The sequence below is a fragment of the Rhodococcus maanshanensis NBRC 100610 genome (assembly GCF_001894865.1).
Lineage (GTDB): Bacteria > Actinomycetota > Actinomycetes > Mycobacteriales > Mycobacteriaceae > Rhodococcus_G > Rhodococcus_G maanshanensis.
This window is the reverse complement of the sequence record NZ_BCXA01000013.1, coordinates 55336-112084: the sequence shown is the minus strand read 5'-3', so window position 1 is coordinate 112084 and position 56749 is coordinate 55336. Positions and strand designations below refer to the sequence as shown.

56 protein-coding genes and 2 pseudogenes (1 of these 58 cut by a window edge) are annotated in these 56749 nt (G+C 69.0%); 31 read left to right on the top strand and 27 right to left on the bottom strand.

The annotated features are described in order from the left end of the window. The 7 genes from RM1_RS07560 to RM1_RS07530 all read left to right on the top strand — a co-directional run. Positions 1 to 131 carry the 3' end of a TetR/AcrR family transcriptional regulator gene (locus RM1_RS07560; RefSeq protein ID WP_072750711.1) on the top strand. 565 nt of this gene lie to the left of the window's left edge, so the window shows 131 of its 696 coding nt (coding positions 566–696); its start codon lies beyond the left edge, outside the window; the stop codon is at positions 129 to 131. 104 nt (positions 132 to 235) lie between these two features. Continuing rightward, positions 236 to 913: an energy-coupling factor ABC transporter permease gene (locus RM1_RS07555; RefSeq protein WP_072750755.1), complete on the top strand. Its 678-nt coding sequence runs from the start codon at positions 236 to 238 to the stop codon at positions 911 to 913. Continuing rightward, positions 910 to 1251 carry a PDGLE domain-containing protein gene (locus RM1_RS07550; protein WP_072750710.1) on the top strand — a complete coding sequence of 114 codons (342 nt, stop codon included), beginning with the start codon at positions 910 to 912 and terminating at the stop codon, positions 1249 to 1251. The genes RM1_RS07555 and RM1_RS07550 overlap by 4 nt, the downstream gene beginning before the upstream one ends. A 2-nt stretch (positions 1252 to 1253) precedes the next feature. Next, positions 1254 to 2021, top strand: a complete 768-nt coding sequence (gene cbiQ, locus RM1_RS07545) for a cobalt ECF transporter T component CbiQ (RefSeq protein WP_072750709.1) — start codon at positions 1254 to 1256, stop codon at positions 2019 to 2021. Further along, complete coding sequence (locus RM1_RS07540) at positions 2018 to 2773, top strand: energy-coupling factor ABC transporter ATP-binding protein (protein WP_072750708.1); 756 nt, start codon at positions 2018 to 2020, stop codon at positions 2771 to 2773. Before cbiQ ends, RM1_RS07540 begins: the two co-directional genes overlap by 4 nt. Before the next feature lie 121 nt (positions 2774 to 2894). Continuing rightward, the gene (locus RM1_RS07535; protein ID WP_072750707.1) at positions 2895 to 3371 is read left to right on the top strand and encodes a MarR family winged helix-turn-helix transcriptional regulator; all 477 of its coding nucleotides are present in this window, start codon (positions 2895 to 2897) and stop codon (positions 3369 to 3371) included. Next, positions 3368 to 3742, top strand: a complete 375-nt coding sequence (locus RM1_RS07530) for a DUF5313 family protein (RefSeq protein ID WP_072750706.1) — start codon at positions 3368 to 3370, stop codon at positions 3740 to 3742. The genes RM1_RS07535 and RM1_RS07530 overlap by 4 nt, the downstream gene beginning before the upstream one ends. Positions 3743 to 3754: 12 nt before the next feature. On the opposite strand, the gene RM1_RS07525 is transcribed toward RM1_RS07530, so the two are convergent. Beyond that, positions 3755 to 4063 (bottom strand): rhodanese-like domain-containing protein, encoded by a 309-nt coding sequence (locus RM1_RS07525; RefSeq protein ID WP_072750754.1) that lies wholly within the window; start codon positions 4061 to 4063, stop codon positions 3755 to 3757. A gap of 75 nt (positions 4064 to 4138) precedes the next feature. Next, positions 4139 to 4876, bottom strand: a complete 738-nt coding sequence (locus tag RM1_RS07520; RefSeq protein WP_072750705.1) for a lysophospholipid acyltransferase family protein — start codon at positions 4874 to 4876, stop codon at positions 4139 to 4141. A gap of 146 nt (positions 4877 to 5022) precedes the next feature. Between RM1_RS07520 and RM1_RS07515 the strand changes: the two genes are divergently transcribed. Next, entirely contained in the window at positions 5023 to 5460 is a 438-nt protein-coding gene (locus tag RM1_RS07515; RefSeq protein ID WP_072750704.1) for a 6,7-dimethyl-8-ribityllumazine synthase, read from the top strand. Here RM1_RS07515 and RM1_RS07510 read toward each other — a convergent pair. The 4 genes from RM1_RS07510 to RM1_RS07495 all read right to left on the bottom strand — a co-directional run bounded on the left by RM1_RS07510 (position 5453) and on the right by RM1_RS07495 (position 11001). Then, positions 5453 to 6424, bottom strand: a complete 972-nt coding sequence (locus RM1_RS07510) for an alpha/beta fold hydrolase (RefSeq protein ID WP_072750703.1) — start codon at positions 6422 to 6424, stop codon at positions 5453 to 5455. The two genes, RM1_RS07515 and RM1_RS07510, sit on opposite strands and share 8 nt — an antisense overlap. A gap of 94 nt (positions 6425 to 6518) precedes the next feature. Then, complete coding sequence (locus RM1_RS07505) at positions 6519 to 7964, bottom strand: lipase family protein (protein ID WP_072750702.1); 1446 nt, start codon at positions 7962 to 7964, stop codon at positions 6519 to 6521. Between the two features lie 156 nt (positions 7965 to 8120). Further along, positions 8121 to 8765, bottom strand: a complete 645-nt coding sequence (locus tag RM1_RS07500; protein ID WP_072750701.1) for a TetR/AcrR family transcriptional regulator — start codon at positions 8763 to 8765, stop codon at positions 8121 to 8123. 43 nt (positions 8766 to 8808) lie between these two features. Next, the gene (locus tag RM1_RS07495; RefSeq protein WP_072750700.1) at positions 8809 to 11001 is read right to left on the bottom strand and encodes a phosphocholine-specific phospholipase C; all 2193 of its coding nucleotides are present in this window, start codon (positions 10999 to 11001) and stop codon (positions 8809 to 8811) included. 391 nt (positions 11002 to 11392) lie between these two features. Here RM1_RS07495 and RM1_RS07490 point away from each other — a divergent pair, with 391 nt between their 5' ends. The 4 genes from RM1_RS07490 to RM1_RS07475 are packed head-to-tail and all read left to right on the top strand — an operon-like array spanning position 11393 to position 17891. Beyond that, positions 11393 to 12895 (top strand): aldehyde dehydrogenase family protein, encoded by a 1503-nt coding sequence (locus RM1_RS07490; protein ID WP_072750753.1) that lies wholly within the window; start codon positions 11393 to 11395, stop codon positions 12893 to 12895. A gap of 25 nt (positions 12896 to 12920) precedes the next feature. Continuing rightward, positions 12921 to 14468 carry an APC family permease gene (locus tag RM1_RS07485; RefSeq protein WP_072750699.1) on the top strand — a complete coding sequence of 516 codons (1548 nt, stop codon included), beginning with the start codon at positions 12921 to 12923 and terminating at the stop codon, positions 14466 to 14468. Further along, positions 14465 to 16027 (top strand): GMC family oxidoreductase, encoded by a 1563-nt coding sequence (locus tag RM1_RS07480; RefSeq protein ID WP_072750698.1) that lies wholly within the window; start codon positions 14465 to 14467, stop codon positions 16025 to 16027. Before RM1_RS07485 ends, RM1_RS07480 begins: the two co-directional genes overlap by 4 nt. A 4-nt stretch (positions 16028 to 16031) precedes the next feature. Beyond that, the gene (locus RM1_RS07475) at positions 16032 to 17891 is read left to right on the top strand and encodes a putative nucleotidyltransferase substrate binding domain-containing protein (protein WP_072750697.1); all 1860 of its coding nucleotides are present in this window, start codon (positions 16032 to 16034) and stop codon (positions 17889 to 17891) included. A 9-nt stretch (positions 17892 to 17900) separates the two neighbouring features. On the opposite strand, the gene RM1_RS07470 is transcribed toward RM1_RS07475, so the two are convergent. Next, a complete protein-coding gene (locus tag RM1_RS07470) occupies positions 17901 to 18740 on the bottom strand; it encodes an alpha/beta hydrolase (RefSeq protein WP_072750696.1) in 840 nt (279 codons plus the stop codon). A gap of 71 nt (positions 18741 to 18811) precedes the next feature. Between RM1_RS07470 and RM1_RS07465 the strand changes: the two genes are divergently transcribed. After that, the gene (locus RM1_RS07465) at positions 18812 to 19750 is read left to right on the top strand and encodes a DUF5996 family protein (protein WP_072750695.1); all 939 of its coding nucleotides are present in this window, start codon (positions 18812 to 18814) and stop codon (positions 19748 to 19750) included. A gap of 10 nt (positions 19751 to 19760) precedes the next feature. On the opposite strand, the gene RM1_RS07460 is transcribed toward RM1_RS07465, so the two are convergent. Then, positions 19761 to 21092, bottom strand: a complete 1332-nt coding sequence (locus RM1_RS07460; protein WP_143069474.1) for a YhgE/Pip domain-containing protein — start codon at positions 21090 to 21092, stop codon at positions 19761 to 19763. A gap of 78 nt (positions 21093 to 21170) precedes the next feature. Further along, complete coding sequence (locus tag RM1_RS07455; protein WP_245816124.1) at positions 21171 to 21890, bottom strand: SIMPL domain-containing protein; 720 nt, start codon at positions 21888 to 21890, stop codon at positions 21171 to 21173. Between the two features lie 125 nt (positions 21891 to 22015). On the opposite strand from RM1_RS07455, the gene RM1_RS07450 reads away from it, so the two are divergent. The 9 genes and pseudogenes from RM1_RS07450 to RM1_RS07410 all read left to right on the top strand — a co-directional run bounded on the left by RM1_RS07450 (position 22016) and on the right by RM1_RS07410 (position 30775). Beyond that, positions 22016 to 22774: an alpha/beta fold hydrolase gene (locus RM1_RS07450; protein ID WP_245816122.1), complete on the top strand. Its 759-nt coding sequence runs from the start codon at positions 22016 to 22018 to the stop codon at positions 22772 to 22774. Continuing rightward, positions 22771 to 23136, top strand: coding sequence for a Zn-ribbon domain-containing OB-fold protein (locus RM1_RS07445; protein WP_245816120.1), 366 nt, complete (start codon positions 22771 to 22773; stop codon positions 23134 to 23136). Before RM1_RS07450 ends, RM1_RS07445 begins: the two co-directional genes overlap by 4 nt. Before the next feature lie 92 nt (positions 23137 to 23228). After that, complete coding sequence (locus tag RM1_RS07440) at positions 23229 to 24194, top strand: pirin family protein (protein ID WP_072750692.1); 966 nt, start codon at positions 23229 to 23231, stop codon at positions 24192 to 24194. A gap of 2 nt (positions 24195 to 24196) precedes the next feature. Beyond that, positions 24197 to 24975 (top strand): annotated as a pseudogene (locus RM1_RS07435) (pirin family protein). Positions 24976 to 25170: 195 nt separating this feature from the next. Next, on the top strand, positions 25171 to 25944 hold the full coding sequence (locus RM1_RS07430) for a pirin family protein (protein ID WP_027502627.1): 774 nt from the start codon (positions 25171 to 25173) through the stop codon (positions 25942 to 25944). A 60-nt stretch (positions 25945 to 26004) separates the two neighbouring features. Further along, positions 26005 to 26910, top strand: a complete 906-nt coding sequence (locus tag RM1_RS07425; RefSeq protein WP_072750691.1) for a PaaI family thioesterase — start codon at positions 26005 to 26007, stop codon at positions 26908 to 26910. Between the two features lie 98 nt (positions 26911 to 27008). After that, positions 27009 to 27689 (top strand): DUF4190 domain-containing protein, encoded by a 681-nt coding sequence (locus tag RM1_RS07420; RefSeq protein WP_083576585.1) that lies wholly within the window; start codon positions 27009 to 27011, stop codon positions 27687 to 27689. A gap of 99 nt (positions 27690 to 27788) precedes the next feature. After that, the gene (locus RM1_RS07415) at positions 27789 to 28724 is read left to right on the top strand and encodes a peptidase associated/transthyretin-like domain-containing protein (protein WP_072750690.1); all 936 of its coding nucleotides are present in this window, start codon (positions 27789 to 27791) and stop codon (positions 28722 to 28724) included. An 86-nt stretch (positions 28725 to 28810) separates the two neighbouring features. Beyond that, complete coding sequence (locus RM1_RS07410; protein WP_072750689.1) at positions 28811 to 30775, top strand: M13 family metallopeptidase; 1965 nt, start codon at positions 28811 to 28813, stop codon at positions 30773 to 30775. 25 nt (positions 30776 to 30800) lie between these two features. On the opposite strand, the gene RM1_RS07405 is transcribed toward RM1_RS07410, so the two are convergent. Continuing rightward, positions 30801 to 32174 (bottom strand): DUF2252 domain-containing protein, encoded by a 1374-nt coding sequence (locus tag RM1_RS07405; RefSeq protein ID WP_072750688.1) that lies wholly within the window; start codon positions 32172 to 32174, stop codon positions 30801 to 30803. 20 nt (positions 32175 to 32194) lie between these two features. After that, the gene (locus tag RM1_RS07400; protein WP_072750687.1) at positions 32195 to 33958 is read right to left on the bottom strand and encodes an ABC transporter ATP-binding protein; all 1764 of its coding nucleotides are present in this window, start codon (positions 33956 to 33958) and stop codon (positions 32195 to 32197) included. A 79-nt stretch (positions 33959 to 34037) separates the two neighbouring features. Between RM1_RS07400 and RM1_RS07395 the strand changes: the two genes are divergently transcribed. After that, positions 34038 to 34616, top strand: coding sequence for a TetR/AcrR family transcriptional regulator (locus RM1_RS07395; protein WP_072750686.1), 579 nt, complete (start codon positions 34038 to 34040; stop codon positions 34614 to 34616). Positions 34617 to 34689: 73 nt separating this feature from the next. Here RM1_RS07395 and RM1_RS07390 read toward each other — a convergent pair whose 3' ends face one another. The 7 genes from RM1_RS07390 to RM1_RS07360 form a co-directional block, all read right to left on the bottom strand. Continuing rightward, the gene (locus tag RM1_RS07390; RefSeq protein WP_072750685.1) at positions 34690 to 35619 is read right to left on the bottom strand and encodes a L,D-transpeptidase; all 930 of its coding nucleotides are present in this window, start codon (positions 35617 to 35619) and stop codon (positions 34690 to 34692) included. Between the two features lie 218 nt (positions 35620 to 35837). Further along, positions 35838 to 36989, bottom strand: coding sequence for a serine hydrolase domain-containing protein (locus tag RM1_RS07385; protein ID WP_083576584.1), 1152 nt, complete (start codon positions 36987 to 36989; stop codon positions 35838 to 35840). Positions 36990 to 37054: 65 nt separating this feature from the next. Beyond that, positions 37055 to 37642, bottom strand: a complete 588-nt coding sequence (locus RM1_RS07380) for an HdeD family acid-resistance protein (RefSeq protein ID WP_027502635.1) — start codon at positions 37640 to 37642, stop codon at positions 37055 to 37057. Positions 37643 to 37736: 94 nt separating this feature from the next. Next, a complete protein-coding gene (gene ligD, locus RM1_RS07375; RefSeq protein WP_072750683.1) occupies positions 37737 to 38786 on the bottom strand; it encodes a non-homologous end-joining DNA ligase in 1050 nt (349 codons plus the stop codon). Beyond that, on the bottom strand, positions 38786 to 39832 hold the full coding sequence (locus tag RM1_RS07370; protein ID WP_072750682.1) for an ATP-dependent DNA ligase: 1047 nt from the start codon (positions 39830 to 39832) through the stop codon (positions 38786 to 38788). The genes ligD and RM1_RS07370 overlap by 1 nt, the downstream gene beginning before the upstream one ends. 74 nt (positions 39833 to 39906) lie before the next feature. Then, a complete protein-coding gene (locus RM1_RS07365) occupies positions 39907 to 40674 on the bottom strand; it encodes an alpha/beta fold hydrolase (RefSeq protein WP_083576583.1) in 768 nt (255 codons plus the stop codon). A gap of 107 nt (positions 40675 to 40781) precedes the next feature. Continuing rightward, positions 40782 to 40994, bottom strand: a complete 213-nt coding sequence (locus RM1_RS07360) for a dodecin (RefSeq protein ID WP_027502639.1) — start codon at positions 40992 to 40994, stop codon at positions 40782 to 40784. A 132-nt stretch (positions 40995 to 41126) separates the two neighbouring features. Here RM1_RS07360 and lppU point away from each other — a divergent pair, with 132 nt between their 5' ends. After that, the gene (gene lppU / locus RM1_RS07355) at positions 41127 to 41699 is read left to right on the top strand and encodes an LppU family putative lipoprotein (RefSeq protein ID WP_072750681.1); all 573 of its coding nucleotides are present in this window, start codon (positions 41127 to 41129) and stop codon (positions 41697 to 41699) included. 6 nt (positions 41700 to 41705) lie between these two features. On the opposite strand, the gene RM1_RS07350 is transcribed toward lppU, so the two are convergent. Then, a complete protein-coding gene (locus RM1_RS07350; RefSeq protein ID WP_425528711.1) occupies positions 41706 to 42770 on the bottom strand; it encodes a magnesium and cobalt transport protein CorA in 1065 nt (354 codons plus the stop codon). Positions 42771 to 43199: 429 nt separating this feature from the next. On the opposite strand from RM1_RS07350, the gene RM1_RS07345 reads away from it, so the two are divergent. After that, positions 43200 to 44093 (top strand): Ig-like domain-containing protein, encoded by an 894-nt coding sequence (locus tag RM1_RS07345; protein ID WP_072750679.1) that lies wholly within the window; start codon positions 43200 to 43202, stop codon positions 44091 to 44093. Positions 44094 to 44361: 268 nt separating this feature from the next. On the opposite strand, the gene RM1_RS07340 is transcribed toward RM1_RS07345, so the two are convergent. The 7 genes from RM1_RS07340 to RM1_RS07310 form a co-directional block, all read right to left on the bottom strand. Beyond that, entirely contained in the window at positions 44362 to 44679 is a 318-nt protein-coding gene (locus RM1_RS07340; RefSeq protein ID WP_143069473.1) for a hypothetical protein, read from the bottom strand. A gap of 77 nt (positions 44680 to 44756) precedes the next feature. Beyond that, positions 44757 to 45425: a signal peptidase I gene (locus tag RM1_RS07335; protein ID WP_072750677.1), complete on the bottom strand. Its 669-nt coding sequence runs from the start codon at positions 45423 to 45425 to the stop codon at positions 44757 to 44759. Then, the gene (locus RM1_RS07330) at positions 45422 to 45976 is read right to left on the bottom strand and encodes a hypothetical protein (RefSeq protein WP_072750676.1); all 555 of its coding nucleotides are present in this window, start codon (positions 45974 to 45976) and stop codon (positions 45422 to 45424) included. Before RM1_RS07330 ends, RM1_RS07335 begins: the two co-directional genes overlap by 4 nt. A 5-nt stretch (positions 45977 to 45981) precedes the next feature. Further along, positions 45982 to 46503 (bottom strand): alternate-type signal peptide domain-containing protein, encoded by a 522-nt coding sequence (locus tag RM1_RS07325; protein ID WP_245816118.1) that lies wholly within the window; start codon positions 46501 to 46503, stop codon positions 45982 to 45984. 72 nt (positions 46504 to 46575) lie between these two features. Next, positions 46576 to 48321: a signal peptidase I gene (locus RM1_RS26595; RefSeq protein ID WP_072750674.1), complete on the bottom strand. Its 1746-nt coding sequence runs from the start codon at positions 48319 to 48321 to the stop codon at positions 46576 to 46578. 28 nt (positions 48322 to 48349) lie between these two features. Next, on the bottom strand, positions 48350 to 48904 hold the full coding sequence (locus RM1_RS07315) for a SipW-dependent-type signal peptide-containing protein (RefSeq protein WP_072750673.1): 555 nt from the start codon (positions 48902 to 48904) through the stop codon (positions 48350 to 48352). A gap of 263 nt (positions 48905 to 49167) precedes the next feature. Then, positions 49168 to 49689, bottom strand: a complete 522-nt coding sequence (locus tag RM1_RS07310; protein ID WP_072750672.1) for an alternate-type signal peptide domain-containing protein — start codon at positions 49687 to 49689, stop codon at positions 49168 to 49170. A 553-nt stretch (positions 49690 to 50242) separates the two neighbouring features. On the opposite strand from RM1_RS07310, the gene RM1_RS07305 reads away from it, so the two are divergent. From RM1_RS07305 to RM1_RS07280, 6 genes and pseudogenes are all read left to right on the top strand, one after another. Beyond that, a complete protein-coding gene (locus tag RM1_RS07305) occupies positions 50243 to 50908 on the top strand; it encodes a response regulator (protein ID WP_072750671.1) in 666 nt (221 codons plus the stop codon). Continuing rightward, on the top strand, positions 50869 to 52092 hold the full coding sequence (locus RM1_RS07300; protein WP_245816116.1) for a sensor histidine kinase: 1224 nt from the start codon (positions 50869 to 50871) through the stop codon (positions 52090 to 52092). The genes RM1_RS07305 and RM1_RS07300 overlap by 40 nt, the downstream gene beginning before the upstream one ends. Beyond that, positions 52089 to 53129, top strand: a complete 1041-nt coding sequence (locus RM1_RS07295) for a DUF8320 family protein (protein WP_083576580.1) — start codon at positions 52089 to 52091, stop codon at positions 53127 to 53129. The genes RM1_RS07300 and RM1_RS07295 overlap by 4 nt, the downstream gene beginning before the upstream one ends. 204 nt (positions 53130 to 53333) lie before the next feature. Then, positions 53334 to 53564: pseudogene (locus tag RM1_RS07290) on the top strand (LuxR C-terminal-related transcriptional regulator); the annotation flags it as partial. Positions 53565 to 53589: 25 nt separating this feature from the next. Continuing rightward, entirely contained in the window at positions 53590 to 54771 is a 1182-nt protein-coding gene (locus tag RM1_RS07285) for a sensor histidine kinase (RefSeq protein WP_083576578.1), read from the top strand. Then, complete coding sequence (locus tag RM1_RS07280) at positions 54768 to 55835, top strand: DUF8320 family protein (protein WP_072750746.1); 1068 nt, start codon at positions 54768 to 54770, stop codon at positions 55833 to 55835. The genes RM1_RS07285 and RM1_RS07280 overlap by 4 nt, the downstream gene beginning before the upstream one ends. 34 nt (positions 55836 to 55869) lie before the next feature. Here the strand turns inward: RM1_RS07280 and RM1_RS07275 are convergent, their stop codons facing one another. Beyond that, positions 55870 to 56631, bottom strand: a complete 762-nt coding sequence (locus RM1_RS07275; protein ID WP_072750670.1) for an SDR family NAD(P)-dependent oxidoreductase — start codon at positions 56629 to 56631, stop codon at positions 55870 to 55872. Positions 56632 to 56749 lie beyond the last annotated feature (118 nt).

The following is a 56749-nucleotide window of genomic DNA, read 5'->3' as shown; positions in this document are numbered from 1 at the left end:
CACAACACGCGTTGACCGCGGAGGAACTCGCAAGCTTCCTCGAGGTGTCCATCTGGCAGGTGCTCGACGGCAACCTCCGCCGGCTCGACATTCGGATCGAGCCGTCCACCCCGGTGGCCGATCTGCAGTGAGCGGGCCGCGGGCCCCTTGTTACGTTCATTTGAACAACTGAGCAATTGTCGATATGTCTGGTTATGCTCCGCTCGTGAACAGCCCGAACGACGCCCTCCTGGCGATGCACATGAGCGACGGCCTGGTGGACGCACCGACCTCGCTGCTGTTCGGAGTCGTCGCGGTCGCGGGCGTCGCCGTGGCCGCATGGAAGGCCCGCACCGAGCTCGACGAGCGGACCGCTCCGATGGCCGGCCTGGTCGCCGCGTTCATCTTCGCGGTGCAGATGGTGAACTTCCCGATCCTGCCCGGCGCCAGCGGCCACCTGCTCGGCGGCGCCCTCGCCGCCATACTGGTCGGCCCCTACACCGGCGCGCTGTGCGTGGCGATCGTGCTCGTGGTGCAGGCACTGCTCTTCGCGGATGGCGGCCTCACCGCGCTCGGCACCAACATCACCAACATGGCACTGATCGGAGTCGGGGTCGGCTACGCGGTGGCCGTCGCGCTGCGGCCACTACTCCGCGGGTTCGGCGACTCAGGCCTGGCCGTACTGGCTTTCGTTGCCGCGCTGGCGAACACACTGGCGGCCGCGTCCGGGTTCCTGCTCGAGTACGCGCTCGGCGGCGCCGGACAGACCTCGCTCGGCACAGTCGCCTGGTACATGCTCGGCACCCACACCCTGATCGGCATCGGCGAGGGGCTGATCACCGCGCTCACCGTGGTCGCGGTCTCCAGGGCCCGGCCCGACCTGGTGTACCTGCTGCGCACCGCGCCCCGACGGACCGCGGAGGTACCGACATGACGACCCGAAGGTCTTGGTTCCTTGTCGGTTTCGCCGTCGTCGCCCTGCTCGTCGCCGGCGCGGTCAGCTATCTCGCCAGCGCCAGCCCCGACGGGCTGGACTCGACCACGCTGCGCGGGTGCACGGTCGTCGAGACGGCGGAGGGCGAGGAACTGACCGGCGACTGCATCGCGCAGAACGCGGGCGAACACCACCTCGCCGACGCCCCGCTCGCAGACTATGCCGTCGCGGGCAACGACAGCCTGTCCGGGATCGCCGGGATCCTCGGCGCTACCGCGACATTCGCGGTCGCCGGTGGACTGTTCTGGCTGATCGCGCGCTCGAACCGCAGGACCTGACGGTGGGCGCCGGTCACACGCACCCGCTCTACCGCGAGGACGACTCACCGGTACACCGATTGCCGGTCGAGGTGAAGATCGTCGCGGCGGTTGTCGGGGTGTTCGCGGTGGTCGCGACACCGCGCGAACAAATGTGGGCCTTCGGCCTGTATGCCGTTGTCCTGCTGGTGGTGTGGCAGATCGCCCGGATCCCGCTGCGCTGGATCGCGCCGCGGATGCTGATCGAGGCGCCGTTCGTCGTGCTCGCGGTGTTGCTGCCGTTCGGCGAGGGCGGCGAACGCGTGCGATGGGCCGGCCTGTCGCTGTCGGTCGCGGGCCTGTACGCGGCATGGGGGATCCTCATCAAGGGCACCCTCGGGGTGCTCACCTCACTGACGTTGGCGGCCACCACCAGGACCGCGGATCTGCCACTGGGGCTGACCCGACTGCGGGTGCCCGCCCTCGTCACCACCGTTCTCGTCCTGATGCTGCGGTACGTGGATCTACTTGCCGCGGAGGCGAACCGGATGCGGATCGCGCGGATCTCCCGCGGCGACGACCCACGCACCCTGCGCCAGATCGGCGCAACCGCACGCGGGGTGGGCGGGCTGTTCCTGCGGACCTACGAGCGCGGCGAGCGGGTGCACCTGGCGATGGCGTCGCGCGGGTTCACCGGCGCGATGCCCGATCTCGGTGCGCCGGCGGCCACCGCGCGCGGCTGGCTGCTCGGCCTCACCCCCGCCCTCGGCGCGGTGGCCGTCTGCCTGACGGCACTGGCGGTGGCCGGATGAGCCCGGGCGATGCATTGCCCGCCGCGGTGCGCGCGCACGACCTGGGCTTCACGTACCCCGACGGCCGGGGCGCGCTGCGCGGAATCGACCTGGAAGTCGCTGTCGGCGAGCGGATTGCGCTTCTCGGCCCCAACGGCGCAGGCAAGACCACCCTCATGCTGCAGCTGAACGGGGTGCTCTCCCCCACCGCGGGCCACGTCGAGATCGGCGGCACCCGGGTCGAGCGGGGCACCCTGCGCGAGGCCAGGCGCCGGGTCGGGATCGTCTTCCAGGACCCGGACGATCAACTGTTCATGCCGACCGTCGCGCAGGACGTCGCGTTCGGTCCGGCGAACTTCGGCGTCACCGGCGACGAGCTGCGTGCGCGGGTGACCGACGCGCTGGCCGCGGTCGGCATGAGCGAACACGCCGAGCGGTCACCGTCGCACCTGTCCGGCGGGCAGCGGCGGCGGGTCGCGCTGGCCACGGTGCTGGCGTGCAGGCCGGACGTGCTGGTCCTCGACGAGCCGTCCGCGAACCTCGACCCGGTGGCCCGCCGGGAGCTGGCCGAGGTGCTGCTCGGGCTGGACACCACCCTGATACTGGTCACCCACGACCTGCCCTACGCCGCACAGCTGTGCGACCGCGCGGTCATCATCGACGACGGCAGGCTGGTCGCGGACGACCCGGTCCTCGAGCTGCTCGCGGACGCGGAGCTGCTGGGCCGCCACCGGCTGGAGCTGCCGTGGGGCTTCGAGGTCCCGCGCGGCTGACGGCCCGCCCCCGGGATTGCCGAGTGTGCACCTGCCGGGGCATCGCCCGAGAGGGCGAGCCGGCAGGTGCACACTCGGCGAAGTTAGTTAGTGCACGATCTATTCGTGTACGCTCTACTACATGTCCACCGTCGAACAGTCACCGGCAACCGGGGTCGACCCGCTCGCCCTCGACCGCCAGGTCTGCTTCGCGCTGGCCGTCGCCAATCGCGCGGTGCTCTCGGTGTACCGCCCGCTGCTCGAACCGATGGGCCTGACGCACCCGCAGTACCTGGTGATGCTCGCACTCTGGGGCGAGGCGCCGATGTCGGTGAAGGCGATCGGCAGCGCCCTGCAGCTCGATTCGCCGACCCTCTCGCCGCTGCTCAAGCGGCTCGAGTCGTCGGGCCTGATCACCAGGTCCCGCAGCAGCGAGGACGAGCGGCAGCTGGTCGTCGATCTGACCGAGGCCGGGCGGGCCCTGCGCGCCGAGGCCGAACTGATCCCGCCCGCGGTGGTGGCACGCCTCGGCGTCGGCCTACCCGAGCTCGAGGAGCTTCACGACGTTCTCACCCGGATCAACCGGGCCGCACTCACGGCAGGAGCACTGGATCAATGAGCGCCACCCGACCGAATCCGCTGCAGTGGATCGCCTATGCCTGCGGCGCCAGGCTGCCCGAGTCCATGAACGACTGGGTGCTCAACGACATCACGGGCGACCACTACGTCGTCCGACACCTCGTCCGCGCGATGGTGCCGTTCCTCCCACTGTTCGCGATCTTCATGCTCTTCCCGGGACCGCTGTGGCTGCGGGGGTCGATGGTCCTGCTCGGGATCCTGCTGGCGCTCTTCTACTCGGTCGTCTACATCCACCAGAACCGCGCGCGGCGACTGCAGAAGAACGGCCTGCCCATGGACCTGGACAACCCGCGACGCAAGGCCGCCCGCGAGGCCGAGGAGGACGCCTACCGCCGCCTGTGGGCCCGGTAGGCGCCCGACGGGTCAGGCTCCCGACTCCACCGATCGACCGGAGCTGATCCACGCATCCGTACCACCCGCGACGTTAACCGCGTTGATGCCGGCGGCCCCCAGCAGGGAGGCGCCGTGCGCGCTGCGGCCGCCCATCGCACAGATCACGTAGACGGTCGGCGCGGCGGGCACCTCGTCGATACGGGCCACCAGCTCGCCGAGCGGGATCAGCCGGACCCCCGGCACGTGCCCGCGGGCGTACTCGTCGGCTTCGCGCACATCGATCACCGGCGCGCCTGCGGCAAGGGCGGCGTCGAGCGCCACCAGATCCACTTCCTGCATGAGGTTCCTCTCCTCGTCGAATGGGCCGATCATACCCAAGGGGGTATAACTCCCAGGGGGGCATGGAGACGGGACTCAGTACCGCGCGACCGCCCCGTCGACCGCGCGCTGCAGCCCTGCCGCCACCAGTCGCGCGATGTCGGCCGGCTTCTCCGGGATCTCGGTGACCGGATTGTCGAGATACACGCTCGCCCGAGCCACCTTCCCCGGCAGCGGACCGTAGCTGATGCCCATGTAGACCAGCACCGGCCGGACCCCGAGCCTCACCGCCCGGCTCATGATGTGACCGATCCCGCTGCCGATCTTCTGCAGCCGGGTCGGATCCTCCTCGTTGCAGGTGCCCTCCGGGAATATGGCCAGGTCGTCGCCTCGCCGCATCCGCTCGGCACAGACGTCCATCATCCGCTGACCCGCCGCGTTGACCGCGCGCATCCCGTGGTTCTTGCCGCGGAAGACGGGGATCCCGCCCATCAGGTCCACCCGCTCGCGCCGCTTCGGCTCGAGGAACAGCTCGTCCTTTGCCAGCACCCGGGTCCGGCCGATCGCCGGACGCAGCGCGCTGGCCGACGCCGCGGCCGCCACCGTGTACGGATCGCTGTGGCTCAGATGATTGACCGCGAGAACCAGCCGGGCATCGGACCGCACCAGGGCCCGGACCTGCTCCTTCGCCCCGTCCGCGTAGGTCACCCTCGGCCGGAACTTCAGCGCGAGCAGCCCGTAGGCGGCCTTCGCGGCCAGGCGGTTCTGCTGGTGTCGCAGGTAGAAGTCGTAGACCTCGTCGCAGTTGTCCAGGGCAACCTCGGGCTTGTCCATGTCCACACTGTACGGAGATACCGCGAACCTCGCCCGGTACCGTGATTCCCTTGCATCACAAGAGAATTCAGTCCATGCCCGAGGAAATTCAAACTGAACGCATGTCCGGATGGCCACGCAGGGGTGCGCCGAACTAGCATCATGGAATGAGCATCGCCTTCGTTCAGTCCACGTGGCACCGACCCATCGTCGACCGAGCACGAGACGCCTTCGTCGCGCAGTGGCGGACACTGGGCCACACCTCCGGCGAGATCGAGTTCTTCGAGACCCCCGGCGCCTTCGAGATCCCGCTGCATGCGCTGCGGCTCGCCCGCACCGGGCGGTTCCAAGCCATCGTCGCCGCAGGACTGGTCGTCGACGGCGGCATCTACCGGCACGAGTTCGTGGCGTCCGCGGTGATCGACGGGCTGATGCGGGTCCAGCTCGACACCGATATCCCGGTCTTCTCCGCCGTGCTCACCCCGCACCACTTCCATGAGCACGAGGATCACGCCGCGTTCTTCGCCAGCCACTTCGACAAGAAGGGCGCGGAGGTCGCGCAGGCCTGCTCGCTCACCCTCGCCTCGCTGGACGCGATCAAGTAGTAGTCAGCCCGCCGAGGAACTCGAGCATCGCCGAGTTCACCTCGGCGGGCTTTTCCATCTGCACGAAGTGCCCGGCATCCGGGATCACGTGGGTGGAGACCAGTCCCGGCACCAGCAGGCCCATGGTCGCGAACGGGTCGCTGCCCATCATCTCGAGCACCGGATCCTTGGCGCCGGCGATGAAGGTCACCGGCACCTCCACCGGCTTCGCGTGCAGAGACTCGTTCTGCGCCCAGACGGCATCCTCGGCCCGGTACCAGTTGAGGCCACCGGTGAACCCGGTCCGCTCGAATTCCGTGACGTAGTAGTCGAATTCACCCTCATCGAGCCAGTTCCACGGCAGGGCGGGCGGCTCGGGGAGCACATCGAGGTAGCCGTTGCCCTCGGAGGGGAATTCCCAGCAGTCGAGGTAGCGGTTCGCACCGCTGAGCGCGTGGAAGATCTTGGCCAGGAAGGCCCGGGTATTCTCGCCGAGCTCCCGATCGGCGACGCCCGGCTCCTGGAAGTAGTGCACGTGCGCAAAGTGCTTGGACGCCAGGTACTTGAACCCGACACTCGGCTGCACCGGCAGTCGCGGCGCACGTGGGACGCTCAGCTGCATCAGCGCGGACACCCGATCGGGCGCCCAGGCAGGCAGGTCCCACGTCAGGTGGGCGCCGAAGTCGTGGCCGGCGAACACCGCCCGCTCGATGCCGAGCGCGTCGAGCAGGCCGACCAGGTCACCGACCGTGTGCGGTCGGTCGTACTCGGACACCTGCGCGGGCGCGCTGGTCCGTCCGTACCCGCGCATGTCAGGGGCGATGACGCGGTAGCCCGCGGCGGAGAGCGCCGCGAGCTGGTGACGCCAGCTGAACCAGAGCCCGGGGAATCCGTGACAGAGCACCACCGGCTCGCCTTCGCCCTGCTCGGCGAAATGCAGGTCGATCCCGTTGACCGCGACGGTCCGGTGCGTCGGCTGCCCCATTCTCGTTCCTCCCCGGCGGGCGACGGGCAGCGCGCCGCTGCGTCGGGCCGTCGCCGTTCTCGGCAGTTCGCACCCTACTAGCGGGCCGAACTCCTCAGGCCCCGATCGGCTTTCCGAACAGGCCTGCGAGCTCCTCGCCGACGACCTGCACCCACACCGGCCACGTCTTCGAATCCAGCGCGATCGATCCGACATCGGTGGTGCTGCACCCCTTCTGCGCAGGCACGCCCGCGAACCGGTCGCGCATCCACAGGATGACGCTCGGGACGGCGGCCACCTCCAGGCTCAGGTGCTCGCTGAAATGATCTCGCGTGTAGGTCACGCTCGCCGACGGGTCCTGGCAGTAGGTCCCGACCAGCTTGTTCACCGGGCCGACCGGAACGAGCCAATCCGGGTTCGACTGATAGATGTACACGGGCATGTCGGGCACCGACGTCCCCATCGCCGTCCGGGCGAGGGCCTTCTTCGCGACCGGATTCTGCAGCGGATCGCCGCCGTCGAAGAATCCCTTCAGGTTGAGCAGCGGCGCCAGCGAGGAGTTCCACGCCACGCAGAGGTTGTCCTTGGCCGCGAAGAGCGCGCGGCCGACCGGGTTGATGCGCTCGTCGACGAACGCCGCCAGCTCGGGGTCCTCGCGGCTGACACCGATCACGCCCGAGGCCACGATGCCTGCGCCGAGCGCGTTGTTCGCGTTCTCGACCAGCGCGCCGAGGTCAGCGGCGACGCCACCGGCGGCGGCGCCCACGATGTCGAGTTCGGGTGCATAGGACTTGCGCAGCTCGGCAGCGTGTCCGGTCGGGATCGACCCGCCGGAGTAGCCGACCATTCCCACCTTGGTCGACCGGCCGTTCAGCTGCATCGGCGCGAAGTTCTCCGCGGCCCGGATGCCGTCGAGGGTGATCCGCCCCGCCACGGGGCCGGCGGCGAAGGACGAGTTCGGTCCCTGATGGTCCGGGACCACCACTGCCCAGCCCTGCGCCAGCGCGGCCTGCACCTCCAGGAACTGCGCGCCCGAGGTGACGGCACCGGTGAGCATCCACGGCACCGACGCCTGCTGCATGACGTACGACGGAGCGCAGTAGCGCCCGAGCGAGTCCTCGGCCATCTGGAACGACAGCAGCGGGCGCGGCGCCCCGTCCCTGGTTCCGCCGCGGGGCTTGATCACCGTGGCCACCGCGGGGATCGCCTCGTCCCGACCGTTGTTCGACCGGTACGAGACCTGCCAGGCGTCGACGTTCAACGGAATCACACTGAAGTTCGCCAGATGGACCTGGCGTGCGGCAATGATCTCGCCGGGCGCCTTCGACGCCACCACCTCGGCGGGCGGGCTGTAGAACTCCGCGTCGAACTCGGGGATCTTCGGCGGAACAGGAAAGGGCAGCGGCGGCTGCACTGCCACCTGTGGGGTGACACCCGGCGCATCTGCGGCCGCGGGCGCACCTAACGCCGGACCGGAGAACGCGACCTGCCCCATCACCGCCACCGCGGCCGCCACGCACACCCGGCGCAGCCCTCGCCCGAACACCCTGCCCCCTGCCATGACCACGCCCTCCCCGTGCCGGTGTCCGCGATCGTGGTCCGCGCCCCGGCCCGGGTCTCGCGAGCAAACCACCGAAAGTTAGATACCTGTGTCTAACTTTGTTCGCACGACTGTAGAGCGCTGTGTGCCAGATGACAATGGTCGGAGTCAGATGACCTAGGTCTCGGAGGCGTCGCGTGCCAGCGCGCTCAGTAACGTCGTCATCACCTCGACGAGGCCGGTGACGGGAGGCCGCGGATCGGTGGTGCTCCACTGGTGCACCAGCGCCGTGAGCGCGCCGATGAAGGCCGTCGCGGCCAACGGGTACCCGCCCGGCGGTTCGAAACCCTCGCCCATGACGCCCCTCAGCGTCGACTCGAAGAATCCGGCCCAGACCACCCGCTGGTCGAGTCGATGCTGCTCGACGCGGGGGCTGACGCCGACGATGTCGACGTACGAGATCTGCGCCCGCCGCGGGTCGGCGCCGATCGACTCGACGAAGGCCTCCATCGCGGCCGCGACGAGATCGCGCAGCTCCGACGAGGCCACCTCGGCGAGCGCCGCGACCATCGCCTCCCTGGCATCGGACTGGATCTGATCGTAGAGCGCGAGAAGGAGATCCTCACGGCTGGCGAACTCGGCATAGAACTGGCTACGAGCGAGCCCCGCGGCGGCGCAGACATCGGCGACCGAGCTTCGCGCGTAACCCTTTTCGGTGAACACGGCGAGTGCCGCAGCGATGAACTGAGATCGGCGTTCTGCCCGGCGGGCCGTCACCGGTCTCCCGCCGTATTGTCGCTCCACCTCACTCACCGCTTCCACCCCACCAGACTAGGGCGTATCGGCGCCCGTCCCGATTCCCGAACTACGCGGAACCGGTGCCGAGCATCGACGACGCCCCCGCGAGCGAGCCGGACCCCGCCTCCGGCGCCGCGGGCGGCGGCGGGGGCGTCCAGGTCAGGTCCCCGGTCGCGGCCACCACGACCGCACCCTGGCTGACGCTCGCCTTGCCGTTCTCGATGTGTCCGAGCCAGCTCCTGCGGAAGGAGCCGTCCTCGACGACGGTCAGTTCCGCCTCGTACCAGCCCTCACTCGACGGCACCGACCAGGACGACTCGGCGCCGGCCGCGACCACGCCGCCGCGATCGCCCCCACCCGTCGACAACCGCACGGTCACCGCCGAGGAGCCGGGGTTGCGCACGGTCACGCGCAGGCCGCGGGCGCCTGAATCGACGCTGGTGCGCACCACCAGTGCCGCGGCCGTACCGGTCAGGCTTCCCCCGAACTGGCGCCGGAAACCGTTGGGGCCGAGCGCGATCAGCGAGTACCGGTCGCCCGGCACGGCGACGGTCGCGGAGGCCGACTCGACGACGTCGAAGTGCCGTGGAAGCGCGAACTCCTCCGCGTAGGGGTACAGCGCGAAGTGCACGCTCTCCGCGCCCTTGTTGGCGAAGTCGACGGTCAGCGTCCGCGCACCCGGATCCAGAACGGCGTTCGCGTCGGGCTGGTAGGGCAGCGCCCTTGCCGGCCTGGTGCCCGGCTCCTGGACCGGCATCCGCTGGGTCGGCGGCGGCGCGGGCGTCCACCGTGGATCCAGCGGCGGAGTAGCAGGGGGCCGGGTGAGCGTGGGTCGCGTGCGCGGCGTCCCGAAGTCGAAGGCCGAGGTCAGATCGCCGCTGACGGTCCGGCGCCAGGCGCTGATCTCGGGCTGCGTGAAGCCGAAGCGCTTCTCGAGGAACTGGGTGATCGACGTGTGATCGAACACCTGCGAGCACACGAACCCGCCAACGGTCCATGGGGAGACGATGGTCATCGGGACCCGCGGCCCGAGCCCGAGCGGCAGGTCGCCGACGTACTCGTCACCCACCTCCCGAGGCGGCATCGGCGGCGGCACGTGGTCGAAATAGCCGTCGTTCTCGTCGAAGTTGACGAACACCGCGGTCTTCGACCAGGTTGCGGGATCGGAGGCGATCGCGTCGAGCACCTGGTAGAGCAGCGTCGCGCTCGCGGCTGGGGAGGATCCCGAGGGATGCTCCGAATCGATGGTGTTCGGCACCAGGTACGACACCTGCGGCAGCGTGCCCGCCTCGACATCCGCGCGGAAGGCGGAGGCCAGGGTGCCGGGCCGCCCACGACGCAGGCCCCGGTCGAACAGCCGCCGGTCCGCGGGCGAGAGCCGACTCACCGCATCGTCGAGGACGCGGAGCAGTGCGTCCTGGGCGGGCGGCGGCATCTTCTCCAGCGCGAGGTAGAACCCCGGCAGGGTTGCGAGCTGATACGGAACGAGTCCGGGATGACCGAAGAGCTGGGCGACCACCTTCTTGAAGCTGGCGAAATAGTCGAAGTTGTTGTCGGAGAAGTTGTCCCACTCCTGATACGTCTTCCATGAGACCCCGGCAGCCTCCAGCCGTTCCGGCACCGTGCTCCAGTGGTACCCCTCGTGCCATGGGTCGTATGCGGCATTGGTCACCGCGCGCGATCCATCGGCCTCGAACCCGGTGTACCCGCTGACCCAGTAGTTGCGGTTGGGGCTGGTCGAGGTCGGCACCGAGCAGTGGTACGCGTCGCAGATCGTGAACGCATCCGCCAACTCGTAGTGGAACGGGATGTCCTGACGGTCGTAGTGCGCCATCGTCGCCGAGGTCTTGGCGGGAACCCACCCGTCGTGCCAGCCTCCCGCCAGCGCCTCGTGACCGCCCTCCCAGCCGTGGTCGAGCGCGGTGACGTTCTGCGTGTCCATCCGCTGCGCCGCCGCGGAGGCGCGGATCGGGTACGGAGCCACCACTCCCCCTTGGGCGGGCTGCTCGTAGACAGTGCGGCCGGTCCTCAGCGTCAGCGCATTGGGGTCGCCGAACCCCCGGACGCCGCGGAACGCCCCGAAGTAGTGGTCGAAAGAACGGTTCTCCTGCATCAGGAGCACCACGTGTTCGACGGAGTCGAGACCGCCGGGCGGGACGGGGCTGGCGAGGGCGGCCTGCAGCGACGGTGGGAGCAGCGAGCCCGCGGCCGCGGCACCGAATGCCCCCGCGCCGAGGGTGAGGAAACGTCGCCGGGGCATGTCGCGAGTCAAGGAAAACCTTCCGTACTTTGAGTTCGGACAACAGCGCCGGGTAGCACCCGGATCGGCCGCGATCGCGCCCCAATCCGCCTATCCGACACGGACACTGCCTCGACACCCTAGGCCTGGCAGATCAGTCCGATCCTGCGCATCCCCGGGCGTGCGATGACCGGACGACCGGCCACCCGTAGCGTGCCACCCATCTGGACACTTGTCCATGACTTTGCCCAAATGAGGGCTCGAAAGAAATCCCGTGAACTCGGCCAACACCGTGCCCACCGGCCTACGGTAGAAGGGCGTGCTTGTCCCGGCAGAGCGTCACATCGATGAGTTCCATGACCGGTTGCTCCGCAACCGGGAGAGGAAGCGAGGCCCGGAGTTGAGCGTGAAGTTGCAGGACGAGTCGATCGGCGACCTGTTCGATACGGGCTTGTTCATCGACGGGACATGGGTCCGCTCCAGTTCCGGCGACACCCGCGACTGCCTCAATCCTGCCGACGGTTCGGTGGTGGCCACGGTCGACGAGGCAGCCCCAGAAGACGCCACCCGCGCCATCGCGGCGGCGCGCGGGGCCTTCGACGAGGGAACCTGGCCCAGGACGCCCGTTGCGGAACGCACCGCGTTACTCGCAACCATCGCCGACCTGCTCGAGCGCGACAAGGAGAAGCTGGCACGGATCGAAACCCTCGACACCGGGAAGACGCTGGCGGAGAGCAGGATCGACATCGACGACGTGGTGTCGGTCTGCCGGTACTACGCGCGACTCGCCGCAATCGAATCGGATCGGTTGGTGGATGTCGGCCGGCCCGACGTGATCAGCCGGGTGGTGCACGAGCCGATCGGCGTCTGCGTCCTGATCGCACCCTGGAACTACCCGCTGCTGCAGATCTCGTGGAAGATCGCGCCGGCGCTGGCCGCCGGCTGCACGATGGTCGTCAAGCCGAGCGAGGTCACCCCGCTCAGCACCATCGCCTTCGTCAAACTCATCGAGGAGGCCGGGGTGCCGAGGGGCGTGGTGAACCTGGTGCAGGGCAGCGGAGCTGTCCTCGGCAGCGCGCTCACCGACACCCCGGACGTCGATTTCATCTCGTTCACGGGTGGACTGGTCACGGGACGCGTCATCCTCGAGACAGCCGCCAAGCATGTCACCAAGGTCGCGGTGGAGCTCGGTGGGAAGAACCCGCACATCGTCTTCGCCGACGCTGACGGTGACGACTCCGTCGACCAGGTGCTCACCGGGGTCTTCCTGCACTCCGGACAGGTCTGCTCCGCGGGTACCCGCCTGATCATCGAGGACTCGATTGCCGACCGCTTCGTAGCCGCTCTCGCCGCGCGCGCCGAGAAGATCCGGATGGGCGACGGCCTCGATCCCGCCAGCCGAACCGGGCCGCTGGTGTCGATGGCACATCGCGAGAAGATCGAACGCTATGTGGCCCTCGGTGTCTCCGAAGGCGCCGAGCTGGTGACCGGCGGGTCTCGCCCTCCGAACCCGGAACTGGAGCGGGGCAGCTTCTACCTGCCCACCATCTTCGACCGCTGCGACCGGAACATGCGCATCGTGCGGGAGGAGACCTTCGGCCCCATCCTCACCGTCGAGCGGTTCACCACGGAGGCGGAGGCCCTCCGGCTCGGCAACGACACCGAGTACGGGCTGGCCGCGGGGGTCCGGACCGCCGATGGTGCCAGGGGCGAACGCATGGTTCGCGGCCTGCGCCACGGCACGGTATGGCTCAACGACTTCGGCTACTACACAGCCGCCGCCGAATGGGGCGGATACAAGAGATCGGGGAACGGGCGCGAACTGGGCCCCGCCGGACTGTCCGAGTACCAGGAGATCAAACACATCTGGCACAACACCGCGCCGACTGCGGCGGGTTGGTTCGACAACGACTGACCGAACCCGGGGAGGGCGCACGGACATGACCACTCAGCGCGAGATCGCGGCAGGCGACAGCGGCCTCGGCGACTTCGGATACAAGGAGTCCCTGGACCGAAGCCTCGGCAAATTCGCCAGCTTCGCCGCCGGGGTCAGCTACATCTCCATCCTCACCGGCACCTTCCAACTGTTCTATTTCGGGTTCGGAAACGCGGGACCCGCGTATCTGTGGTCGTGGCCGATGGTTTTCATCGGCCAGCTGGCCGTCGCGCTGTGCTTCATGGAACTGGCTGCCAAGTACCCGGTGGCGGGTTCCGTGTACAACTGGGCGAAGATCTTGGGCAGCCGGATCGTGGGATGGACGTCCGGCTGGCTGATGCTCACCGCCTCGATCGTGACGCTCTCGGCCGTGGTCCTCGCGTTGCAGCTCAACCTGCCGAGGATATGGAGCGGCTTCCAGATCGTCGGCGACGGCAGCGGTGAGTACGACTTCGCCACGAACGCGGTCATTCTCGGCACCGTCATGATCGCGTTCACCACCTTCGTCAACGCCTACGGCGTCAGGTTGATGGCGATGATCAACAGCGCGGGCGTCTTCATCGAGCTGATCGCCGCCGTCCTCATCGCCGTGATCCTGGCGGCGAACATCACCAGAGGTCCGGAGGTGTTCTTCTCCACCCACGGCTACGGCGCGGGCGAGAGCGGCGGATATCTCGGGGCCTTCCTCGTCGCCTCCCTGGCGTCCGGCTACGTGATGTACGGCTTCGACACCGCGAGTTCCCTCGGCGAGGAGACCGTCGAACCGCGCCGGACCGCGCCAAAGGCGATCTTCCGCGCGATCCTGGCTTCGTTCGTCATCGGTGGGGCGATCCTGGTGTTCGCCGTCATGGCGGCGCCCGATCTCGACGATCCGCTGCTCGGCAGCCCCGAGGGCAGCCTCCAGTACATCGTCGAGCAGGTGATGTGGGGACCGCTCGGCACGATATTCCTCATCTGCATCGTGATCGCGATAACCGTGTGCTCCCTCGCCGTGCACGCCGCCGCGATCCGCCTGACCTTCGCCATGGCCCGCGACAACGCGCTGCCGTTCGGGGAGAAGCTGGCCCGGGTGCATCCCAAGCACCAGACGCCCGTGGTCCCCGCGATCGCGATCGGCGTGCTCGCGGCCCTGATCCTCGTGGTGAACATCGGTCAACCACAGATCTTCACCGTGCTGACCTCGATCGCCATCATCATGATCTACCTCGCCTATCTGATGGTCACCGGACCGCTGCTGAAGAAGCGGCTGAAGGGTGAGTGGCCGCCGCCGGATCTGCGGGAGGGTGGCTACTTCACCATGGGCAGGTGGGGCCTGCCCGTGAACATCCTCGCCGTGGTCTGGGGCGTGGGAATGGCCCTGAACCTCGCCTGGCCGCGCCCCGAGGTGTACGGGACGCCCTGGTACAACACCTGGGGCGCCTTCGTCTACATCGGCGCAATCCTGTGCCTCGGCCTGCTCTGGTACGCCATCAAGGGACGACACCACCTCGGCACCCTTGCCTCACACGCGGCCACCTCGCGCACCGCGGCACCGGAGGGCGAACCATCGTGACGGACACGGTCTTCGACTATGTGATCGCGGGTGGAGGCACCGCGGGATGCGTGCTCGCCGCCAGGCTCAGCGAGGATCCATCCGTCACGGTCTGCCTCGTCGAGGCCGGCCCGTCGGATGTGGATGACCGCAACATCCTCGAGCTCTCGCAGTGGATGCACCTTCTCGACTCCGGGTACGACTGGGACTACCCGGTCGAGCCGCAGGAGAAGGGCAACAGCTTCATGCGCCACGCCAGGGCCCGAGTCCTCGGCGGGTGCTCGTCACACAATTCGTGCATCGCGTTCTGGCCACCGGCGGAGTGCCTCGACGAGTGGGAGGCGATGGGCGCCACCGGATGGGGCGCCAGGGACACATTGCCCTACGTGGCGCGGGTGGAGAACAACGATGCCCCCGGCGGGCAGCACGGCCACAGCGGACCGGTGCGGCTACGCGACGTCCCACCGAATGATCCGTGCGGCGTCGCGGTGCTGGCGTCGGCCGCCGAGGCCGGACTGCCCACCGTCCAATTCAACAGGGGTGCAACGATACTCAACGGTGCTGGTTGGTTCCAGATCAATGCCGCCGAGAACGGCGATCGCATGTCGAGCTCGCACGCCTACCTCCACCCCATCCTGGGGACGCGGAAGAATCTCGAGGTCAGGACGAACTGCTGGGTCAGCGAACTGCTGATCGATGACACTCTGACGGCCACCGGGGTGCGCTACCAACGTCCGGATCTCACGGGCTATGACACCGCCACCGCCCGCCGCGAGGTGATCGTCACTGCGGGTGCGATCGATACACCGAAGCTGCTGATGCTCTCGGGAATCGGGCCCTCCGTGCACCTAAGGGAGACCGGGATCGACGTGCGGGTCGACTCGCCCGGGGTGGGCGGCAACCTCGATGACCACGTCGAGGGCCTGGTGTTCTGGGAGGCGTCAAGGCCCATGGTGACGACGTCGTCGCAGTGGTGGGAAATCGGCCTCTTCGCCACCACGGTCCCCGGACTGACGCAGCCGGACCTGATGATGCACTACGGCAGCGTGCCCTTCGACATGAACACGCTGCGGTGGGGATATCCCACCACCGACAACGGATTCTGTCTGACGCCGAACGTGACGCAGGGACGATCCCGCGGCACGGTGCGGCTCCGTTCCCGCGACTTCCGGGACCGGCCGAGGGTGGATCCGCGATATTTCACCGATCCCGAGGGCCACGACGAGACGGTGATGCTGGCGGGTATCCGGTTGGCGCGCACCATCGCCGAGCACGAACCCCTGCGAGGCTGGGTGGCACGGGAACTGGCGCCCGGACCGGCGGCGGTCAGCGACGAGGAACTGCTCGACTACGTGCACAAGACGCACAACACCGTCTACCACCCCGCGGGAACCGCGCGGATGGGGTCGATCGAGGACCCGCTCGCCGTGCTGGATCCGCAGCTGCGGGTGAAGGGCGTGCAGCGCCTGCGGGTGGTCGACGCGTCGGCGATGCCGAAACTGCCGTCCGTCAACCCGAACATCACGGTCATGACCATGGCGGAGAAGTGCGCGGATCTCATTCGCAAACCCCCAAGGTGACGGCGTGGACCTCGAGCTCGACACCGCGACCTTCCTCTCGAAGCACCCACCGTTCCAGTACCTGACGCCTGGTGAGCTCACCGAGTTGGCAGACGCGGCGGTCCTGGACGAATACCCAACGGGCGCCGTGATTCTCGACTCCATGCAGCGTCCGGCCGATGTGATCTGGGTGGTGCGGAGCGGACAGGTCACGCTCCTGCACCCGCCCGACGACGGGATCACCGGTGTCCCCATGGACACCGTCTACCCGGGTGGCGTGTTCGGCTACTCGGCGCTGCTGACCGGGTCCGACATCGATTTCACCGCGAGGGCGAGCCAACCCACCACGGTGTGTCGATTGCCTGGGGAACTCGTGCGGCCACTGTTCGCCCGGCCCGCCGGTCTGGCCTTTCTCGCGGAGGCTGCGGCGAAGGCCACCGGCACGTCCCCGGTACCGGTCGAGCAGATCCCGTCCCGACGCGCCGTTGGCGATCTGGTGCGGGGTGAACCGGTGCTCACCGCGCCGGGGACATCCGTGCGTGACGCCGTCCGATACATGAGCGAACGCCGCAGCTCGTACATCCTGATCCCGCTGCCGGGCGGCGACCTCGGGATCTTCACGGACCGGGACCTGAGGACCAGGGTGGTGGCGGCCGGGGTGGACCTGACCACCCCGGTGGCGGAGGTGATGAGCGCACCTGCCCAGACCGTCACCGAGGACAGGTCGACCGCCACCGTGTTGATGGACATGCTCGAGAGCGGCCTCCGGCACATGCCGGTGCTCACGATCCGTGGCGCGGTGTTGGGCGTCCTCGAGGAGGCGGACCTGCTCGCCGCGGCCACCCGCAAGAGTTTTGTGCTGCGCCGATCGATCGCGCTTTCCCCGAGCCCCGCTGCGCTGCAGGAAGTCTGCTCCGGGATCCCCGATCTGGTGGTCGACCTGTTCCGCGGCGGCACCGAGGCATCGGCAACCAGCGGGATCCTCTCGGTGGTCATCGACAGCGTCGTTCGACGCGCCGTGGAGTTCGCGTTGGCGGAGGACGAGGCCCTGCCGCGGACGGGATTCGCCTGGCTCTCGCTGGGCAGCATCGCGCGCCGCGAGGCGATGCCGTCCTCCGATATCGAGAGCGCGCTGTCCTGGGTGCCGGAGTTGTCTCCCGAGTCGGGACGTCTGACGGGGATGGCGGCGACCGTACACGCCACTCTCGACGACTGCGGCCTTCCCGCCGACACGAACGGCGCGGTCGCGAGCACAGCGAGGTTCGCGCGATCGGTCGCCGGCTGGCGCCGCGCCGCGGCACAGTGGTTGGACGATCCGCTGCAGGACCGCGGGCTCGTCATGTCCTCGCTGCTTCTGGACGGACGCGTGGTGTGGGGTGAGCGGTCGCTGCACACCATCCCGACGGCTTACCGGAACATCCGGACCGACCATCCCGATGCGCTGCGCCTGCAGTTGCGTGATGCGTTGGCCGGACGCGCACGCACCCGGTCGCTACGGGACGTGCTGTCGCGACGCGCGGGCACCTTCGACCTCAAGGCTCACGCGCTGGCGCCGATCGTCAACCTCGCCCGATGGGGTGGCATGACGGTCGGGGCCACCGTCGCCTCGACGCCGGGTCGGTTGCGGGCGGCGGCGGGGAACGGTCTACTCACAGAACGGGATACGACGATCCTCACCGAGGTGTTCACGCTGCTCCAGCGGCTGCGGTTGACCCACCAGGTGGATCAGATCGGCGCGGGTGTCCCGCCTGGTGACGTCGTCACCATGCCGGAGTTGTCTCCGCTGAACCGGAGCCTGCTGGGCGACGGCGTACGCGAGATCGCGGCCGTGCAGCGCAGGGTGGGGTACCTGGCATCCGACTCGGGAGTGCCCCTGCGCCGGTGACCACGGCTCTCATCCCTTGAGGCGCGGCTCCAACCACTCGACCACGTCGTCGAGCACCTGCTCGCGCTCCGGCTCGTTGAACACCTCGTGAAAGAGGCCGTCGTACTCGGTGTACGTCAGGTCCTGGGAGCCCGCGATGTCGGCGATCATCCGGCTGCCGTTGACGTTCGCCAGCCCGTCCTCGCTGCCGTGCAGCAGCAGCAACGGAACCTGCAGCGTCGGCAGCCGGTCGGGCAGCGACTCGGCGTTGACGATCATCCCGCGCGCGATACCGGCGGGAACCTTGCCGTGGTGCACCAGCGGGTCGGAGTTGTAGGCGGCCACCACCGCCGGATCGCGGGAGACCAGATTCGCGTCCAGCGACTCGACGGGAACCCGGGGCGCGAACCGGCCGAGGACCTTGCCCACCTCGACCACCACACGGGGCACCCCGGTCGTCACGTCCACCGCCGGGGCGGACAGGATCAGTCCGGCCAGGTCGCCGGGGTGATCGAGCGCGTAGGACAGCGCGATCGCGCCACCCATGCTGTGGCCGAGGAGGTACCGGTCGAGCCCGGGATGCTCGGCGGCCGCGATCCCGAACAGCCTCCTTAGATCGTCGGTGAAGTCCGACCAGTCCTTGAGCTCGACGCGCTTGCCGCCCGAGCGACCGTGACCGCGATGGTCGGGCGCGTACACCACCAGGCCCAACCCCAGCAGGCGCTCGACGACGTGGTCGTAACGGCGGGCGTGCTCGCCGAAGCCGTGCGCGAGCACCAGCACCCCGCTCGGCTCGCCGTCCGGTGTCCAGACGTCGTAGTCGATCCGGGTGCCGTATTTGCCGGTGAACGAGGATTCGGTGTGGGCCACGGATCCGAGTCTAGGTGGCAGACTCGGATGGGCATCGACGATTCCGGGGAGCATTCACCGAGGGAGACACGATGACCGAGACGACGGCGACCGGCGCGTGGCCCGCGCTGCGCCTCGACGAATGGACCGACACCCGAGACACACTGCACATGTGGCTGCAGATCATCGGGAAGATCCGGCTACAGCACGCGCCGCTGCTCAACCACTGGTGGCAGGTGACGCTGTACGTCACCGCCAGGGGGCTGACCACCTCGGCCATCCCGTGCGGCTCCCGGATCCTGGAGATCGAATTCGACTTCTGTGACCACGAGCTGCGCATGCGCACCAGCGACGGCGGCGCCCGCCGGATCTCACTCGAACCGAAGTCGGTGGCCGAGTTCTACGCCCAGACCGTCACAGCGCTCGGGGAACTGGGCGTCGAGGTGCGGATCCAGGCCAGCCCCAACGAGGTCGTGACGGCGATCCCGTTCGCGGAGGACGAGGTGCACGCCTCGTACGACGCCGCGGCCGCGAACCTGTTCTGGCGCCAGCTGGTCCAGGCCGACCTGGTGCTGACCCGGTTCCGCTCGCACTTCGTCGGCAAGTGCTCACCCGTGCACTTCTTCTGGGGCGCGATGGATCTGGCCTGCACCCGGTTCTCGGGGCGCGGCGCCCCCGTCCACCCGGGCGGGGCCCCGAACTGCGCGGACTGGGTGATGGTCGAGGGCTATTCGCGCGAGCTGAGCAGCTGCGGATTCTGGCCGGGCGGCGGCGAGGAGGGGGGCTTCTACTCCTACGCCTATCCGGCGCCGGAGGGTTTCGCCGACCGGCCCGTCGGCCCCGCGCAGGCGCACTACAGCGCCGAGCTCGGCGAGTTCGTGCTGCCGTACGAGGCCGTGCGCACCGCGGCCGACCCGGACGCCGCGCTGATGGAGTTCCTGCAGAGCACCTACGAGGCCGCCGCCTCGCTGGGGACCTGGGACCGGTCCGCTCTCGAATCCGATCCCGCCCGCTGGGATCAGCAGAACTGAGCCACGCCCGTCAGCCCGTCGGACCCGACGGGCGCCGCCGCAGCGACCACACCAGCGCGCCCGCGAGCGCGGCCGTCGTCGCCGCGAACAGGATCGCGAGGTTCCTTGCGGTGAACAGCTCGACTCCGCCGTCGGATCCGCCGGTCTGGACCACCGCGACCGGCGCGCTGAGCACGGTCGAGATCCGATCCTGCTGCGCGGCATTGCGGGCGGGAATCGCGTTGACCCCCTTCGTCAGCTGCTCCCCGATCTGCGTCGAAACGGACTTGAGCTGGCTGACGCCGGTGAGGATCTGGTCCTTGGTGGTGCCCAGCAGCGCGGGCGCCTGCTCCGCGATGGGGCCGATCCCGGCCTGGAGCTGGTTACCGGCATCGGTCAGCTGCGCGGACACGTCCTGCAGCTGACCGAGCCCGCTGCGCAGCGCGCCGCCCAGGTCGGTGTCGGGCCCGGCGTCGGCGCTCAGCAGCCCGGTGATCGCCGTGAGCTGACCGGACACCAGCGCGAGATCGGTCTTGGTCTGCTCCAGCGTCCGCACCATCTCGGGCTGGAGCCCGGTGGCACGCAGGGCCGCGGCCGCGGCATCGAGACCGCCTTGCAGCTGCTCGGTGGAGCGGGTGACGTCGCCGAGGGTGACGCCGAGCTCGGTCAGCCGACCGGACACCTCGGTCGCGGGGCCAACCGCGCCGTCCACCATCGACGAGACCTGTCCGGCGACGTCGACGAGCTGGTTGGCGCCGTCGTTCGCCGTGGCCAGGAGCGGCAACACCTGGTCGGCCTGACCGAGCAGCTCCTGAACCTGCTTGTCCGCGGCGGTTGTCGCGGCCGTCAGCAGCTGGGACGGCAGGAGCGTCTGCTGCAACTGGGCCCGCGCCGAGGCGATCCCGGCCAGGACGTCCTTGATGCCCTGCGCCCCGGTCTGATCCGAGACGGTCGCCATCAACGCCGACATCGACTCCGTGTCCGCGGGCGAGCCGTCACCGTTGTAGTGCACCGCGAGTTCCGCCTGCCGGGGCGCGTTGGTGGAGAGCGAGTTCACCGCGTCGGAGAAGTCCGCCGGGATGGTGACGGAAGCCAGGTACGCATCGGCCGACCCCTCATCGGCCGATACCGTCGCCCATTCGAAGTCGCCCGATTCCTGCAGCGCCGCGACGACCTGGTCCCCCGCATTCATCGGCTTGCCGTCGACCACCGCGCCCGCGTCCTCGTTGACGATCGCGACGGTTCTCGTCGATTCCCCCTCAGGGGCGAGCAGGAAGTAGACCCCGACGACGGCGGCGAGGAGCGCCGTCACCGCGGCGATCACCCACGGCCCACGTCTCGAACTCGCATGTGCGGCAACCATAGGCCGGAGGGTACGGGCAATCTCTGGCATCAGGGTGGCGCGAATGTGAGAAGACTGTGAGGAAAAGAGCGTGCGTGCTCAACCGATGTCGTAGACGACCGCGACCGACACGGTCAGCTCCTGACTGCCCGGTTCGATCGGCGTCGAGGGGGCCCGGTCGAGCGCGCCGCCGGGGAAGGGCGTCGGCCCGGTGGCGGGCACCTCGGTGATCGAGCGGACCTCGCCGAGACCGACCCCGGCGGCCTCCGCGATCTGCCGCGCCTGCGCCTGCGCCTGTCGCACCGCGTCTGCCCTGGCCTGCGCGCGCAGGTCGCTGTCGTCGGCGATGGAGAAGGACGTCTGCTGGACCCGGGCGGCATCGCCCGCCGCGGCCGCGGCGGCGTCGATCAGCCCGCCGGCCGCACTCACGTCGTGCACGGTCGCCGTCACCTGGTTCGTCACCTGATAGCCGGTGATCGCCGCGGAGTTCGGGTCGTACGTCGGCTGCACGGACAGCCCGCTGGTCTGGATGTCCTCCGCCCGCACCCCCTTCTCCTTCAGGGTGTCGATGAGGGCGTTCGCCTTGTCCGCGTTGTCCGCCAGCGCGCCTGCCGCGTCCCGCGCCTGCGTCTGCACCCCGAGCACCACCGTCAGGGTGTCGGGCGTCCCGCTGACCTTCCCGGTGGCCTGAGTGCTGATCCCGGGGGGAGCGCCGGTCCCCGCCTGCGCGTCGGACCCGTCTGCACAGCCCGCGGAGAGCAGGCCGAGGGCGGACACCACCAGGGCCGACGCGACGATGAGGTTTCGGTTGGCGGCCACGCACTCCACTATGGCCGATCACCACCGGACGCCGTCGGGTTTCGCGTCGCCCCGCCGCCCCGCAAGAAACAGGTAGGTATCCGGGTGGTTCCACCGTCGTCACGCGGGCAGCACGAGGGAACAGTGTGACCCACACCACTGCCGAGCATGTCGAGGTTCCGATGACGCACCATCAGCACCCATCCGCGAACATCCTCCATCCCGATCCGCACCCCACGCTGACCTCGCTGGAGTCGCAACTCGACGGGCGTGCCATCGCCTACGGTGTCGCGGGCGAGGGACCGCCGCTGGTGTTCCTGCACGGATGGGGCTCGAGCCATCGCACGTATCGACGGTCTCTGGTGCGGCTCGCCCGCAACGGCGCGCGGGTGCTCGCGCCCTCGCTCCCCGGGTTCGGCGGGACGGCCGAGCTGCCTCGTGGTGAGCGACATCCCGCCGGCTACGCGCGGTGGCTGGGGCGGTTCATCGACTCCGTCGGCGCCACGGAGCCGGTCACCCTCGTCGGACACTCCTTCGGCGGCGGCGTCGCCATCCAGGCCGCCCACGACCTCCCCGACCACGTCGCCCGGCTCGTTCTCGTCAACTCGATCGGCGGAGCCGTCGGCCCCCGGGCGGGACTGCCGCACGAATGGCGCGCCACCACCGGCGGCGACCAGACCCGCCAGCTCGACCGCCTGGCGGACCGCGGCCTCCCGGTGACCCTGCTCTGGGCCCGCGGCGATCAGGTGATCCCGCGAGCAGGCCTCGAGTCGCTGCGTACGGCGCTTCGTCGTCCGCCGGTGTTCACGGTCGCCGGCTCCCACGAATGGCCGGTCGGCGACCCACACGGCTTCGGGCACGCCATGCGGACCGTGCTCGCATGGCCGCAGAGGGTCGCGGCATGACCGCGCCAGCGCACCCGGCGCGGCTGATGATCAATCGCTGCACGCGCTGCGCCACGCTGCTCGCGCCACTGACGGCGTCCTGCCCCTCCTGCCGGGGCTCCGAACTCCGCGCGGTGCCGTCCTCCGGCGCCGGGTCGATCGTGTCGTGGAAGGTGGCCGACCGTCGGCCGGACGAGGCGTGCGACGGCTCCGCCCCCGCGGCCGTCGGGATCGTCGAGCTCGACGACGGCCCGCGGATCTACACGTGGATCGACGGAGAGGTCCCGGCGGGCACCGATTTGGACGTCCGCGTCGAGTTCCGGCCCACCGCCGAGGACGGCCGGTTCCCGGTGTTCGCCGTCCGGCCGACCCGACGGTCCTGACCGGCTCCCGCGTCGGGAATACCTCCGCCCCGCGGGTGTTGAGTCAGATGCACTAGTTGAACAATCAACTAACTGACCCGGAGGAGCGTTCCATGCCCGCCGTGACCGTCGACAACATCCTCGCCCTGCCGCGCATCACCGAGACCGCGCCCGACTCCGCGCCGCGGCCGGTGCTGGCCGTGACCACCGCCCCCGTCGGCTACGAGGGCGAGGGCTTCCCGGTGCGCCGCGCGTTCGCGGGCGTCGACATGAAGCACCTCGACCCGTTCATCCACATGGACCAGATGGGTGAGGTGGACTACGCGCCGGGCGAGCCCAAGGGCACCCCGTGGCATCCGCACCGCGGCTTCGAGACAGTCACCTACATGATCGACGGGATCATGGAGCACCAGGACTCCAACGGTGGTGGCGGCACGATCGGCGGCGGCGACACCCAGTGGATGACCGCGGGCGGCGGCATCCTGCACATCGAGACCCCGCCCGAACACCTCGTGGTCAGCGGGGGCCTGTTCCACGGCGTCCAGCTGTGGGTGAACCTGCCTCGCGACAACAAGATGGCGGCTCCCCGCTACCAGGACATCACCGGCAACAAGGTCGCGCTGCTGTCCTCGCCGGACGGCGGCGCCCTTGTCCGCGTCATCGCGGGCGAGGTCGACGGCCACCAGGGCCCCGGCTCCACCTACACCCCGATCAGCCTGGTGCACGCGACCATCGCGCCGGGGGCCCGACTGACCCTGCCGTGGAACCCCGAGTTCAACGCGCTCGCGTACGTCCTCGCGGGCGAGGGCACGGTCGGCGCCGAGCGCAGGCCGGTCCGGATGGGCCAGACCACCGTGTTCGGTCGCGGCGACACGCTGACCGTCGCGGCCGCGGACACCCAGGACTCCCGGACCGAGTCCCTCGAGGTCTTCATCCTCGGCGGCAAGCCGATCCGCGAGCCCGTCGCGATGGCGGGACCGTTCGTGATGAACACCAAGGCGGAGGTCATCCAGGCGTTCGAGGACTTCCAGGCAGGCCGGCTGGGTTCGATCCCCGCCGCCCACGAGACCCTGGCGTAGCGATGCCGACGGTGGCGGTCCAACGCGCGGCCGACCGCGCGCACCAGAACTACGGCTGGCTCGACTCCAGGCAGAGCTTCCCCTTCGCGGGCAACTTCGACCTGGCCGCGAACGCGCACGGGCTGCTGGTGGTCAACAACGAGGACGTCGTCGATGTCGGATCCGGATTCGACATGCATCAGCACCGGGATGCGGAGATCGTCACCTGGGTGCTCAGCGGATCCCTGGTCCACCAGGACTCCGAGGGGCACTCGGGGGTGGTCCTCCCCCAAGCACTCCGTGCAGGGAGGTGCCCCCACCCGGACTCGCGCAGCGGATGAGCGCGGGCCGCGGCATCATGCACTCCGAGCGCAACGACCGCTGGCGGGTCGACGGGAGCCGGGGCACCGAGCCGGTGCACGTGGTGCAGATGTGGATCCCGCCGGATGAGTTCGGCATCGAGCCGAGCTACCAGGAACTACCGATCGACGCGGAACTCGACAGTGGCCGGTTGGTCACGGTGGCATCGGGACTGCCCCGGCACCGCGATCACGCCGCGATCGGTCTGAACAACCGGCACGCGGGGCTGCACGCCGCCAGATTGCAAACTGGACAGTCTGTAACAGTGCCGGACGCCCCGTACGTTCACGTGTTCGTCGCGCGCGGATCCGGCGAGGTCGAGGGATTCGGACGTCTCGACCAGGGTGATTCCTTGCGGCTCAGCGGGATCGGCGGCCAGCGATACACCGCGGCCGAACCCACGGAGCTGCTGATCTGGGAGATGCATGCCGCACTCAGATGAGCCCACGAGGATGTGCTCGGATCCGCTTTGCCAGCAACGCTTTTCGTCAGGAGCGGACGCGCCCGACGGCCCGGTTCGCGCGCCACCGAACCGGGTCCGTCGTGCAACGGTCCCGCATCGGAGCCGACAACTGTGCACCGAGTTCTTGACGCCCTCGTACTCTGGAATCTCTAAGCACCACAAAGGAGGACGCCCATGACGGCACCCACCACACCGCACGTCGACATCCACCGCGCGGGCGATCGGATGAAGACCCGGATCTCCTGGCTCGATTCGAAGCACTCCTTCTCGTTCGGGCAGCACTACGACCCGGACAACACCCATCACGGCGTACTGATGGTCAACAACGACGACATCGTGATGCCGGGCCAGGGCTTCGACACCCATCCACACAGGGACATGGAGATCGTCACCTGGGTGCTGCGGGGATCGCTGGTGCATCAGGACTCGATCGGGCATTCCGGCGTCATCTACCCGGGCCTGGCCCAGCGGATGAGCGCGGGCACCGGCATCCTGCACTCGGAGAAGAACGACTCCTGGCGGCTGGCCGGATCCGAGCACGACGAGCATGCCGAGCCGGTTCGATTCATCCAGATGTGGGTGCTGCCCGACGAGCCGGGCATCAGCCCCGGCTACGAGCAGCTCGAGATCGACGACGAGCTGATGCGCGGCGGACTCGTGCCGGTCGCCTCCGGCATGCCCGCACACCGGAACCAGTCGGCCATCACGATCGCGAACCGGGGCGCGGCACTGCATGTCGCGCGACTGCAGCCGGGCGGCTCGGTACAGCTCCCCGAGGCCCCCTACCTGCACCTTTTCGTCGCCCAGGGCGAGGTGTCGTTGGAGGGCGCCGGAATCCTGTCCGAGGGTGACGCGGTCCGGCTCACCGCGTCGGGGGGACAGCGGTTGTCCGCCGACGCCCCGGCCGAGGTGCTGGTCTGGGAGATGCACAGCCGCCTCGGCGGCTGAGGCGGCCGCTGATCGGGACCGCGCCGTAGGCAGTGCGGGCCCCGATGATAGAGAAGAGGCATGACCACCACGGAGAACCAGCGGCTCGACCGGCTCAACGAGCTGATGGGCGTGCAGTCCGTCGAACTCGCCCCCGGCCTGATCCGGCTCCGCCAGGAGGTCGGCCCTCGGTTCCACGACCATCGCGGCCGGACGGTCCTCGGATCGATCGGGGTGCTGGCCGACAACGTGCCCGGCCGCGCGATCGGCAACGCGGTGCCCGAGGGAACCCAGGTCGTGTTGTCGCAGGTGGTGGCCGCTGTGGCGGGTCCGCTGCCCGCGACCGGCACCATCGAGGCAACGGGCAACGCGGTCCGGATCGACGGCGCGGCCGGCATCGGCCTTGCCACCGGCGACATGCGCGGACCGGATGGCGAGGTGCTCGTGGCGTTGCAGTCCCGCGGGATGGTGGTCACCCGAGAGGCAGCCAACGCCGAGGCTGTACTCAGGGGCGACGCCCTGCCCGTCGAGGCCGCCGAACCGGTCGCGGGCGCCGCCGAGCTCGCCGACCGCACCGGGCTGGGGATCGTGGAGGACATCGCGGGGGGCGCGCTGGCGCGTGGCCCGCTCGCCGGACTGCTGGGCATGGGGCTACCCGAGGTCGCCCGGGGACTGGTGGTCGGCGAGTTCGCTCCGCGGGACTGGATGAGCAACCCGCTCGGGTCCATTCAGGGCGGGGTGCTGATCTCCGCTGCGGACCTGGTCATGGGCCTGGCCGCGCAGACCCTCACCGCGCCCGGCCAGGGCTACGAGCCGCTCGACCTGAGGATCGACTTCGTCCGTTCCCCCGCGGCCGACGGCCCACCGATCCGAGCCGAGGCCGAGGTGCTTCGGGCCGGACGCCGGCTGGCCCTGATCGAGTCGCGACTCGTCGATCCCTCGGGACGCCTGCTCGCGCGGGCGGCCGGCAGCGTCCAGCTGCGCTGAGTGCGGTCGCGTCAATACCGTCTATCGAACCTCCGACGCGACTACTCTGCGGGTGGCGTGACTTTTCCGGTGCCCATGGGTGAATCCGAGGAGAGACGATGACGAATCAGCCGCCGAACCCGCCGGAGGGGACCCCGCCGCCGGAAGACCAGCAGCCGGAAGGCCAGCAGCCGCCGTACCCGGGTCCTCCGCAGGACGCAGGCCCCCAGTACCCCGGTCAGCAGCCGTACCAAGGGCAGCCGTACCCCGGGCAGCAGTACCAAGGTCAGCCGTACCCCGGGCAGCAGTACCAGGGTCAGCCGTACCCCGGGCAGCAGTACCAGGGTCAGCCATATCCCGGGCAGCCGTATGCGGCGCAGCCCTATCCGGGCCAGCCGCCCGCGCAGCCCCGCAACGGCGCGGGCATCACCGCACTCGTCCTCGGCATCTTCTCGGTGCTGACCGTCTGGACCATCGTCGGCGGCATCCTCCTCGGAGCCGTCGCGATCATCGTCGGCCTCGTCGGCCGATCGCTGTACAAGAAGAGGCAGGCCACCAACGGCGGGGTTTCCCTGGCGGGCATCCTGCTCGGCCTCGCCGGGCTGACCATCTCGATCGTGCTGGTCGTGGTCGGGATCGGCCTGTTCAACAAGCTCGGGGGCAGGGACTTCGCCGAGTGCATGGCCGATGCCGGCAACAACCGGGCCGCCCAGCAGCGTTGCGAGGACGAGTTCCGCAGCAACCTCGAGGACAAGTTCTCGGTGACGCTCGAGGCCCCGACCACACTCCCGCCGCGCTGATCGCGCCCGGCGCCCAGACACCTCGCAGCCCGCTGCCAGGGTCCTCACAGCCGCCAGGTCGACGATGGTGAAAACCATCCACACCGAGCGGAGATCAACGTGAACGAGGACATCGCGCGCAGCCGCGCCCGCGTCAGCCGACGGCGAGCGCTGGCCATGGGCGGGACAGTTGGGCTCAGCGGCCTGATCGCTGCCTGCGCGGGCAACGGCTCCGGCGGGACCGCGACGAGCGCCACCGCATCCACCACCGGCACGGCGGTCGCCGCGAGCAGCGATGTGGCCGCCCTGCTCGCCAGGGCCCCCCAGTGCGTCACGACCACCGAGGAGACGCAGGGCCCGTACTGGTTCGACGTCGACTCGATCCGCAACGACCTGCGTGAGGACCGGCCCGGCGCCACCCTCGACCTGGCGATCCGGGTGCAGGATCCGCAGAAGTGCACCCCCGACGGCTCGGCAGGCGGAGTCGCCAACGCCGTGGTGGAGATCTGGCACTGCGACGCGGGCGGGGTGTACTCGGGCTTCGAGTCCGGGTCCATGGGAGCCAACGGCGCCCCGCCGGCGGACGGCGGAGGTCAGCCCCCTGCGGGCGGCCCGCGTCCGGGTGGCCCGCCTCCCGGCGGCGGCAGCGGGGGCGCGCCGGGAGCATCCGGACCCGGCGAGACCTCCGACGGTTCGTACAGCGTCGGCGACGCCGAGTCGGCCACCACCGACGACGGCACCTACCTGCGCGGCGCACAGACCACCGACGCCGACGGCATCGCGAGGTTCACCACGATCTTCCCCGGCTGGTACCAGGGCCGCACCACACACATCCATCTCAAGGTGCACATGGACAAGGCCACCGTGCTCACCTCGCAGCTCTACTTCGAGGAGGCGCTCATCGACGAGGTGTACGCGTCGGCGCCCTACAACGAGCACACCGGGCGGGAGAACAACGTCGACAACGCCACCGACGGCATCTTCGATGCGTCCGGCATGGTGACGGCAGTCAGGGCCGCCGACGGATATGTCGGCGCCATCAACATCGGGGTGTGACGCGGCTCCGCCGCCCGTGCGCGCATTTCACGCCTACCGGGGTACAACTCACGCACGGTCGGCGGCGTCGCGGTAGAAATAGAGGCATGACGACGCCCGCTTCCGGAATCGACCTCACCCACCTCGACCAGGGCATCCGCGCGCAGGACGACCTGTTCGTCCACGTCAACGGCAAATGGCTCGACGACTACGTGATCCCCGCCGACCGAGCCGTGGACGGCGCCTTCCGCACGCTCTACGACCAGGCCGAGGTCGACGTGCGGGCGATCATCACCGAGGCCGCGGAGACCCGCGGCGCGGAGGGCACCGATCCGCAGCGGATCGGCGACCTCTACAGCTCGTTCATGGATGCCGACGCCGTCGAGCTGGCCGGGCTGGAGCCGATCGCGGGCGAGCTCGCCGCGGTGGATGCGGTGAGCGACCTGTCCGCGCTCGCGCGCCTGCTCGGCGAGCTGCAGCGCACCGGTGTCTCCGGGGCGATCGGCAACTACGTCGACACCGACGCCAAGGACTCCTCGCGCTATCTCGTGCACCTGACCCAGTCCGGGATCGGGCTGCCCGACGAGTCCTACTACCGCGAGGATTCCTACGCCGAGACCCGCGCGGCCTACCTCGAGCACGTGCAGAAGATGCTCACCCTCGCGGGCAGGCCCGACCCCGCAACCGACGCCCAGACGATCCTCGACCTGGAGACCCAGATCGCCGCGGGACACTGGGACGTGGTGCGCAGGCGCGACGCCGAGCTCAGCTACAACCTGGTCACCCTGGCCGACCTGTCCGCCGAGAATTCCGGATTCGATTGGGCCGCTTGGGTGTCCGGCCTCGGCGGTTCGCCGGAGACCTTCGCGGAGCTGGTGGTCCGCCAGCCCAGCTTCCTGACCTCGCTGACCGCGCTCTGGACGCAGCGCCCGCTCGCCGACTGGAGGGCGTGGGCGGCATGGAAGGTGATCCACTCGCGGGCTCAGTACCTGACCGCAGACCTGGTCGCGGAGGATTTCGCGTTCTACGGCACCACCCTGTCCGGTACCGAGGAGAACCGGGAACGTTGGAAGCGCGGTGTCTCCCTGGTGCAGGACCTGCTCGGCGAGTCCGTCGGCAAGCTCTACGTCGAGCGGCATTTCCCGGCCGAGGCCAAGGCCCGGATGCAGGAACTGGTCGCGAACCTGCAGGAGGCGTACCGCCGCAACATCTCCGAGCTGGAATGGATGAGCCCGGACACCCGGAGCGCGGCGTTGGCCAAACTGGAGAAGTTCACTCCCAAGATCGGCTACCCCGACAAGTGGCGGGACTACTCCGGGCTGTCGATCTCGGCGGACGATCTGGTCGGCAACTACCGTCGCGGGTACGCCGCCGATCACGACCGCGACCTGGCGAAGCTCGGCGGGCCGGTCGATCGCGACGAGTGGTTCATGACCCCGCAGACGGTCAACGCCTATTACAACCCGGGCATGAACGAGATCGTCTTCCCCGCAGCGATTCTGCAACCGCCGTTCTTCGACGCCGCGGCGGACGACGCGGCGAACTACGGCGGGATCGGCGCGGTCATCGGACACGAGATCGGGCACGGCTTCGACGACCAGGGTGCCAAGTACGACGGTGACGGCAACATGGTCGACTGGTGGACCGACAGCGACCGCACCGAGTTCGGCAAGCGCACCAAGGCGCTGATCGAGCAGTACAACGAGCTCGAGCCGAAGGCGTTGCCGGGCCACAAGGTCAACGGCGAGTTCACCATCGGCGAGAACATCGGCGATCTCGGCGGCCTGTCCATCGCGGTCGAGGCGTACCGGATCGCACTGGACGGCAAGGACTCTCCCGCCATCGACGGGCTCACGGGTCTGCAGCGCGTCTTCTTCGGCTGGGCGCAGGTGTGGCGGACCAAGGCCAGGAACGAGGAGGCCATCCGCCGCCTCGCCGTCGACCCGCACTCACCGCCGGAGTTCCGCTGCAACGCAGTGGTGCGCAATCTCGACAGCTTCCACGAGGCGTTCGACGTCACCCCCGGCGACGCGCTCTACCTCGAACCCGAGCGTCGCGTCCGCATCTGGTGATACGAGCGGCGCCGTGGTCGTGCACTCATCGAGTCGCCCGGCTACGGCGCTGCTTCACCTGCTCGTAGTCCAGCCGGTTCTGCTCACCGTAGGCCACCGCGAATGCCGCGATGGCCTCATCGAAAGTGGTTCCGTTGCCCAGGTATCCGGCGATCGCGGCCGGATCTCCGGTGCGGGCGTGGGCTCTGGCCAGCGCGATCGCACACAACCGTGCGTAGGCCCGTAGACCGGACGGATCCATCGCGGCGATGCTGAATGAGCCCTTCTTGTCCCGCAACTGCCGGACGTAGAAGTCGCGGCCGAACGAACCGGGGCCGCTGAACCATCCGAGGAACGGATCGCTCGCGCTCTGGATCAACCGCTGCCCCTCGACCACGCGCCTGCCCTGGTCGCGGTGGGCCGAACCAGAGACGTACGGCGCGAGCACCGACGGCTGCGCCTCCTTGATCTGCAGGAACAGCGGGTCCTGCGCACTCTCCCCGACGAACAACGCCATGAAGCCGAGCATGCCGACGGATCCGACCCCCACCGTCTTGCTGGCGATGTCCTGGAATCGATAGCGGGCCACCAGTTCCCGCCGGTCCGGCGCCAGTGTCCCGAGATAGCGCTCGAAGGAACCCCTGAGCAGATCCGTCACCTCCGCATGCCGCTCGTGTGGCAGCCGGGTGATCAGCGGCGGCTCCTCCTTGATCAGGAACCGGCCGTTCTCGTACCTGGCGAACCGCTTGAGCGAGCCGAGCTGAGTTCGCTTCTCCACCTTGGCCATCACGGCCTGGGCCGGCCCGAGCTGACGAGCGGCGATCTGATCCCGCAGCCCGGCCAGCATCGCGTCCGCCTCGATCCGGAGATACCAGACGTCCAGCGCGGGCATCTGCGCCGCGTGGTGGATCGTCTCCCGGTAGGCGGCGCCCACGATCAATGCCGCGGCGCGCGCGTCCGATGCACTGTGACCGTTCGTTGCCGCGGCCACCAGCACCGAGGTCGCCAGCCGCTTGAGGTCCCATTCGAAGGGCCCGCGGTGCACCTCGTCGAAGTCGTTGAGATCGAACACGAGCCGCCGGTCCGGGCCGGCGAACAGCCCGAAGTTCGCGAGGTGGGCATCCCCGCTCGCCATCACCGTCAGCTCGGTGCGAGCGCAGTGCGCCAGGTCCCACGCCATGATGGCGGCCGAGCCACGCAGGAAGGTGAACGGCGAGACCAGCATCCGCTCGAATCTGAGCGGCACCAGTTCGGGAATCCGATTCGCGTTCTGCCGGTCGAGGATCGACACCGGATCGGGCCGATACGAGGAGGGCGCCCACGAACCGTGCGCCCCGCGCGGGATCCGGGCACGCAGATGCTTGCCTCGTCGCCGGCGTTCGGCGGCGGGCTCAGACGTGTCGAAGGCTGCGACGGCCACCGTCCGAGCCTACCGCCGCCCTATACGGCGATCTGGAGGTCGACCCCGATTCGCAACGCGGTGACCAGTTCCCGGTAGAGCTCGTCCGACTCCAGCAGCTCGAGGTGGGTGCCGCGTGCCCGGATCCGCCCGCGTTCCATCACCAGGATGGTGTCTGCGTCGATCACGGTCGAGAGCCGGTGCGCGATGGTCACCACCGAACCCGTCTGCGACAGCTCCCGGATCATGTCATGGATGGCGGCCTCGGTCCGGCCGTCCACCTGCGCCGTGGCCTCGTCGAGAAGCAACACGTCCGGGCGCCGAACGATGGCCCGCGCCAGCGCGATTCGCTGCCGCTGTCCACCCGAGACATTGGTGGCGGACAGGTCGCTGTCGAGTCCGTCGGGGAGCTCACGCACGGTCTCTTCGAGGTGCACCGCACGCAACGCCGCCCACACCTCCTCCTCGGTGGCCTCCTGGTGGGTGAACAGCAGGTTCGACCGAATCGTGCCGGGCACGATGGGCGTCTCCTGCTCCACGTACGCCAGCCGGGAGCGCACCTGGTCGAACGGCAGCTCCGAGTAGGGCACGCCGTCCAGCAGGATCTCGCCGCTCTCCGGGTGCAGGAACCGCAGCAACAGCGAGAACAGCGTGGTCTTACCCGCCCCGGACGGACCGACGATGGCGGTGTGTCCGCGCGCCGGGATCTGCGCGCTGACCCCACGCACGGACGGCTCGGTGCCGGGGGCATACCGAGCGACGACGTCGACCAGCTCCAGCACCGGCACGTCGGGGGCCGGCCGCAGCGGCTGGACGTCGACGGCGGCGTGCTCCTCGACCTCCATGTCATGCACCTCGCGAATCCGGCTCGCCGCGGCGATCCCGGACTGGACGAGCGCGACATTCTGCGCCATCGCGGTGACAGGGGCGGTCAGCAGGAAGGCGTACAGCAGGAAGGCCACCAGCGCGGAGACCGCGAGCGCCCCCGAGCTCACCCGGTACGCACCGAAGGCGAGAATCCCGATGATCGCGAGCTGCATCCCACCGCCGGCGATGATCCAGACCAGGGCGGTGACCCGGGCCGCCCGGACGCTGTGCACCTGCGAGTGCTTCGCGTCGATGATGATCCGCTCGGCCTCGCGGGCCTCCGCGCGGCTCGACTTGACCGTCCGGATCGCGCGCAGCGCCCCCTCGAGCACACCGCCGAGCCGCCCGACCGATTCCTGCGCCTGCCGCTGCGACTTCGCGAGCTGCGGCATGAGAAGGAGGGCAAGAACACCGACGACCAGGAGCGACGCCACGGTTGCCCCGAACAGGACGAGGTCGAGCATCGCCATCAGGACGAGGGTGCCGATGATGCTGACGACGGCGTTGAACAGTTCGACCAGGCTGGACGAGGTCGCCTCCCGGAGCAGAACGGTGTCCGAGGTGACCCGGGTGACCAGTTCGCCCGACGGCCGCGCCGTCAGGCTGCCGACCGTGGCACGGAAGTACCTGCGCACGATGGATTCCCGTGCGTCGTAGACCACGCGGGCGGCCAGTGTGCCGAGCAGGATCCACTGGAAGTACCCGACCACGCCGGTGACGACGAGCACGCCGAGGAGCGTGAGAACGGGCGTGAGCATCGAGCCGTCGCTGCTGAGCGTGTCCAGCATGTACTTGATGATCATCGGCGTCGCCAGGCCCGAGGCGGTGACGATGATCCCCAGGACCATGCCCAGCCCGAGCATCTTCCGGTGCGGGCGAATGTAGGACCACAACAGCCGCGCGTGCGGCCAGCTCACAGACGCCTGAGAATCACTCATGTCCACCAGTGGAACATCCACGTCCCATTTCTGTCAATGAAAGTTCCATTTAGGAACAATCCACTGCTACCGTGAGGACATGTCGACCGACACCGTCCCCGAATCGGGCACCAAGGCGCGCACCCGCCGTGCCATCCTCGACGCGGCCGTCGACGTGCTCGGCAAGAACTCGGCCGCGTCCCTCAGCGAGATCGCCGCGGAGGCCGAGGTGGGCCGCAGCACCCTGCACCGCTACTACCCGGAGCGCATCGATCTGATCCGCGCCCTCGGCGAGGACGCCCTCGACAAGCTCCGCGCGGCACTGGAACGGTCCCGGCCCACCGAGGGCCCCGCGGATGCGGCACTGCGCCGGATGAGCCACGAGTGCTTCGACCTCGGGCCCCTGCTCTCGCTCTTCTTCGGCGACCCGCAGGCGCTGTCGCACGCGGCATTCTGGGAGGGCCTCGGCGCGGCCGACGCACCGCTGCTCGACCTGATCGAACGCGGCCAGGCCGACGGCACCTTCTCCTCGGCGCTCAAGGTCCGCTGGATTCGCCGGATGCTGTGGTGGTGCCTGCTCACCGGGTGGGAGAGCTTCAACACCGAGGGCTATTCGCGTACCGACGCGATCGAGTCCATCGACCTGACGGTTGCCCGTATCACCAGCCCCGACCGGTAGCCGGGCCCCATACGAACGATGCGCGCACGATCACCGGGTGATCGTGCGCGCATCGTGGGCGGTGCGGATTCCGCTACCGGTTCCAGTCCCCCAGCCCGTCGGAGCCGTCGAGCGTCCCGCCGCTGGTGTTCGTCACGATCACCGGGTCGCCCTTCTTCGCGTTCTCGAAGAACCACTTGCCGTCCTCGGTGCTCACGTTCAGGCAGCCGTGGCTCGTGTTGGTGCTGCCCTGCTGGTTCACCGACCACGGCGCGGCGTGCACGAAGATGCCGCTGTTGGAGATGCGGGTCGCGTATTCGACGTAGGTCCGGTAGCCCTCCGGCGCGTCGATCGGGACACCGTAGGTGGACGAGTCCATGTACATGTCGCGCAACTGCTCGCCGACGATGTAGGTGCCGTTCGGGGTCTCGTGGCCGGTCTTGCCCATCGAGGTCGGCATCGTCTTGACCACCTCACCGTTGCGGGTGATGGTGATCTCCTTGGTGTTGTCGTCGGCGGTGGCCACCAGCGCGTCGCCGATGTGGAAGGCGGAGCGCGCCCCGCCCGCCTCGACCACGACGTCGGTGCCAGCCGGCCAGAACTCGGTCGGCCGCCACCGCACCTGGCTGTTGTTGATCCAGTAGAACGAACCGTCGACCTTCGGGCTGCTGCTGATCTTGATGGCCCGCTCCGCGGTGGCGCGGTCGTCGATGGCCTCGTCGAACCGGATGATGATGGGCTGCGCGACGCCGACAACCTCGCCCTCGGACGGGTTCAGGCTCGGCGCGGAGAAGTTGGCCGGCCCCACCTGCGGCTCCGCCGGAGCCTGCGGCGCGAGGGGCGCGGCTGGCGCCGGTAGGCCGGGGAGGGTGGGCAGGGCGATGTCTGGGCCGCCGGGAAACAGCGGTACCGCCTGCGCCGGAACGACCAGCGCCGTGCCTGCGGCCGCGGCACCGATCAGGGCCGTCGCGACCCGATTTGCCCAGCGCCGACGACTGGTGCTCCCGGTCTCGATCTTGCGCATTCAAGTCCCATCATCCGACTGCAGGAGAAATCTGCGAATCCCGCATTAGCAGGCTTCGCCGATTCCAGTAGACACAACAGGTTCGCCGTTGGCCAGGTGCCACTCCGCCCAGACAGCCCGGTCGCACGGCTCCGTCCCAGGTCGCACGGGTTCCCACCCCGGTAGGTGATCCGCCTCTCAGCCAGGCGGATCACCGCATCCAGCGGCCCGGCGGTGCACTAGCGACCGCGCACCGTCTTCTGCGCCACCGCGCCGAGCCGGGCCAAGCGCAGGTCGCCGAGCGCGGTCATCGCGTTGCCCATCCGATTGGTGACGAAACCGAGGGCGAGGCCGGTCTCCGGGTCCGCATACGCCCCCGACCCCCCGACCCCGTAGTGGCCGAACGCGGCCCTCGGCTGGGACCGGTTCGCGACGAACACCGGGTGATAGCCGAGCCGCCAGTTGACCCTGGCGCCGAGCACGTAGTCGCGTCCGAAGGTCTGCACCTCGCCCATCCGCTCGATGGTGTCGGAGGAGAGGAAGCGCCTGCCGTCGATGACGCCGTCGTTCGCGATCGCCGCGTACATCTTCGCGAGTGCACGCGAGGTGAACACGCCGTTCCAGCCCGGCATCACCGCGTCGTGCACGATCGGGTCGCGAACCAGCTCGTCGAAGCCCTCCGGCATGCCCGCCTCCGCGAGTCCGTTGAACGGGCGCAGCCGCGTCATCACCGAGGAGGCCACGCCCCAGGACACCGCACCGGGGCTGAGGTGCGGGAACAGCTTCGCGATCCGATGCCGGTGCTCGGGCGGCACCCGGTACCAGAACTCCTCGACGCCGAGCGGCTCCGCGATCTCGGCGCGCACCACCTCGGTGAAGCCGCGGCCGGTCACCCGCGCCACCGTCTCGGCGACGATCCATCCGTAGGTGACCGCGTGGTACCCGGGACCGCTGAGCCGACGCGGGTCCGGCCGCGCCGCGGCGAGCGCGGCGACCACGCGGTCGTAGTCGAGGAGCCCGGTCTTGCCCGGGACCAGGCCCCGGACCCGGTGCAGGCCCGCCCGGTGGGTGAGCATGTCCCGGATCGTGATCCGCTCCTTGCCCGCCGAGGCGAACTCCGGCCAGTAGGTCGCCACCGGTTCGTCGTAGTCGACGACACCTCTGTCGGCGAGCCGGTGCAGCACCGTGCTCGCCACACCCTTGCCGGTGGAGAAGGACAACGCGACGGTGTCGCGCCGCCAGCGACGGTCACGGTCCGCCCAACCGGCCCAGATGTCGAGCACCAGTTCGCCGTTCACATAGGCGGTCAGCGCTCCGCCGCCGTTGTTCGGCTGCCGGTACATCGCGAAGAACCGATCGGCCAACGGCAGGAATCGGGCGTCGACGTGCATCTCGGTCGGTGCGCTCCCGTCGCCAACGGACGGACGGGAGCGACCGCCACGCCTACTCACGGCCGTCAGACCACTCCCGCGCGCTTGGCGGCGGAGCGGAGCTGGAATGCACCGGCCACGAACACGATTCCGAAGATGATGGCGAAGAAGCCGACCAGCCAGACGAGGCTACTGACGCCCTCGACCGGGAAGATGACCAGCAGCAGCCCGAACAGGACCGCGAGGATGCCCGCGACCAGGAGCCACACCCACTGTCCGCCCACGGATTTCACCTTGAACGAGCCCATGATCTCGAGGATGCCGACCAGGATCGCCCAGAAGCCGATCACGTACACGGCAACCAGCACGGTGACCTCGGGCCACGCGAATGCCACGACACCGGCGGCCACGGACACGATGCCGCCGATCAGCCACCACACCCAGCCGGTGACGATCTTGCGCGCCTGGATCGACCGGACCACCTCGACGAGGCCGTCGACGATCGCGTACACGCCGAACACGACCACCATCGCCCACACGGTCACGCCCGGCCAGACCAGCGCAACGATGCCGAAGAGGACGGCGAAGATGCCGCGGATGAGCAGCAGCCACCAGATGTCCTTGCCGATCTGCAGCATTGCCTCGTTGCTGTCAACGATAGGGTTCTCCGTCATCGCATCCTCCGATGCTCGTGGCTTGCCTGAACAGCTGATTCGGAGCCTAATACCTCGTGCTCGAAGTCTCTCGATGATTCAAGCCGGCGTGACGCTACTTCCGGTCCCTGTCCTTGCTCGGCTGCACCCGCTTCGGTTCGCCCGGCATCTTCGGGTACTGCGGCGGATACGGCATGTCGCCCAACCCGTTCGCCGCGTCCCGCTCCGCCATCTCCAGCAGCGCGTCCAGCGAGTACGCGACATCGTCGATCCGGGCGGCCGGGTCGCCGCGCCTGCCCACCAGTTCGGGCACGGTGGCGATGGTGAAGTCGTCCGGCTCGACGTCCGGCAGTTCCGCCCAGGTGACCGGGGTCGACACCGTGGCCCGAGGCGTCTTGCGGACCGAATAGGCCGATGCGACGGTCTTGTCCCTGGCCGTCTGGTTGAAGTCGATGAAGATCCGTTCGCCGCGTTCCTCTTTCCACCACGCGGTGGTCACGCGTGCGGGGTCGCGGCGCTCGATCTCCCTGGCCACCGCGATGGCCGCGCGGCGCACCTCGATGAAGTCCCACTGCGGTTCGATCCGCACGTAGACGTGGATCCCGCGGCCGCCGGAGGTCTTCGGGAACCCGACCAGCCCCAATTCGTCGAGCAGCGGCGCGACGATGTCCACCGCGACGGCCCTGGCCTCCTCGAACCCGGTGCCCGGCTGCGGATCCAGGTCGATACGCAGCTCGTCGGGCCGGTCCGGGTCGGTACACCGCACCGGCCACGGGTGGAAGGTGACGTTGCCCATCTGTGCCGCCCAGACGATGTCGGCGGCGTGCCGCACCCGCAGCGCGTCGGCCGTGCGGCCGTTGGGGTTGGTGACCGTGCAGGTGTCCAGGTACTCGGGGCGCTTGGCGGGCAGTCGCTTCTGGTAGATCTCCTCGCCCTCGATGCCGTCCGGGAAGCGTTGCAGGTGGGTGGGCCGGTCCCGGAGGGCGGTCATGATCCCGGACCGCCCGCCGTCGAAAAGGGCGATGGTCCGGTAGTACTCGACCAGGTCACGCTTGCTGCCACCCTCGGCACCGAGCTGAGGGAAGTAGATCTTGTCGGGACTCGAGAGCCGGACCGCGATGCCGTCCACGTCCAGTTCCAGCGCCGGGGCCTTCGCCGCCGCCATCAGTCCTCCCCCGCCAACACATCGCTCAGGTCGTAGCGCACAGGGACCTCCAGTTGCTCGTAGGTGCATTCGTGCGCCTCACGGTCGGGGCGCCAGCGCAGGAACCGCGCGGCGTGCCGCAGGCGGTCGCCCTCCATCTGGTCGTAGGCCACCTCCACCACCAGCTCGGGACGCAGTGGCACCCACTGGCGGTCCTTTCCCGCCGACCATCGGCTGGCCTCGCCGTCGTACACCACGTCCTCACCCTCGCGGTAGGGCTGCAGCAGCTCGAGCATCTCGATCCGCTTGGCCGCGGTGAACGCGGAGGCCCCGCCGATCATGTGCAGCTCGTCGCCGTCGTAGAGACCCAGCAGCATGGATCCGATACCCGGCTGGCTCTTGTGCGGCCGGTACCCGATCACCACGCAATCCGCGGTCCGCGCATGCTTGACCTTGATCATCTCGCGCTTGTTCGGAAGATAGTGCCCGGCAAGCTTCTTCGCGACCACACCGTCGAGCCCGGCGCCCTCGAAGGCATGGAACCACTCCTCGGCGAGCCCGGCGTCGGTGGTGGCGGTGGTGACGTGGCAGGACGGTCCGCCGCCGACATGGTCGAGCAGGATGTCGCGACGCTCGCCGAACGGCCGCTTCGTCAGGTCGTCGTCCCCCAGCGCGAGCATGTCGAATCCGATCAGCTGCGACGGAGTCTGCTCGGCCAGCAGGCTGACCCGACTCTCGGCCGGGTGGATCCGTTCCGACAACGCCTCCCAGTCCAGCCGGGTGCGGCCGTCGACCTCGCGCGGCACCACCAGCTCCCCGTCGAGCACGCAACGGACGGGCAGCTCGGCCCGTACCGCCGCGATCATCTCGGGAAAGTAGCGGCCAAGGTCCTTTCCGCTACGGGAGCTCAGGACCACCTCGTCGCCGTCGCGAAAGGCGATGGCGCGGAATCCGTCCCATTTCGGCTCGTAGGACCACACCGGCTCCTCGCCGTCGGGCTGCGTCGGGACCGCAGGGGCGGCCTTCGCCAGCATCGGTTGCAGGGGCGGGGTCAGCGGCAGCTCCACGCACCCATACTTGCGCACCGGGCCGGTATTGGCGAGGGAACTCGCCCTGGCTGCCGCCGATCCTCCAGGAGTCGTCATGCGCCGCGCACCCGTCGGATCGGCGCCATCGTCGGCACCGGATCGGTGGTCAGGAAGTCCAGGATGATCCGGTCGCAGAGTTCGGGCTTCTCCACCAGCAGGCCGTGCGAGGTGCCCGGCACCACCGCCAGCTCGGCATCGGGCAGGCCGCGGTACAGCGCGAGGGCGTGCTCGAGGGTCACCTCGTCGTCGTCGCCGACCATCACCAGCGTCCGGCCGGTGACCCGCCGCAGGTCGTGCGCGGTCAGCGTCGGCTCCTCGAGGTGCATCCGGTTCAGCTTCCCTGCAACGACCTGGTAGTGCCCGGCACCGTCCGGCGACACCTCGGCGTACATGTCCGCGAGGAAGGCGGGCGATGGCTGGTCCGCATCCACGACCCCCGGCGCCCAGCCGTCCCGGTGGAAGACGCCCGCAACACATACCAGCCGCCGGACCAGGTCGGGCCTGCGCAGGGCCACCAGCAGGGCCACGGTGGCGCCGTCACTGCAGCCGAGCAGATGGACAGGCGCGCCGGGAACCGATTCGAGGAACGCGATGGTGTCCTCGGCCATCAGGTCGAAGGTGATGGGGCCTGGGGCGTCGGGCGTGTGTCCATGCCCCCGACGCTCGGGGGTGAACAGCCGAAAGCGGCGGGCCAACCCGTCGATGTTCGGCCCGAAGGCGCGCGCATCGACACCGCCCGGGTGCAGCAGCACGAGCGGCTCGCCCTCGCCGTGCTCGTCGTACCAGGTGTTCAGGTCCCCCAGCCGCACATATCCCGCCACCGCCTGCCTCCCGCTTGGTCATGGTCACGGCACTGCCGTGGACAGCATTGCCGTAACTATGACCCCGCGGGGAGCCGGAACTCATCGGTCGGCGCGCGGGCACCCGCTCATTCGGCGTCGAGCCGGAACCCGAGTTTGAGGGTCACCTGGACGTGCCCGATGGCGCCGTCCACGATGTGCCCCCTGGTGCCAACCACTTCGAACCACTCGAGATTGCGGACGGTCGAACTCGCTCGGGCCACTGCCTGCGCGATGGCGTCGTCGATCCCCTTGCTCGAGGAACCCACGACCTCGGTGACGCTGTAGACGTGATCGCTCATCGGTCTTCCTCACTCGTCGGTGACGGAAACTCCCCGACCAGCGTATGGCGGCCCCACCGGCGGCGGGAGTGTTTCCCGGTGCCCGACGGGACGACCTGCGGCCGGACCGGCGGCGGGTGCTCTAATTGCCGTATGACGAACAACCGCCTCAAACGCGGACTCGCCGCCGCGGGACTGACGCTCGCCGCCCTCTCGCTCGGTGCCTGCGGCAGCGAGGTCACCGGTCGGGCGATACCCGAGGCAGGCAGCGTCGCGTCCGACACCCTCTTGCCGGATGTACCGCGGGCGGACGCCGGGGGCAGCGTCGACATCGACGTCGAGATCGGCGAGTGCGTCGAGCTGAGCGGCACCGTCGACGACGCGAACGTGGTGAAGGCCCCCTGCGGCATGGCCCCTGCGAATTACAAGGTGATCGGGAAGGCGCCGACCAACGCACAGTGCGTGAGCGACGCAGACTCCTACTACTACGAGACCCTGATGGGCAACGAGCAGGGCGCGCTCTGCCTCGACATCGACTGGGTGGTCGGTGGGTGCATGGAGCTGGCCGACGATCAGCCCACCCACATCGACTGCGCGGCCCCCTCCCGTGAGGGTGTCAGGGTGGCGGAGATCATCACCGACGTCACCGACGTCGAGAAGTGCTCCACCCCTAGTGGATTCGTCTACGACGAGCGCAGGTTCGCGGTCTGCACGGACGACCTGTAGCCGCCGCTAGAGCCAGCCGCGGCGTTTGAAGATCGTGTACAGGGTGATACAGGTGAGCGCCATCATCAGCAGCGCCATCGGATATCCGCCCACCCAGTGCAGTTCCGGCATGCTGTCGAAGTTCATGCCGTAGACGGTGCCGATCAGGGTGGGGGCGAACAGGATTGCCGCCCACGCGGATACCTTCTTGATCTCCTCGTTCTGCGCGTAGCTGGCCTGGGTGAGCGCCGACATCTCCTCGTTCTGGGTCTGCGACACCAGGGTCGCGTTCACCGTGAGGATGTTGCCGAGCAGCTGCCGGAACCCGTCCGCCCGCTCGACCACCGTGGTGGCGTGGTCGGTGACGTCGCGCAGGTACTTCTGCAGTTCCTCGTCGGTGTTGTACTTCTCGAAGCCTGCGGACAGCCCCCGCAGCATGTCGAGCAGCGGCTTGGTGGCGCGCTGGAACTCGATGACCTCGCGGGAGAGTTCGTAGATGCGTCGCGACACCTTCGGGTCGCCGCTGAAGACCTCGGTCTCGATCTCGTCGATGTCGTTCTGCAGTCCGGCGACGACCGGGGCGTACCCGTCGACCACCGCGTCCAGGATCGCGTAGAGCACCGCCTCCGGACCGAGCTTGAGCAGCTCCGGGTCGTTCTCCATTCGTCTGCGCACCGCGGACAGGTCCGGCGATTCGCTGTGCCGCACCGTGATCACGAACGTCGGGCCGCAGAAGACGTGCAGTTCGCCGAAGTCGACCCGCTCGGACTCGTCCAGGTAGCGGGCGGCGCGCAGCACCACGAACAGGGTGTCACCGTAGCGCTCGAGCTTGGGTCGCTGATGCGCGACGATGGCGTCCTCGACCGCCAGCTCGTGCAGCCCGAACTGCTTGGCGGCGGCCTGGAGCTGCTCCTCGTCCGGACGGTACATCCCGATCCACGCCATGGACGTCTCGTCGGGAAGGCTGCGCAGCGCCTCGGCCAGGCTGGCGGGGGTCTCGATCCGGGCGCCGTCGCGGTAGACCGCGCTGTTGACCACGCTTGCCTCCACCGGCATCACCGCCAGGGTGGGCGGCGTCGGGTGCGGTGCCATCGAATGCTCGGGGACGATCAGATCGCTCGAGGGGTTGGCGGATCGGCTGGGGAGCAGCGGACGGAAGGATCGCTTTTCACGCATGAGGGCGGCTTTCGCATGAGTCGGATGCACGGACGCGTGCCGCGGACTGGAGCGGCGCGAGTGTGATCGGAGAAGTCGCCTGGCGTGGGCAGGGGTGCCCGACGGGGGGCTAGCGGCGACTTCGGTAGGTACTCGGAGGTTGGCTCTTCACGGCAAGCCACACCTCCTCTTCCCTCGACTCTTTCGGACCCCGATACCTTACTCCCCCGAGCGAGCCCCCGGTACACGTCGCTCATTTCGGCCCTCCCGGACGGCACGACCTGCACACTTGTCCTGCGTTCGGCGGACAAGATTGTTTAACCGAAACTGAACGCTTGGGTCACACGCCCCGTTAGGCTCCGCGCCATGACGACAACCATCAGCGCACCCGGCGGCCTCAAGCGGCTGACCACTGCCTTTGGCGGCGCGATTCTTGCACTGTTTCTGGCAGCGTTCGGTGCACTGGTGATGCCCACCGCCGCGCACGCCGACCCCGCTTCCCTGCAGTATTCGGCGGACAACTCGACCTGGGGCGACATGTCCCTGATCCCGGACTTCCAGGGCGAGCTGATCCCCGGTGGCGAACTCACCACCACGTTCTACGCCAAGAACACGACCAGCCAGGGCGGCACCCTGCAGGTGTACCTCGGGAACTGGACGAAGTCCGCCCCGGACATGCAGGCGTACGTGCGCGTGGAGGTCAACGACGCCAGCGGCGCCATCGTGGACCTCACCAACAACCTGGCGGCCCCTGGCACCGAGCTGCAGTCGACCCATCTCAGCCCCGGGCAGACCGCCAAGGTGATGCTGGTGGTCGGCATGCCCGCCACCGCTGGCAACGAGTCGCAGAACCAGTCGGTCAACCCGGACTTCGCCCTCGACTTCGAGCTCGACGCCGCCGCGGTCGCGACCACCACCACGCTGACCGGACCGGCCACCGCCAACTCCACCACCGCGTTCGAGCTGACCGCGACCGTGGCCCCTGCCGGCGCAACGGGCACCGTCCAGTTCAAGGACAACGGCGCCAGCATCGGTAACCCGGTGCCGCTGACCAACGGTGTCGCGAAGCGCACGCAGATCCTCACCACCGCAGGCGCGCACAGCATCACGGCCGTCTACAACGGCGCCGACGGCTTCATCGCCTCCACCTCCGAGGTGCTCACGGTCACCGTCACCACCACCCCGGTCGAGCCGGGCACCGGCTCCGCCGGATCGTCCTCCGGCTCGCTCGGCGATCTGGGCAGCATCTTCGGCTCGTAATCGACTGCAGCACCAACGGAAGCGCCCCCCACCGCAACGGTGGGGGGGCGTTTTCGTGTGTGCACTACTCCGGTGCGCCCCCGCGTCCGGCAAGGCGCGGCAGCACACACCTCCTCCCACCGTCACACGCCCATTCGGAGCCCAACGGCTGTGTGATGGCATCAAAGAGTGTGTGTCAGACCCGGTCTCGCGCGGCACGCCCACACGGTCCGGGAACGCAGAAGGCCGCCGATGGGATGTTCCCGTCGACGGCCTTCGTGCGTGCCTGTTACCCGATCAGTGCCGCGATCTCAGCGGGAACCGCCGCCGACTTCGGGTCGACCGCGGTCTTCGCCCAGCCACCGGACCCGCCGACGCGGTACAGCGCGTCGGACTCGATGATCCACAGCTCGTCCGAGCCGGCGGCCCACTGCACCATGGCCTTCTTGCCCACCGCGGTGCTGAACACCGTTGCCCCGGAGGCGTCGGACACCACAGCCTGGCCGGAACTCACCTGCGCCGCATATGTTCCCGAGGAGGACTTGTTCGCGATGGCCAGGCCGCCGGACCGGGCAACCACGGGCCGTCCGATTTCCCAGCCCTCCATGTCGCCCACGCGACTCCGGGAACGCAAAAGGCCGTCGACGGGATGTTCCCGTCGACGGCCTCCAGCAAGAGATGGCGTCACCGACTTGATCCGCCATGTGTTCGACGGTGGCCAGACCTTGGTACCGCGGCGCCGGGATCCACGGCTTGGAGCACGACGGTATCGGCGTCGTCCGTGTCGACGTCGGGCTCATCGTCGCCGGGCCGGCTCCGTTCCCGGATGGCCCCGACGAACATGAAGCCGGCATAGACAAAGAGCCCGCCGACCACGATCGTGATCATCAGCGCCCGCTGCTTGCCCGTGATCAGGCTGTTGACGTACCCCATGTAGGGCACGCTGTACCAGACCTTGCCCCGAACCTGCTCCGGGACAATGGGATTGTCCGGCGACGGGTTCGCGTCGCCCTGGGTGACGAAGGTCGTCTGACCCTGAGAGTTCTGCCGCACCATGATGATCCTGTGGGTGACCACCTCGGGGTTCCCGGACTCCTTCTGGAAGGTGATCGCGTCGCCCGCCGTCAGCTGAGCCGGATCCTGCGGCTTGACCACGATCAGCGTGCCGGGAGGGTAGGTGGGCCGCATCGAGCCGGTGAGCACGGTGTAGGGCGTCGACCCGGTCAGTCGGGGGATGACGATTGTCAGCGCGAGGATCGCCACGACCACCAGGAGCAGCAGCCAGGAGACGATGCTCTTGACCCACCCCCACGGGCTGGTGTCCTGGTCGCCGCCCTGCACCGCATGGCTCATCGGGATTCGGCCGCGAACGTGAACGTCACCGACGTGCTGGCGCTGTGCGGCGCGTCGGCCCCGATGGTGGCACGCATGCACAGCACCTCGCCGGCGCCCGGCTCCACCGAGCGCCACTGCGGCGCGGTCGGTGCCTGTGCCCCGATCATCGGGCCGTTGTAGAGCTGAGTGGCACCGGCGGGGTCACCCTGCGCGGGGCAGGAGGCCTCGGATGCGACCGCGGAGACGGTGAGCGTCATCGGCATGGCGGTCGAGGACTGTGCGGCGTTCTGCAGCCTGTACTTCATCAGCACGTTGCCGGAGTTGTGGATCGGCACCGGCGCCTGGGCGTATCCGCCAGGCATCAGGTTCGCCCCTGCGAGAGCGGTGAATGGATAGTCGGTCGTGCCGCCCTGGCCAACCGACAGGTCCAGGATGCCCGAGTGAATCGTGGCACCGTCACCGACGGCTACCGACTTGCTCCACAGCGCGCCTGTTTGTTGGGCCGACATCAGCGCAACCCCGACGACAGCGGCGCCGCCGATTGCCAACCAACGAGTCTTGTTCGACATCGCGACTACACCTGCTTCAGAGTGACGTTGAAGTTGGACAAATTGATCTGTGCGGTCTGCGCGACGGCGCTCGGGGTCGTCGGCTGGAAGGTGAACATCACTTTCACGTCAACGATCTTCCCGTTCTGCGCCGGGGTGATGACCGCGCCCCCTGCGCCCGACGGAAGCGATGCCCCGTTGATTGTCGCGGTGACCGAAGTGGTCATCGCGGCCTTGAGCGCAGGGTCGCCGGTGATGCTGGCACCATCCACAGCGAGGTTTGCCCGCAGGTTGGTGCCCGTTGCCGTGATCTTGAAGCTCCCCATGTAGGTGACGGTGTCGCCGGGCACCGCTCGGAAGTCGGTGATGGCGATCGAGCCGTGCTGGTCCTTCCAGTTCGGCGTGCCGCTCTGGGTCAGGGCAAGGCTGCCCGAGCCCACCCCTCCGCCGCCGATCCCGCCGCCGCCGGTGAACGCAGCCATGCTGCCCGCGCCCCCGGCGAGCAGGACGGTCGCCGCCCCAGCTGCGATCGCCCCCTTCGTCCTCATGTTCATCTCGTGCTCAGCTTTCGTCGGACCCCTTGCAGGGCAGAGGAATACGGCAACATGACTCTGGGTCTCTTATTTTGCGACCAGTGCTGCGACCTCGGCCGGCACCGCGGCGGACGACGGGTCGACGTCCTTCTGGGAACCCGTGGCGGCGTCCACGACGGACAGCTTGCTGCCGTCGACGATCCAAAGCTGGTCCGAGTCGGCCGCCCACTGCACGACCGCCTTCTTGCCGACCGTGGTGCTGAACACCTGCGCACCGGACTTGTCGGTGATCGTCGCCGATGTGCCGCTCACCGCGGCCGCGTACTTGCCCGATGCCGAGGCGTTCCCCATGGCCAACTCGCCCGACGGGGCCTCGGGGGCCGCAGCGACCTCCTCGGTCGTCGTGGCCGGAGCCGGTGTCGTGGTTGTGGATTCCGCTGTGGTCGTCGACTTTTCGGCCGGGGTGGTGGTCGGTGCCGTCGTGGCGGTCGGGGCCGCGGCGGTGGTCGTGGTCGGCGCTGTAGTGGTGGTCGTGGCCGCCGCCGCGCTCGTGCTCGGCGTGGTCGTGCTCGTGGTGGTCGGGGCCGCGGACGTCGAGGTGGCCGTGGTCGAGGTCGCCGTAGTCGAGGTCGCCGTGGTCGTGCTCGGCGCCGTCGTCGACGGGGCGGGCGCGGCCATCCGTGCCGCCATGGTGTCGGTGCCGCCGCCACTCGGGGCGGCGAACGACGTCTGGTCGCCGCCGCCGGTGTGGGCGCCGTTGCACCAGGCGCTCCAAATAGTGCTTGAATAGATACGTTCGCCGATCCACGACGTGCCGGTCACGCCGTTGCGGATGGTCCGGACCTCGACGTACGAAGTCGCTGCGGTCTTGTAGATGTTGTTGTAGGTGCTGATGTTGAGGGTGACGGTATCGCCCTTGTTCGCCGGGATCGACGGTGCCACCGTACTGCTGTACGCGTTGATCAGCTGCACCTGGTAGGTGTATCCGGGACCGAGGTGCTTCCAACTCAGGGTCTGGCCGCTGTTGCCACCCCAGGTCGAACAGCCCAGGTACTGAGGCGCCGGGACGAGGGTGCTCCGCGAGGCGAACGAACTCGCGGCGCCGGCGGTGTCGGTGAACGCCGCACTGGTTCCTGCGGTCATCCCGACCAACGCGGTCAGGCCGAGCGCGCCTGCGGCCATCAGGGTCCGCGCAGGCATCCGACTACGCAGCGAGAAGCGCGGCGTGTGGAACTGTTCGGTCGGCGCCTCGAACTCGCTGTGTGCGTGCGTAACCGGCTGCTCGATCTCCTCGTGCGCACCAGGAGTTCCGCCGCCGGTGCCCGAATCCTCATCGTCGTCCCTGCGCCCCGAAGCGGGACGGAACGCCACCACCATGAGCCCACCTACGAACGCACCGCCGAGGAAGATCGCGAGCGGCGAAGACAGCCACGCCACCGCGTAGCCGAGGCCCGGGAGGCTGAAGAACACCCGGTCTGCCTCGGCGACGGTGTACGGGGAGATATCTGCGTCCTTGTTCGCGTCACCCTTGAGGATCAGCACCGAGGTGTCTCCGTTGGACGAAACAATTTCCTTGACGCGGTGGGTGATTCGGGTGCCCTGCTCATTGAGGACGCTGACCACGTCGCCGACCGCGAGGTCGGACGCGGGAACATTGTGCGAGAGGGCGAGCGAACCTGTGGTGATTTCCGGGGACATCGAGCCCGACCGGAAGATCAGCGGCTTGATACCGAAGAAGAACGATGCGGCGGCCGCAAGAACGCAGATCAGACCGGCGATTGCGCCGACGTTCAGTGCGATCTCACGACCGGTCCGTCCACGATCCGATTTCATCGGAGTTCCTTGAGTGGTCATGACGCGCTCACGCCGTCGTCGCGTTGAAGTTGAACGAGGTGTTCACCGTCTGGTTCTGCACATTCGTCGGAGCCGCCGGATCCAAGGTCACCTGGAAGCACAACGTCTCGGCACCCGTCGTCGCTGCCAATGGACGCGGGGTGGCGATCAGGTTCGCGCTGCCACCCGACACCAGAGCCACATTGTTCGCAATCACCGTGCCACCACTGCACACGGTCCCGTTCGAGGTACCCGTCGATACCGTCACCTTCAGGTGCGGAGCCAACACCGACGACGTCGCCGCAGCCGCCATCGTGTAGTTGAACGCCGTCGAACCCGTGTTCTGCACCGGCAATGTCGCCGCCACACTGTTACCCGGCATCATCCCGGTCTTCGTCAACGTCGCAAACGCGTACGCACCCGGATTGCCCTGCTGCCCATTGAGCTGCAGATCGATCGACCCCGTCGAGAACACACCCGACGTCGCCGTCGCCGTGTCGCTCCAGGCCGCCAGCGTCCCGATTGCACCGAGGCCCAACACGATCCCCAGCGACGCGATCGCGCGAGGCTTGCTTCCGGTCATCACAGATCGTGCCCGGGCACCCAGCCCCGACGGTGAACTCGAAACCTCATGACGAGACATTTGGCGTGCCTTTCCTGCTCTGCATAACGGGGCGCCACGGCGCGGGGAAGTCGTTGATGTGTGCGGCTGTGCCGACGCGGCGAACGCAGGTCACTCGACGTGTGGTCACCGCGAACCTGCAGGGCGTCGGTCGCCGGCCCGGGATCGGGCCGGCGACCGACGTGCCAGAGGCTGCTCATCCGAGGTGAGCAGGCAACTCCTGACTAGCTGTTCTGCTGCAGCTTGACATTGAAGTTGGCCAGGTTGACGGCCGCACCCTGGGCGGTGGTACCGGCGGTGGCATTGTTGAAGGTGAACGTCACCGCAACATCGACGATGTCGTTGTTGTTGCTCTCGGTGATAGCACCACCGGCAAGCGGCGCACCGTTCTTCGTCACGACGGTGCTCGGAGCCAGTGCCGAAATGAGGGCGGCGTCGCCCGTGATCGTGGAGGTGTCGGCCGTCAGGGTGGCGTTGAGGTTCTTACCTACGGCGCCGACCTTGAAGCTGGCGTTGTAGGTGATGACATCGCCAGGCACAGCCTTGAAGGTGGTGATGTCAACGGGGTTGCCGTTTTCCTTCCAGCCGGCCGGGGAGCCGTTCTGGGTCAGCGAGAGGGTACCGGAATTGACCGCGCCGCCGGCGACCGTCTGCGAGGAGTTCCAGGCGGCCATGGTGCCCGCGCCACCGGCGAGGAGGAGTGCGGCCGCGCCTGCGGCGATGGCGCCCTTGGTCTGCTTGTTCATGTAAGAGCTCAGCTTTCGTCGGACCCCCACAGGGGGTCAGGGAGAGTTGTGATCGGATCTGGTTACGTGCGCCCAGTCGAGTGGGCTCGGTTTCGGACATCCGTGCTCGTTCAGAGGGTCTCGACATCGCGAAGAGGTTCGCCGGTGAGGCCTGTCAGACCCGGTGACCGGTTCGCGATTGCATGTGTTTATCACAACGCCGCGCGGCATTTGTGCGCTTTCAGGTCATCCGTCCAAATGATCTTGAACAGTTGTCCAGACGCCATTCCTTAAACCCACTGAACGAGACAGATCCATCGTCTACCAGCGGGTATCCGTTACACGCGCCCCCAAAACTGTTGTCCCTCATTCGGCGGATACCGCCTCTCGAATCCAATACGTAACGTAATTTCACTTCGCATGGAATGGTGAATGCCGGTCGGGCCCACAAGCGTCGAGGCCGGCTGTTAACGTCGTCCCCGGCCTGCCCGATACCGCATTGGGCACGGTGCCGAGAACCCCCGGTGCGAGGAGCGCATTGACCGAGAATCCGTCGAACGCAGACCATCTCCCAGTGGCCGGACCGGGCCCGCGACGCGTCGGCATCGTCGAGGACCACGAATCCGTCGTGATGGGACTCGAGGCCATGCTGGCCGATCAGCCGGACCTGGTCATCGTCGCGTCGGCACCCACCGTGCCCGAACTGCTCGCGGTCGGCGCCGATCTGGATCTCGTGATCCTCGACCTTCGACTCTCCGACGGCTCGTCCCCCAAGACGAACGTGGAGCAACTACGGGCCGCCGGACTCGAGACGCTCGTGTTCACGGGAGCCGAGAATCCCTACCTGGTACGGCTCGCCGCCAAGGCCGGGGTCCTCGGCGTGCTGCGCAAATCGGAGCCGACCGCGACCGTCGTCGCCGCGATCACCGCCGCCGCGAACGGCGAGCAGGTGGTGACCACCGAATGGGCCGCCGCCATCGACGGAGACCCCGGCCTGCAGGACGTCGGCCTCAGTCCACGGCAACGAGATGTGCTCGCGCTCTATGCCTCTGGGGAGAAGGCCGCCCGCGTCGCCAGTCTGACCGGCCTGGCCCCGCACACCGTCAACGACTACCTGGCCAGGATCCGGGCCAAGTACGCCGAGGCAGGCAGGCCCGCCCGCACCAAGACCGATCTGTACAAGCGGGCGGTGGAGGACGGGTGGCTGCCACCACCGCTGCTGCACCCCGGCCGCCAGTGACAACACCGGCGGAGGGTCCGCGCCGCGAGTCGACCGATCACATCTCGCGCTTGGTCGCGCGGCTGATCAGCGCCGGCTACGCCGTCTACCTGATCCTGCTCTTGCCTGCCGTGACATCCATGGCGCCACGGATGGATGCCTGGTGGACTCCGGTGATCGTGGTCGTCGTGTACGGGTCGGGGCTGCTGCCCGGTGCGCTGTCGTTTCGCCGCGACACCCGACCGATGCGGATCGCCTCCGGTGTGGCGGCGATGGCCTTCCTGCTCGCTGTGTTCAGTTGGCCCCTGGCCTGGAACGGCCCACCGCTCCCGAGCGGCGAGATCCTGTGGTTGGCCACCTTCCCGGGTCTGGCCAGCCTCGCGGTCGTCTCTACGTGGCCGACATGGTTGATGTTCGCGCACTTGGTGATCGGGTGCGTCGCCGTACAGATCGTCAACTTCGCCGCACACGAGGACGCCCCAAGGGAACTGCTGCTCCCGGAGATCGCGTTTGCCATCATGTTCTGCACCCTCTTCGTCGGCGCGGCCGTGATGGCACTGCGCACCGGCCGGGTCCTCGATGCCACCACCGACTCAACCCATGCCGCGGCGGCCGCCGCGGCCGCGCGTCGCGCCCGCACCGTCGAACGGGAACGGTTCGACGCCCTCATCCACGACGGCGTGATGTCCACCCTGCTGGCCGCGTCGCGGCAGGGCGCGACGCCCGCGGTCAGCCGCCTCGCGACCACGACGCTCCGCCAGCTCGACGCCCTGCGCGACGACCAGGGCACGCAGGAGCACTTCGGCGGCGAGGAGGCCCTCTCCCTCCTCCGGGCCGCGGCGACCGAGGTGGACGAGGGAGTCGCCCTGCGGGCCGAAAGGCAGGATGGCGCACAGACTCTCACCATCCCTGCCGATACGGCCCGCGCTCTGGCCGCGGCACTGGCCGAGGCGCTGCGCAACAGCATGCGCCACGCGGGCGAGACCGCCACCCGCTCGGTGGAGGTCGCGGTGGCACGAACCGGGATCGCCGTCCTGGTCGCGGACGACGGCCGGGGCTTCGACCCCACCGCGGTGCCCGCACACCGACTCGGGGTGTCCGTGAGCATCCACGGGCGGATGCGTCAGCTCGACGGCGGGTTCGCCAGGATCGAGACCGCGCCGGGGGCGGGCACCCGGGTCCACCTGGCCTGGAGCACGTCGTGACCGACGCGGGCGGAACAAGGGACGTCCGCGAGCTGCTCGGGCTGCACACGCGCGGGGCGAAAGCGCTCGTCGCCGCCTATGTGCTGACCTTCCTGCTGGTCTCCCTCAGCTCGAGCCCGGGACCAGGTGCGGTGTGGGCGGAGCTGGCGGCCTGGCTCGTCGTCAGCGCAGGGGCGATCACCCTCGTCCGGATCGCGGGAGACCCGTTGCCGTTCCGCCCGGCGGTGGTACTGGCACTCGCCGGTCCGATCGCGCTCAACCTGGTGTTGTCCGTGGTTCCCGTCCCGGTCGACGGATTGCTGCAGACCTGGCCGCTCGGCGCGGGAACCGCGATCCTGGCCTACATGTGCGTGCGCGGTCGGATCGCGCTCGGCTGGCTCGGCATGGCAGCGATGCTCGGCAGCTGTGTGCTGTGGGCGATGCGCACCGGGCAGGGCGCCGGCTACGGCCTCGGCATGTCGGCGATCAACATGGCGCCACTGCTGATGGCCACCTTCGTCGCCTATACGGTCCGCCCGTCAGCGAAGGAGATCTTCGCGCTCCGTGAGCAGACCGTCCGGCGCATCGCCGCCGAGGCCGCCGACTCCGCGGTGCTCGACGAACGCGACCGGCAGCTACGGCGTCTCGACGAGCTGGCCAGGCCCCTGCTCGACCGGATCGCCACCGGCGGCGACCTCGACGAGGACGAGCGGATCGCCTGCCGGCTGCTCGAGGCGCACCTGCGCGACATTCTGCGCGCCCCTGGCCTTTCCGGACCCGTCGTGGCCGCCGCCGCACGGGCCGCCCGGGGCAGGGGCGTCGAGGTCGTCCTGCTCGACGACCGTGCGGTCGACGACGCGGGCGGAGCGCCCGACCGGTTCCTCGGCACGGTGGCGGCCGAGCTCGCCGCGGCCACCGACGGGGCGGTCACGGTGCGCGTGCTGCCGCCCGGTCGTTCGACGATGGCAACGATGCTCGCCAGCAGCGCCGACCTGGTTCGACGCACCGAGTTCGACCACGACGGCCACCCCGCGGGGGCCGAAGCTTCGCTCAGCTAACCGTGCCCCTCGTTTCACGGGCAGGAAACTGCCGTCTCGGCAGATCACGTCGCACCCCATAGCCTCGATCCGCAAGGAGGGCCCGCTACGAGGGGTCGGGCCCTCGGCCAGCCGCGTACGTCCGGGGGTCGTGACATGAGAGCCGCAGTCGAGGAACAGCACCACCATGCGCATGCCCCTGCGGCGCGACAGGAACCGCGCACCCTGCGCCGCCCGGCGCTGTCGCCGCGCGAGGTCGAGGTACTGCTCCGGTGGCTGCAGTGCGACTCCAAGAACACCGTCGCCGCCGACCTGTACCTGTCCGTCGGCACCGTCAACACCCATCTCGCCCGCATCCGTGCCAAGTACAACCAGGTCGGTCGGTCCGCTCCGACCAAGGCCGCGCTCGTCGCCCGCGCCGTGCAGGACGAGTTGATCTCGCTCGACGAACTGTGATGCCGCCACGGCGGGAACCACGCGAATGACGGTGCACGGCAGCTCGATCGACAGTGCCGAGGCCAGGATCATCCGGAGTTTCGCCCGCTTCCTCAGCGCGGGCGCACTGTTCTTCGGTGTGCTGCTCATCCCCTCGATCGTCGCCCAGTCCCGGGTGCTCGCGCCGTGGTGGACGCCGCTCGCCGTGACGATCGTCTTCGGTCCGCTGCTCGCCCTGTGGCCGGCCAGCTTCGCCCCGGACCTGCGGTGGATCCACCGAATGGGTGCGCTCGCCGCGGGCACCTACCTGGTCGCCGGGCTCGGCTGGCTGGTTGCGTTGCAGGGCTCGCTCTCGCCGACCCGCGACGTATGGCTGTCGACCTTCCCCGGCCTGGTGACCATGGCCGCGGCCCTCGGCTGGCGTCCGGCGCCGAGCGTGCTCTACCTCGTGGTCAGCGCCTGCCTGGCGGAGGAACTCCGTCACGTCTCCCGGGAGGCTCCTACGGGTTCGCTGCTGCTGGACACCTTCAATCTCGTGATGTTCTGCAGCCTTTTCGTCCTCGCGACGATCACCGCGGTGGAGACCGGTCGCACCCTCGACCGCGCCGTCGTCACCGCGCGACGTCAGTCCGCCGCGACCGCCGCGATCGCGGCAACGGACGTGGAGCGCAAGCGGTTCGACGCGCTCATCCACGACCGGGTCATGTCGACACTGCTCGGCATCTCCCGGCACGGGAACACCGAGCACCTCAGCGAACAGTCCGGCATAGCGCTGCACGAACTCGATCGGCTACGGACCAGCGACGCCGCCACCGAGGACCTCGAGATCGACGCGGCGGTCGCGATGATCCGCACCGCCCTCGTCGACGTCGACGGGGGAATCCCCATCGACGTCGAGGTCCGGATCGCGTCCCTGATCGTCCCGAGGGAGGCGGTCCGCGCGATCGCCACCGCCGCGGCCGAGGCGCTGCGGAACAGCTTGCGGCACGCCGACCATCCGGATCGCGCCGCCGACCGGTTGGTGGTCGTCGACGTGGCCGCGCCGGGCCTGCGGGTGATGGTCGCCGACAACGGGCGCGGCTTCGACCCGGACCGTGTCCCGCCGTACCGCCTGGGGATCGGCGTGAGCATCCGGGCGCGGATGGCCGCGGTCGCCGGCTGCAGCTCGGAGATCCGGTCGGCCCCCGAGCGCGGCACCCAGGTGACACTGCGGTGGGCGGCGGCATGACCGGCACCCCGTCGCGCGACGTGCGCGAGCTGCTCGGCATGGACCGCCCGGCCGCGCGGGTGGTCGTCGCGCTGTTCTGCCTGAGCTTCACCCTGCGTGCGCTCACCGACCTCGACGGGGTGCGGCGCGTGTGGCCCATCGTGTTGGCGGCCGCCCTGCTGACGGCCGCGGCGGTGGTGATCATCGCGGTTCCCGGCGACCCCCTGCCGAGGGCTCACACCCTGGCCCTGACCGCCGTCGGACCGATCGCGTGCGCGCTGGTGCTGTGGCAGCTGCCGGTGCCTGGCTGGACCATCGACGACACCTGGCAATTGCGCGCGGTGACCGCGGTGCTCACGTATATGTCGGTGCGCGGCAGGGCTTTTCACGCATGCGCCGGCGCGGTCCTGATGGTCCTCACCTGCGGGATCTGGAGCGAGGCGACCGGTCAGGGCTGGGCCACCGGGATCCGGCTGGAGTCTCTGAACCTGGCGCCGGTGCTGATGTCGGTGATCTTCGCCGTCACCGTCCGGCCCATCGGGTACGCGGTGTTCAGGCTACGCGAGCAGGAGTCCGAGCGGGCCGCGGACGAGGCGACGACCCAGGCCGTGCTGCGCGAACGCGATACCCAGCTCACCCGGTTGGACCTGCTGGCCCGGCCGCTCCTCGAGCGGTCCGCCACCGGGGGCGAGTTCGACGCCGGGTCCCGGGTCGAATGCGGACTCGTGGAAGAGCGGTTGCGCGACACCCTCCGCGCCCCGGTGCTCGCGGCCGACGAGGGTGTCAGCCGCGCCGTGGAATCGGCCAGGAGGCGCGGGGCCAAGGTGATCCTCCTCGACGACGGCGGACTGCGCGACGGACCGGAAGCCCTGGTGTCGCAACTGCACTCCACGGTGATCGACGTCATGGACGAGGCCACGGGCGGGACGGTGACCGCCCGCATCCTGCCCGAGGGGCGCGCGACCGCGGCCACCATCCTGTCCGAGGACGGCGCGCACGTCGGACGCGTCGAGCTCGGTCACGACGGCCGGGTGCGGACCGAGACGACACACGACGGCCTGCGCGACACCGTTCCGCAGCGGTGATGCGGTGTGACCCGGGCACCGCGCCGCGGCCCGATCAGGTGATCGTGAGTCCGCCGTCGACCGGGATGGTCTGCCCGGTGACATAGGCGGCCGCGTCCGAGGCGAGCCAGACGAGGGTGGCGGCGAGCTCCTCCGGGTCACCGATCCGGCCGAGGACCAACCGCGGCCCCATGCTGTCGAGGTAGCCGTCCTGGTAGGAATCGGTCATCTCCGACTTGAAGAAGCCGGGCGCGATCGCGTTCACCCGGATGCCCCTTCTGGTGCCCCACTGCTGGGCCAGGTCGCGGGTCAGTCCGATCAGCCCCGCCTTGCTCGCGGCGTACGCGGCCTGCGGCAACCCCGCGGTGGTCAGGCCGAGGACGCTGGAGATGTTGATGATGGCCGAACCCGGCGTCATCACCCGGCCACAGGCCTGCGCCGCCCAGTAGGCGCCGTTGAGGTTGATGTCGATCACCTGCCGGAACTGCTCCGGGGTCTCCCGCGTCGCGGGGTGCGCCGTACCGATCCCGGCGTTGTTCACCAGCACGTCCACCCGACCGAAGCGCTCCATGGCGGCATCGATCATGTGCTGGGCCTGATCCGGATCGGCGACATCGGTCGACACACACAGCGCCTCCCGGCCGGTGTTGCGCACCAGCTCGGCCGTCTGCTCGAGCTTGTCGACACGACGGGCCGCGAGCACGACGTCGGCGCCTGCCTCCGCGCAGGCGACCGCGAAGGCCACACCCAATCCCGACGAGGCCCCGGTCACGACGACGACCTTGTTGTCCAGCCTGAACCTGTCCAGGATCCCCATCACGTTCTCCTTCTGAGTGATTCTAAGCGAGCGCTTAGTTTAGGGCATCGGCGAGACCACCGCGAGGCCCGGGACGCCGGCGATTGGTAACTGGTCTTACCACTTGACCACTGACCAA

Excerpts from the sequence above, each read along its gene's own strand:
- RM1_RS07530 (WP_072750706.1), top strand. The coding sequence starts at position 3,368 with ATGAGCGCCACCCGACCGAATCCGCTGCAGTGGATCGCCTATGCCTGC.
- RM1_RS07520 (WP_072750705.1), bottom strand. The coding sequence starts at position 4,876 with ATGGACAAGCCCGAGGTTGCCCTGGACAACTGCGACGAGGTCTACGAC.
- RM1_RS07425 (WP_072750691.1), top strand. The coding sequence starts at position 26,005 with ATGACCACCACGGAGAACCAGCGGCTCGACCGGCTCAACGAGCTGATG.
- RM1_RS07505 (WP_072750702.1), bottom strand. The coding sequence starts at position 7,964 with ATGGCAGGGGGCAGGGTGTTCGGGCGAGGGCTGCGCCGGGTGTGCGTG.
- RM1_RS07330 (WP_072750676.1), bottom strand. The coding sequence starts at position 45,976 with ATGTCGAACAAGACTCGTTGGTTGGCAATCGGCGGCGCCGCTGTCGTC.
- RM1_RS07445 (WP_245816120.1), top strand. The coding sequence starts at position 22,771 with ATGACCGCGCCAGCGCACCCGGCGCGGCTGATGATCAATCGCTGCACG.
- RM1_RS07360 (WP_027502639.1), bottom strand. The coding sequence starts at position 40,994 with ATGAGCGATCACGTCTACAGCGTCACCGAGGTCGTGGGTTCCTCGAGC.
- RM1_RS26595 (WP_072750674.1), bottom strand. The coding sequence starts at position 48,321 with ATGAAATCGGATCGTGGACGGACCGGTCGTGAGATCGCACTGAACGTC.
- RM1_RS07310 (WP_072750672.1), bottom strand. The coding sequence starts at position 49,689 with ATGAACAAGCAGACCAAGGGCGCCATCGCCGCAGGCGCGGCCGCACTC.
- RM1_RS07540 (WP_072750708.1), top strand. The coding sequence starts at position 2,018 with ATGAGCCCGGGCGATGCATTGCCCGCCGCGGTGCGCGCGCACGACCTG.
- RM1_RS07380 (WP_027502635.1), bottom strand. The coding sequence starts at position 37,642 with ATGACGGAGAACCCTATCGTTGACAGCAACGAGGCAATGCTGCAGATC.
- RM1_RS07440 (WP_072750692.1), top strand. The coding sequence starts at position 23,229 with ATGCCCGCCGTGACCGTCGACAACATCCTCGCCCTGCCGCGCATCACC.
- RM1_RS07400 (WP_072750687.1), bottom strand. The coding sequence starts at position 33,958 with ATGAGTGATTCTCAGGCGTCTGTGAGCTGGCCGCACGCGCGGCTGTTG.
- RM1_RS07555 (WP_072750755.1), top strand. The coding sequence starts at position 236 with ATGCACATGAGCGACGGCCTGGTGGACGCACCGACCTCGCTGCTGTTC.
- RM1_RS07335 (WP_072750677.1), bottom strand. The coding sequence starts at position 45,425 with ATGAGCCATGCGGTGCAGGGCGGCGACCAGGACACCAGCCCGTGGGGG.
- RM1_RS07510 (WP_072750703.1), bottom strand. The coding sequence starts at position 6,424 with ATGGGGCAGCCGACGCACCGGACCGTCGCGGTCAACGGGATCGACCTG.
- RM1_RS07345 (WP_072750679.1), top strand. The coding sequence starts at position 43,200 with ATGACGACAACCATCAGCGCACCCGGCGGCCTCAAGCGGCTGACCACT.
- RM1_RS07550 (WP_072750710.1), top strand. The coding sequence starts at position 910 with ATGACGACCCGAAGGTCTTGGTTCCTTGTCGGTTTCGCCGTCGTCGCC.
- RM1_RS07410 (WP_072750689.1), top strand. The coding sequence starts at position 28,811 with ATGACGACGCCCGCTTCCGGAATCGACCTCACCCACCTCGACCAGGGC.
- RM1_RS07515 (WP_072750704.1), top strand. The coding sequence starts at position 5,023 with ATGAGCATCGCCTTCGTTCAGTCCACGTGGCACCGACCCATCGTCGAC.
- RM1_RS07420 (WP_083576585.1), top strand. The coding sequence starts at position 27,009 with ATGACGAATCAGCCGCCGAACCCGCCGGAGGGGACCCCGCCGCCGGAA.
- RM1_RS07430 (WP_027502627.1), top strand. The coding sequence starts at position 25,171 with ATGACGGCACCCACCACACCGCACGTCGACATCCACCGCGCGGGCGAT.
- RM1_RS07390 (WP_072750685.1), bottom strand. The coding sequence starts at position 35,619 with ATGCGCAAGATCGAGACCGGGAGCACCAGTCGTCGGCGCTGGGCAAAT.
- RM1_RS07535 (WP_072750707.1), top strand. The coding sequence starts at position 2,895 with ATGTCCACCGTCGAACAGTCACCGGCAACCGGGGTCGACCCGCTCGCC.
- RM1_RS07340 (WP_143069473.1), bottom strand. The coding sequence starts at position 44,679 with ATGGAGGGCTGGGAAATCGGACGGCCCGTGGTTGCCCGGTCCGGCGGC.
- RM1_RS07325 (WP_245816118.1), bottom strand. The coding sequence starts at position 46,503 with ATGAGGACGAAGGGGGCGATCGCAGCTGGGGCGGCGACCGTCCTGCTC.
- RM1_RS07385 (WP_083576584.1), bottom strand. The coding sequence starts at position 36,989 with ATGCACGTCGACGCCCGATTCCTGCCGTTGGCCGATCGGTTCTTCGCG.
- RM1_RS07350 (WP_425528711.1), bottom strand. The coding sequence starts at position 42,770 with ATGGCACCGCACCCGACGCCGCCCACCCTGGCGGTGATGCCGGTGGAG.
- RM1_RS07460 (WP_143069474.1), bottom strand. The coding sequence starts at position 21,092 with ATGGTTGCCGCACATGCGAGTTCGAGACGTGGGCCGTGGGTGATCGCC.
- RM1_RS07275 (WP_072750670.1), bottom strand. The coding sequence starts at position 56,631 with ATGGGGATCCTGGACAGGTTCAGGCTGGACAACAAGGTCGTCGTCGTG.
- RM1_RS07315 (WP_072750673.1), bottom strand. The coding sequence starts at position 48,904 with ATGACCGGAAGCAAGCCTCGCGCGATCGCGTCGCTGGGGATCGTGTTG.
- RM1_RS07280 (WP_072750746.1), top strand. The coding sequence starts at position 54,768 with ATGACCGGCACCCCGTCGCGCGACGTGCGCGAGCTGCTCGGCATGGAC.
- ligD (WP_072750683.1), bottom strand. The coding sequence starts at position 38,786 with ATGGCGGCGGCGAAGGCCCCGGCGCTGGAACTGGACGTGGACGGCATC.
- RM1_RS07285 (WP_083576578.1), top strand. The coding sequence starts at position 53,590 with ATGACGGTGCACGGCAGCTCGATCGACAGTGCCGAGGCCAGGATCATC.
- RM1_RS07465 (WP_072750695.1), top strand. The coding sequence starts at position 18,812 with ATGACCGAGACGACGGCGACCGGCGCGTGGCCCGCGCTGCGCCTCGAC.
- RM1_RS07395 (WP_072750686.1), top strand. The coding sequence starts at position 34,038 with ATGTCGACCGACACCGTCCCCGAATCGGGCACCAAGGCGCGCACCCGC.
- RM1_RS07485 (WP_072750699.1), top strand. The coding sequence starts at position 12,921 with ATGACCACTCAGCGCGAGATCGCGGCAGGCGACAGCGGCCTCGGCGAC.
- RM1_RS07525 (WP_072750754.1), bottom strand. The coding sequence starts at position 4,063 with ATGCAGGAAGTGGATCTGGTGGCGCTCGACGCCGCCCTTGCCGCAGGC.
- lppU (WP_072750681.1), top strand. The coding sequence starts at position 41,127 with ATGACGAACAACCGCCTCAAACGCGGACTCGCCGCCGCGGGACTGACG.
- RM1_RS07495 (WP_072750700.1), bottom strand. The coding sequence starts at position 11,001 with ATGCCCCGGCGACGTTTCCTCACCCTCGGCGCGGGGGCATTCGGTGCC.